This is a genomic window from Neobacillus sp. 19 (assembly GCF_049463095.1).
Classification (GTDB): Bacteria; Bacillota; Bacilli; order Bacillales; family Cytobacillaceae; genus Neobacillus.
In genome coordinates this window covers 1-57,671 of the sequence record NZ_JBMPZU010000079.1, presented here as the reverse complement: position 1 = coordinate 57,671, position 57,671 = coordinate 1, and the positions used below count along the sequence as shown (strand labels likewise).

Here is a 57,671-nt window from a genome sequence, read left to right as displayed (position 1 = left end):
CACCATATTTTTTGGTGCTTCTGCTTTTCTTGTTATTTAATTACTAAGTTTGGTTTTTTCTTTAGGCTGTGGCGGCCTTCGATGAAGCGGACGGTGCCTGATTTTGCGCGCATGACGACGGAATGGGTTGAGCCGTATGAGCCTTTGAATTGCACACCGCGCAGAAGTTCTCCGTCGGTGACGCCGGTTGCTGCAAAAATGGCGTCGTCGCCTTTAACAAGGTCTTCCATCCTTAATACACGATTCACATCTAAGCCCATTTTGATACAGCGCTCAAGTTCAGCGTCACTTTGCGGCAATAATTTCCCCATAATTTCTCCGCCGAGACATTTGAGGGCAACTGCCGAAAGAACACCCTCCGGCGCACCGCCTGATCCAAAAAGAATATCCACACCGGTGTTATCAAAAGCAGTATTGATGGCGCCGGCCACATCACCGTCATTGATGAGTTTAATCCGAGCTCCTGCTTCACGAAGCTGGGCAATGATATGTTCATGGCGCGGACGATTCAAGACGGTTGCCACAACATCCCCGATGTCTTTGTTTTTCGCTTTTGCCACTGCTTTAAGATTGTCCAAAACAGAAGCATTAATATCGACACAGCCAACCGCTTCCGGACCGACAGCGATTTTCTCCATATACATATCCGGTGCATGCAAGAGGTTCCCATGGTCAGCAACCGCAAGAACTGCTAAGGCATTCCAGCCGCCCGATGCTAAAATATTGGTCCCTTCAAGCGGGTCAACGGCCACATCGACACGTGGGCCGTAGCCTGTTCCAAGCTTCTCTCCAATATAAAGCATTGGTGCCTCGTCCATTTCCCCTTCACCGATCACAACGGTTCCTTTCATCGGGACCGTGTCAAACACATCTCGCATGGCTGACGTAGCCGCTCCATCTGCCTCATCCTTTTTCCCGCGGCCCATCCAGCGGGCTGAAGCAAGGGCAGCCCCTTCCGTGACACGGACAAGTTCCATCGATAAACTTCTTTCCATCGTTTCCATCTCCCATTTTCCTCGTTTGTTGATCTAAGCAGAACTGCCAGCTTTCTATCTGTTAAAAAATCCAAGTCGGCACGAACGCAGCGGTTCATCGCCAGCAATTAAGAGCACCTATCTTTATGTGTTCTTTAATTGTTCTACTTCTTCCCTTTGTCAGCGCTTCCCGCCAAGCCGTTGCACCGAGGCCGTTTAATTTTTCAACAAGATTGCTGTAGCCGCGGTCGATATGCTCAAGACCGGTGACTTCCGTAATCCCTTCGGCCATCAGCCCGGCGATCACAAGCGCTGCTCCTGCCCGAAGGTCGCTTGCCTTTACCTTGGCACCTTGCAGCTGTATAGGGCCATTAATAATGGCGGAACGCCCTTCCACTTTAATCGTTGCATTCATTCTTCTTAGTTCATCAATATGTTTAAAGCGAGCACCATAAATCGTATCGGTGACAACACTTGAACCGGTGGCTTTTGTTAAGAGAGTCGTAAATGGCTGCTGCAGGTCGGTTGGAAATCCCGGATAAACGAGTGTTTTAATATCAACCGCTTTCAAATTGGCCGAACCGCTGACAAACACCTGGTCATCGCCCGATTCAATGGAAACGCCCATCTCTCGGAGTTTCGCAATCAGCGATTCTAAGTGCTGCGGAATCACATTATCAATTAAGACCCCTTCACCAACAGCGGCTCCTAAAATCAAATAGGTTCCTGCTTCAATCCGGTCAGGGATAATGGTATGGCGGCAGCCGTGAAGCGTTTCCACACCGTCAATCCGAATCACATCTGTTCCTGCGCCTTTAATTTTCGCGCCCATGTTTGTTAATAGTGTGGCAACGTCAATGATTTCCGGCTCTTTAGCGGCGTTTTCAATGATCGTCCGCCCTTTTGCCCGTACCGCCGCCAGCATAATATTAATGGTTGCACCGACGCTGACAACGTCAAGGTAGATACGGGCACCGCGAAGTTCATCCGCACGCAAATAGATCGCACCTTGCTCATTTGTAATTTGCGCCCCAAGTGCTTCAAAACCTTTAATATGCTGATCGATCGGTCGTGGTCCCAGATGGCAGCCGCCCGGCAGGCCGATGACTGCCTTTTTAAAGCGGCCAAGCATGGCGCCCATTAAGTAATAGGAGGCACGCAGCTTTTTCACTTTACCGTTTGGCAGCGGCATGGAAATCATCTTCGAAGGGTCGACAGTCATTTCATCTTCAGAAATCTCGACGCTCCCGCCAATCTCTTCCAGCAGGTCTTTCAAGATATCCACGTCTGAAATATGCGGCAGTCCTTCGATTGTCACTGGTGATTCTGCTAAAATGGTTGCAGGAATTAAGGCAACGGCACTATTTTTTGCTCCACTGATGCGAACAGTTCCCTTTAACGGATACCCGCCCGCAATTTTAAGTTTTTCCATTTTCGACTCCCTTCTAAGCCTATGTATATCATGACTGGTGATGGAACGGTCCTTTATTTTAGTGCAAGCTTGATGCGACAGTCAAAAGACAGTGTCGACCAAGCTTACACGGATAGTAAACAGACCCCTTGTCCCAAAAACGGCTTTAGGTATATTTTTCCAACACTAAAAGTCAAATTCCGACAGTTTGTCTATCCTTTAGTTTACACGAAAATTTGATTTTCATGTATGCAAATTAAAAAAATTTACACGAAAATGGAAAAACGTGGGCTTTTAAGCGTTTGTATGGTTATTCCAATCTTTAAGGAAGCCTTCCATACCTTTGTCAGTTAATGGGTGCTTGGTTAGCTGTTCAATCACTTTGTAAGGAATTGTTGCAATGTGGGCACCTGCCATCGCTACACGCGTTACATGGTCTGGATGTCTGACGGATGCGGCAATGATTTGGGCATCTAAGTTATGAATGCGGAATAATTCTGCGATTTTCGATACTAATAGGACGCCATCTTCAGAGATATCATCTAAACGGCCTAAGAATGGTGAAACATAGGCTGCACCTGCACGTGCTGCTAATAGCGCTTGGTTCACGGTAAAGATCAGTGTTACATTGACTTTTACACCTTTTTGGGAAAGGTAACGAGTCGTCTCTAAGCCCGCTATGTTCATTGGAACTTTGATCGTGATTTTTTCATCCCCGCCATTAATTTTAAGCAGTTCTTCCGCTTCTGCAATCATTTGTTCCGCTGTTTCGGCATATGGTGATACTTCTGCAGAGACAGATTCTACTTCAGGTACTGCCTGAAGAATTTCCTCGATTCGGTCTTCGAATTTCACACCTTCCTTGGCAACTAGCGAAGGATTGGTTGTAACACCGGATAAAACGCCAATTTTATAAGCTTTTTGAATATCAGCCAGGTTTGCAGTATCAATGAAAAATTTCATTTTATTTTCCCCTCCAACTTTCGACTAAATTTTCAGTTTTCTACTTACAGATTGAAACCGCCCTCGAGTTAAGGACGGTTCAATTTATAAAAAATACCAAGCGTCTTTTGATTACGCTTTGTTGGAAGAACCGAATTCGCGCATTTTGCCGATAACCGTTTCTTTGATCGCGTCGCGAGCTGGTCCTAAATATTTACGTGGATCGTATTCATTTGGTTTAGCCGCTAACACTTCACGGACAACCTTCGCAGAAGCGATTTGGTTTTCTGTGTTTACGTTAATCTTAGCTGTACCAAGAGATACAGATCTCTGGATGTCTTTTAATGGAATTCCTGTTCCGCCATGAAGAACGAGCGGCATGCCAGTAATCTTGCCGATTTCTTCCATTTCAGCAAAACCAAGATTTGGTTCGCCTTTGTAAGGGCCGTGAACAGAGCCTAATGCAGGAGCAAGACAGTCGATGCCTGTGCGTTTCACAAGCTCTTCACATTCCTTTGGATCTGCATAGATGACGCCTTCAGCGACAACATCGTCCTCTTGACCGCCAACTGTTCCTAATTCTGCTTCAACAGACACACCTTTTGAGTGCGCATACTCAACCACTTTTGAAGTAATTTCGATGTTCTCTTCAAATGGGTGGTGGGAAGCATCAATCATAACAGATGTAAAGCCGGCATCAATCGCTTCTTTACATTTGTCAAAGCTTGAACCGTGGTCAAGGTGAATCGCAACCGGAACGGTAATTTTATAATCTTCTAATAGACCTTCTACCATTTTTACAACGGTTTTGAAACCGCCGATATAACGGCCTGCGCCTTCAGAAACACCAAGAATAACTGGTGAATTTTCTTCCTGTGCAGCTTGAAGAATCGCTTGCGTAAATTCTAAGTTATTAATGTTAAATTGCCCAACAGCGTAGCCTTCTGCTTTCGCTTTATTAAGCATGTCTTTCATCGATACTAAAGGCATTTCTCTTCCTCCTTATATTAGGTTGATCCCATTTCGAAACAGGGTCTCCCCTATCAGGTTTTCCCTCTGATTTGACGATTATGTATGCACCCGAAATGATCATCAGCCTGTGAAAAGTTCATATGTATCATAACAAAACAAAGGAGGAATTACCAATAATCCAACACAGTTTTTTAAACTGTCATAATGAAAGCGCACCCATTTGCACCGATTGAAATTCAGCTGAATAATGGCTGTTTTTTTAAAAAAAATGATGCGGTCAGGCTGGTAATTCCAGGGGAAATCACACCTAAAACCAGGCTGATTGCACGCTCTATTTAATTCGCCTTTTGCGGAATATGTTTGCGGACAGCCGCTCGGATATCATCAATATCGAATGGCTTGGCAAAATGGGTAATTGCACCAAGGTCTTTGGCTTCTTGAATCATGTCCAATTCACCGTAGGCAGTCATGATAATCACACGAATATCCGGGTCGATGACTTTCATTCGTTTTAAAATTTCAATTCCATCCATCCCCGGTATTTTCATGTCAAGCAGGACAAGATCGGGATCATGCTTTGTGACAATCTCCAGCGCCTGAACTCCATTCGCAGCTTGAAAGGTTTGATAGCCCTCTTTTTGGAACACCTCATTTAGCAAAATACGAATACCAAATTGATCATCCACAATTAAAATTTTCTCTTTCATTTACTCCACCTCTTCCTTGATATTATTCCATTAATTATCCCATTCCATATCATTTCTATTAATTCTACTAAGAGCGGCAAATTTCCTGCCTGTTTTCTTCACACAAACCTGTTATTTTGTGGAAATTGATTTTTATTTTTGAATGGTTGGGAAAAGGTTTATAATAGGAATGCGTATAAGGAGGGTTATGATGTTAAAAATGTTTACGACTCAATTAACCGGCGTTTTGAAAAGAATAGATGAAAAAGAGGAATTTTCGCTGGAGGACGGCGCCCGCCTGCTTGCCCAGGCCCCTGTCGGCGATGGTTCGGTTTATATATGGGGCACGAAGGAAATGAAGGCTGTTGAATATGAGGCACTAGAAGGCGCGGAGCCGTTTACGGGGGCAAAGCGGCTGACGGCTGAAGATGTGAGCGTCCTTAACGATGCGGATCGGGTGTTAATGTTCACGCGCACTTCCCGCGATGAGGAGGCTGTAGCTGTTGCCGGGCAGCTCCGGGAAACCGGGATTCCCTTTGTTGCTGTTTCGACGGTAATGGAGGAGGCTAGTGAAAATGACTTGACACAGCTTGCGGACGTCCATATTGATTTGCGGTTAAAAAAAGCCTTACTTCCCGATGATTTCGGCAACCGCTATGGGTATCCTTCCTCGATGGCCGCATTATTTGTTTATTTTGGGTTAAAATTCACGATGGATGAGATGCTCGCGGAATATGAAGAGTAAAACGGCCCGGAAATGGGTCGTTTTTTATTTTTTGGACTTCTTTTTATTAACTATTCCTGATTACTTTCCGATTTTGCAGATTTACTTTCCGCTTTCGGTATTTTACTGTCCAGTTTTCCTCGTTTACTTTCCACTTTCGGCACTTTACTGTCCACTTTACCTAATTTACTTTCCGCTTATATTTTCCTCCAAAACCATTCGCGCAAAAAAGACCAGCCCCCCACAAACGGAGAACTGGCCTTAGTCACACTCTATTAATTTTGAATCGATGCCTGAATGAAGTCTCTGAACAGGGCTTGAGGGCGCGTTGGTCTTGAGACAAATTCCGGATGGAACTGGGACGCTACGAACCAAGGATGATCCGCAAGCTCGATGATTTCAACAAGACGGCCATCCGGGCTCGTTCCTGAGAAAATAAATCCAGCCGCTTCCATCTGCTGACGATAATGGTTATTAAACTCATAACGGTGGCGGTGGCGTTCGTAAATCACTTTTTCTTCGTAAGCTCTAAATGCTTTCGTGCCTTCCACCAAACGGCATGGGTATAAACCTAAGCGCAATGTGCCGCCTAAATCCTCCACATCCTTTTGCTCCGGAAGCAAGTCAATAATCGGGTGCTTCGTCTCTGGAACAAATTCAGCAGAATGGGCATCCGCTAAACCAAGCACGTTGCGAGCAAATTCAATCGTTGCCAGCTGCATTCCTAAACAAATGCCAAGGAATGGCTTTTTCTGCTCGCGGGCATAGCGGGTCGCCTCGATTTTCCCTTCAATTCCGCGATCACCGAAGCCGCCTGGTACAAGGATTCCATCGACATCACCAAGAAGCTCCGCTACATTTTCACGGGTCACTTCATCAGAATTAATCCATTTAATTTCCACATCCGTATCAAACGCATAACCGGCATGCTTCATCGCTTCGACAACGGAAATATAGGCGTCCTGCAGCTCTACATATTTCCCGACAAGACCGATGCGCGTCTTGTTCGAAAGGTTAAGAACGCGGTCCACTAACGCCTTCCACTCTGTCATCTCCGCTTTTTCTGTATCTAATTTCAAATGGTCGCAGACAATTTGATCCATATTTTGCTCTTGAAGCGCAAGCGGAATGGAATAAAGCGTATCCGCATCCTGACATTCAATGACCGCTTTCGCATCGATATCGCAGAACAATGCCAGCTTGTCCTTCATGTCTTGCGATACCGGCATTTCTGTCCGGACGACGATGATATTTGGCTGAATGCCAAGGCTGCGCAGTTCTTTTACACTGTGCTGCGTCGGCTTTGTTTTCATCTCACCCGCTGCTTTAATATACGGGATCAAGGTACAGTGGATGTACATCACATTGTCACGGCCGGCATCACTTTTGATTTGGCGAATGGCTTCCAAGAATGGCAGCGACTCAATATCGCCAACGGTTCCGCCGATTTCCGTGATCACGACATCGGCATTGGTTTCCTTGCCGGCGCGGAAGACGCGGTCTTTGATTTCATTGGTAATGTGCGGAATCACCTGCACGGTTGCCCCTAAGTAATCACCGCGGCGCTCTTTTCTAAGGACCGATGAGTAAATTTTTCCGGTCGTAACGTTCGAATACTTGTTTAAGTTAATATCGATAAAGCGCTCATAGTGCCCTAAATCTAAATCGGTTTCCGCACCATCATCGGTTACGAATACTTCCCCATGCTGATAAGGGCTCATCGTTCCCGGGTCAACGTTGATGTACGGGTCAAATTTCTGAATCGTTACATTCAAGCCCCGATTTTTCAAGAGGCGTCCAAGCGAGGACGCGGTAATACCTTTTCCGAGTGAGGATACAACCCCACCTGTTACAAAAATATACTTTGTCATAAATATTCCCCCTTCAATTACAGTTTGTACATTATTCAGGTGATTTAAGGACTTTTTGCAAAAATTATTTTCCCTATTGCTCCAAAAACGAAAAAACTCCGTCATCAAGGAGTTTTTTAAAAATAAAAAGCGCTCCATCTCGCGTTTGCAAGGGAGCGCATAGAAATTAATAGTCATTCGTCCTTTTTTAAGGAGCCCAAAAAAGATATTACAAGGGGTTGAGGTAAAAGTCAAGCAGTTTTCCCCTTCGAGATCAAATGGAAACAATGAAAAGGATTACAAGTCCTCGTCTTCTTCCTCTTCCTCAAATTCTTCCTCTTCTTCTTCCAGTTCCTCGTCTTCAAGCTCTTCATCCAGCTCGAATTCTTCATCGTCTTCTAGAACTTCTTCATCGTCGTCATCGTCAAACTCATCGACTTCATCAAGGTCAAGGTCATCTTCATCATCTAAAAGATCGTCCTCATCTTCGAAATCGTCAAGCTCGTCGTAATCTTCCTCTTCAATTTCATCGAATTCCTCTTCGTCGACAACCTTCTTCGCCTTTTTCTTCTTCGGTTTAACGGCTGTTACCACTTCTTCTTCCGCCGTATCGACAGGATACCAAACGCGCAGTCCCCAACGGTTTTCTCCTAATGAGCGAAAGCGCCCATCAATGTTGATGTCCGTATAAAATTGTGCCAGGCGAGATCTGATTTCCTGTTCGGAAATCCCAGCAGCCGTTTGAATCTCTTTTAATAAATCATTAAATGAGATTGGCTGTTTGCTATTTTTTAAAAATTCATAAGCCATTTCGATGAGGGATAATTCTTGCAATTCCTCTTTTGAGTATTGTGCTAAACTCACTATTGGCACTTCCTTTCTCTATTTAACACTCGAAATTGAGTAGTTAAGGGCATTTCTCCCAAAATACATATTCTTCATTATAAACAAATTCTTATTGTTTATGCTAGTTCTAGTTGGACAATCACTTGATTTTTTCCTTTGGCGATTCCTTTTCCTGCTGTGCCTTCTGTTTTTTCATCTCCTTAATGGCAATAACCAAGAAGAAGATAGCCAACAACAGAAACGAAACAGCACCCAATTGACGTTGATAGAGATAGTTTAATGGCCAGGCAAAAATGATTAAAACAATAATTATGTGACTAACCTTCATCAGTACCCACCTGCCCGAAATCTCATAGAAGTTTGAACGATAGTTAGATTATATAAGATAAATGTTTTTTTTAATATCTCCTTAAAATATTTTTTTACTAAAAGAGGAAAATGGTGTCAGGCACCATTTCCCTCTTTTTACAAGTTCTTGAGTTTCGACTTCGAGATTGGTACAGCTCCAGGCCATACGCCGCTAACCAGGGCGCTTCCGCATTTCGTTACATATTCCGGCGATACTGACCGCCGACTTCGTAGAGGGCTCGGGTGATTTGGCCGAGGCTTGCGACTTTGACGGTTTCCATCAGCTCGGCAAAAATATTGCCGCCGCTCGTCGCCGCTTCTTTCAAGCGCTTTAGTGCCGCCGCCGACTCCCCGGCGTGTGCTTCCCAGAAGGCGTGCAAATGTTGAATCTGCAGCTCCTTTTCCTCCTTTGTTGCCCGGGCGATTTCCATATTATTCACGTCTTCCACTGAAGGCGGATTCGGATTCAAATACGTATTGACCCCAATAATCGGCAGCTCACCCGTATGCTTTAACATTTCATAATGCATCGACTCATCCTGAATCTTGCCGCGCTGGTACTGTGTCTCCATCGAGCCAAGCACCCCGCCGCGGTCATTCAAACGTTCAAACTCCTGTAACACGGCCTCTTCTACCAATTCGGTTAATTCCTCGACGATAAACGAACCCTGGAGCGGATTTTCATTTTTCGTCAACCCGTGCTCCTTCGTGATAATCATCTGAATCGCCATCGCCCGGCGCACCGATTCCTCGGTCGGCGTCGTGATCGCCTCGTCATAGGCATTCGTGTGCAGTGAATTACAATTATCATGCAAGGCCATCAACGCCTGCAGGGTCGTGCGGATATCATTGAAGTCAATTTCCTGGGCATGCAGCGAACGCCCCGAAGTCTGCACATGATATTTCAATTTCTGACTGCGTTCGTTGGCACCATATTTATCACGCATCACTGTTGCCCAAATCCGGCGCGCCACCCGGCCAATTACCGTATACTCCGGATCCAAGCCATTCGAGAAAAAGAATGACAGGTTCGGCGCGAAATCATCAATCTTCATCCCCCGGCTCAAGTAATACTCGACATAGGTAAAGCCGTTTGACAGCGTGAACGCCAGCTGCGAAATCGGATTTGCACCCGCTTCGGCAATATGATAGCCGGAAATCGATACCGAATAGTAGTTGCGCACCTGATGGTCAATAAAATACTGCTGAATATCGCCCATCATCCGTAACGCGAATTCCGTTGAAAAAATACACGTATTCTGGCCTTGGTCTTCTTTTAAAATATCAGCCTGCACCGTGCCGCGCACTGTCCTTAGTGTAAAGCTGCGAATCTCCGCAAACTCCTCGACGGTCAACACACGGCCAAGCTCGGCTTCTTTCTTCTGCACCTGCTGGTCAATCGCGGTATTCATAAACATCGCCAAAATAATCGGCGCTGGTCCGTTGATCGTCATCGAAACCGATGTGGACGGATGGCAGAGGTCAAAGCCGTCATACAGCTTTTTCATGTCATCAAGCGTACAAATGCTGACCCCACTCTCGCCGACCTTCCCGTAAATATCCGGACGATAATCGGGATCCTCGCCATATAGCGTCACCGAATCAAATGCTGTACTTAAGCGCTTCGCATCATCATCCTTCGATAAATAATGGAAGCGGCGGTTCGTCCGCTCCGGTGTGCCCTCGCCGGCAAACTGCCGTTTCGGATCCTCTCCTTCGCGTTTGAACGGGAACACTCCAGCGGTATATGGGAACGAACCCGGCACATTTTCCTGATACACCCAGCGAATGATTTCCCCGTAATCCTTATAACGCGGCAAAGCCACCTTCGGAATATCGAGACCTGATAAGCTTTTCGATTTTAACACGGTGATAATCTCTTTATCACGAATCCGTGTGACAAATTGGTCACCGGCATAGGCAGCCTTCGTTTGCTCCCACGTCGAGAGAATTTTCCGCGATTCCGCTGTCAGCCTCGCCTCTGTTTCCTGCTTCACTGCTTCTAAAGCGGCCACGACTTCCGGCTGGTCCTTCACCGCCTCCTTTGCCCCTTCGAGCTGGAATAATTTCCGGGCAATATTGGCCTGTTCTTCCGCCTTCTTATGATAACTGCGCACCGTTTCTGAGATTTCCCGTAAATAATACCGGCGGTCCGTCGGAATGATCACATTCTGCTTCTCCACAACGGCATGTTTGCTAAAGGACGTCACCCAATCCGTCCCCATGGCACGATTTACTTTTTCCACCAGTGCCGCAAACAAAGCATTCGTGCCCGGGTCATGGAACTGGCTGGCAATCGTGCCGTACACCGGCATCTCTTCAATGGCCTGCTCAAACAGCATATGATTGCGCTGGTACTGTTTTTGCACCTGGCGCTTTGCATCCTCCGACCCCTTGCGCTCAAATTTATTGATGACAATGAGGTCAGCAAAATCAAGCATATCAATCTTCTCAAGCTGCGAAGGCGCCCCGAATTCACTCGTCATCACGTACATCGACACATCACAGATCTCCGTGATTTCCGCATCCCCCTGGCCGATGCCGCTCGTCTCGACGATCACTAAATCAAATCCCGCCGCCTTCGTCACCGCTACCGCATCTTTAATCGCAAGCGACAATTCGTTTTTCGACTTCCGGGTCGCGAGACTGCGCATATACACATTCGGCGAGAAAATCGCATTCATGCGAATCCGGTCGCCAAGCAATGCCCCGCCCGTTTTTTGCTTTGTCGGGTCAACCGAAAGAATCGCGACCCGTTTCTCAGGGAATTCATTGATAAACCGGCGGATCAATTCATCCGTGAGCGAGCTTTTTCCGGCACCGCCCGTACCCGTGATTCCAACGACTGGAATTCCCTTCTCCAACGACTTCACTTGTTCGAGCACCTGCTCCGCTGTTGCCGCCGCCTCATTCCGTTTATCGACATGAAGCTCTGCTAACGTAATCAGCTTGGCAATGCTGTTCACATCGCCAGACGGCAATTTTTCCATCTGCTCGGTTACATCTGTTGTCACCGTGGAAAAGTCACATTCCCGGATCATTTGCTCAATCATGCCCTGAAGGCCCAGCGTCCGGCCATCATCCGGCGAGAAGATTCTGGCGATCCCGTATTGGTGCAGCTCATCGATTTCGCGGGGAATAATCACCCCGCCGCCGCCGCCGTAAATCCGAACATAAGGCGCGCCTTTTTCCTTCAATAGGTCATACATATATTTAAAATACTCCACGTGCCCGCCTTGATACGAAGAAATCGCAATCCCCTGCACATCCTCTTGAATCGCCGCGTTCACCACCTCTTCCACCGAACGATTATGCCCGAGGTGAATAACCTCCGCCCCGCTCGCCTGAAGAATCCGGCGCATAATATTAATTGAAGCATCATGGCCATCAAACAAACTCGACGCCGTCACAAAACGGATATGATGCTTTGGCTGATATTTCTCCATCGTGCTCCCCCTTTTTGTCATTCTCCTTTTTGGAAAATGAACTCTATTCACCGTTCGCTGCCATTGCTAGTTTTCCGGAAATTTTGCAGCCGCCGTACTTCGTGGCAATCCCCGTCTATCTAATTATTGCTTCGGAACTTTCCCAGGTGCCGTTATCTCACGGCTGATCCCCGATAATAACAGGTCTGTCTGTAATTCAATATATTCTTCCAGCGTAAATAACTTCCGTAAGGCCCAGCGGCGGAATCCCCACATTTGCCCTTGGACAAAAATGTTATGGGCAATGATGGCCACTTGTTTCTCTGTCAGGTGCAGCTCCCCATTTTCGACGCATCTCGACAAGAGGTTCTCAAACATACCGACCATTTCCATTTCTTTTTTCAACACATAGGGAAGTGCGTCCTTTGACAGTGACTTTACCTCCTGGTACATCACGAGCACCTCCGCCTGCATCTCATCCATTACCTGAAAAAAGTTGGCGATTCCGAGCCTCAGGCTGTCCAGTGTCCCCTTTTTCAAAGCCAGATCTTGCTGCAGACGCTCACTGACATGGTCATAAATGCTGTCACAGACAAGATAGAGGACGTCCTCCTTTGTGCGAATGTACTCATACAGCGTTCCGATGCTAAACCCGGCTGCTTTGGCAATTTCCCTTGTCGTCGTCCGATGAAACCCCTTTTGTTTAAAAAGTGCTACGGCCCCTTTGATCATTTGATCACGCCTTTTTTGCACAAGGCGCTCATCCTTGACCGAAGCCTGTACTTCCCGCTTATTCATCCCTTAACCGCCTTTATTCAAATTAGGCGATCCCAAATTGCCGCCTTTCTGCTTGTCATACCTGCTGTTTATTTTGTTAACATCCTTGAAATTACGAGACGCTGAATTTCCTGCGTTCCTTCGTAAATTTGGGTGATTTTTGCATCGCGCATGAATCGCTCTACTGGATAGTCCTTCGTATAGCCATAGCCGCCAAATACTTGAACGGCCTCGGTTGTCACCTTCATCGCGGTGTCGCCGGCAAATAATTTCGACATCGCCGATTCTTTTCCGTATGGTAAGCCGTTTGACTCGAGCCATGCCGCCTGATAGGTTAATAATCTGGAAGCCTCAATATTTGTTGCCATATCCGCAAGCTTGAAGCTGATCCCTTGGTTGGCCGCGATTGGCTTGCCAAACTGGTGGCGTTCCTTCGCATAGTCAACTGCCGCATCAAGTGCACCTTGAGCAATTCCAACCGCCTGCGCGGCTATCCCGTTGCGACCGCCGTCAAGGGTCATCATCGCCACTTTAAAGCCGTCGCCTTCTTCACCAAGCCGGTTGGCAACAGGAACCTTGCAGTCTTCAAAAATAATTTCCGTCGTTGGCGATGAGCGGATGCCGAGTTTCTTTTCTTTTTTCCAACAGAGAAGCCCGGGAAGTCGTTCTCGATGATAAAGGCCGTCGTCCCTTTGTGCTTGCTGGTTGGATCTGTTACGGCAAAGACAACGTAAATTTCGGCCACGCCGCCGTTGGTGATAAAAATTTTCGAACCGTTTAAGACGTAATGGTCGCCTTCCAAGCGTGCTGTCGTTTTCATCCCGCCTGCATCCGAGCCGCTGCCAGGCTCTGTTAAGCCATAGGCGCCAATTTTCGTTCCTTCTGCCATCGGACGCAGATATTTTTGCTTTTGCTCTTCACTGCCAAATTTGTAGATTGGCCAGCCGGCAAGCGAGGTATGTGCCGAAAGCATGACACCCGTTGACGCGTCCACACGGGACAGCTCCTCTACGGCAATGCAATAAGCAAGATAATCACTGCCGATGCCGCCATACTCCTCCGGCCACGGAATCCCCGTCAAGCCAAGCTCCGCCATTTTGTCAAAAATTTCTCTATCGAAGCGTTCTTCCTCATCGCGCTCGGCTGCCGTCGGTGCCACTTCATTTCGCGCAAAATCGCGCACCATTTTGCGAATCATTTCATGCTCTTCGGATAATTTAAATTGCATTTTTCTCGTCCTCCTCTATTAGTCCAGTCCGACTATGACGGTTTATTTGACTTTTATGACCTCTTTTTTGACCTTTACGACCTCATTTTCATCACTTACGACGTTTGCAAGGAGCTTTACGACGTATTTTTGAAGCATTACCACATATTTCTGGAAAACTAGTGCGTCTTTCCTTTTTAAAGGTACTTACTAATCACGATCCGCTGAATTTCGCTCGTACCTTCGTAAATTTCGGTTACTTTGGCATCGCGGAAGTACCGTTCGACAGGGTAATCCTCGGTATAGCCGTAGCCGCCAAATACTTGTATCGCTTCCGTTGTGACCTCAACCGCCGTCCGAGTCGCGAACAGCTTTGCCATCGAGGCTTCCAAGCCGCATTTGATCCCTTGACTGCGGAAATGAGCTGCACGATAGACTAATAGTTTCGCCGCTTCCACACTCGTTGCCATATCAGCGAGCTTAAAGCCAATCCCTTGCTGGGCCGCAATTGGTTTGCCAAATTGCTGGCGCTCCTTCGCATAGGCAGTTACAGCCGACAGTGCGGCCTCGGCAATTCCGAGTGCCTGTGTCGCAATCCCGATGCGGCCGACTTCAAGGTTGGCCATCGCAATTTTAAAGCCTTCACTTTCACTGCCAAGAAGGTTCTCGACCGGTACCTGCATATCTTCAAACGTCAGTTGGACCGTTCTAGAGCCGTGCAAGCCCATTTTCTTCTCATCCTTGCCGATGATCAAACCGGGGGTATTTTTTTCAACAATAAATGCGGCAATCCCCTTTGTGCCCAGGCTTGGGTCAGTCGTGGCAAAAACAATATAAATATCGGCCTCGCCGCCATTGGTAATAAACATTTTGGAGCCATTGAGTACATAATGACCGTCCTTCTTGACCGCCCGCGTCTTTAAGCTCGCGGCATCAGAACCGGAGCTTGGCTCGGTTAGGCAGAAAGCACCCAAATACTCCCCTGAAGCAAGCTTCGGAACATATTTTTGCTTTTGCTCTTCGTTCCCAAAGTAAACAATTGGGTTTGTGCCCACAGATGTATGGACAGAAAGAATCACACCGAGTGCGGCACTCACCTTCGAGATTTCATGAATCGCAAGGATGTAGGAGGTGAAGTCCATTTCGGCCCCGCCGTATTTTTCCGGCACAGGAATCCCCATCAGACCCAATTCACCCATTTTGCGGAGGATTTCACGCGGAAATTCACCTTTTTCCATATTTTCAACAAATGGGGCAATTTCGTTAACTGCAAAATCACGCACCATTTTCCGCATCATTTCTTGTTCTTCCGTAAATGTAAGATTCACGTTGATTTCCCCTTTGCGTGGAAATGGGGCGGAGCGGCGCATAAGCTGCACTGTTTATCCATATGTGCGGAAAGTCTATATTTCACGCTACGTTTCTAGTGAAGCTTTGCTCTGCTCGCACCGCCTTTTTAGATTAGAGTTATTCGTACGTGTAAAAGCCGCGCCCTGTTTTCTTGCCGAGCCAGCCTGCTTTGACGTACTTTCGCAGCAGTGGACATGGTCGGTATTTGTCATCGCCAAAGCCTTCGTGAAGTGTTTCCATGATGTACAAGCATGTATCCAGGCCGATAAAATCAGCCAAAGTTAACGGCCCCATCGGGTGGTTCATGCCGAGCTTCATTACCTCATCAATCGCTTCCTTCGTGGCGACGCCCTCGTACAGGGTAAAAATCGCCTCATTAATCATCGGCATCAGCACCCGGTTGGAAACGAATCCAGGAAAGTCATTGACCTCGACCGGCACCTTGCTCAAGGTTTTTGTCATATCTTCAATCACTTGATATACTTCATCGGCTGTAGCCAGGCCGCGGATTATTTCCACAAGCTTCATTACCGGCACCGGATTCATAAAGTGCATGCCGATCACCTTTTCCGGACGCCTCGTGGCTGCGGCAATTTCAGTGATCGGCAATGATGAGGTGTTACTCGCCAAAATCGCATGCTCTGGCGCAATTTCATCCAGCTGGGCAAAAATTTTCGTCTTGATAGCCATATTTTCAACAGCTGCTTCGATGACAAGGTCCATACCACCCGCATCGTTCAAGTCGGTCGATGCAGTCAGCCTTGCGAGCACTTCCTGCTTTTGCTCCTCCGTCATCCGGCCTTTTTCCACGCTGCGTGAAAGATTTTTGTTGATGACTCCTAAGCCGCGCTCGACGAATTCCGGCTTTAAATCGTTTAATAAAACTTTATAACCTGCTTGTGCACAAACTTGGGCAATCCCTGAGCCCATCTGCCCTGCACCGATGACCATAACCGTTGCAACCTGCATGTTTTCCCCTCCAATTTTTCCTTGCTTTTTCCTTAAAAAGGTCTATACGACAGTAAAAGCTACTTATCCGACAGTTACACTGACCCATGCGACAGTAATAATCCGCTATCCGATAGTTACGCTCCCCCATTCGACAGTAACAATTCTTTATCCGACAGTAAGCCAAGCTTCGGCTGACAACCTTTACCCTACGCTTTCGGCACTTCGATCATTACGGCATCACCCTGGCCGCCGCCTGAGCAAATTGCGGCAATACCGATTCCGCCGCCGCGCCGCTTCAATTCGTTCATTAAGGTGATGATTATCCGGGCGCCGCTTGCGCCAATTGGGTGGCCTAATGCGACCGCACCGCCATTCACATTGACCTTTTCCGGGTCAAGGCCGGCAATTTTTCCGCTCACCAATGCCACTGCGGCAAAGGCTTCATTAATTTCAAACAAATCAATTTCGTCCAAGTCCCGGCCCGTTTTTCGTAAAAGCTCATTAATTACGAGTCCAGGTGTTTGCGGGAAGTCCTTTGCTTCTACAGCAATCGCTGCATGGCCGAGGATTACGGCCCCTACCTCACGGCCTTCTCGGACAGCACGCTCCTCGCTCATCAGCACGAGGGCAGCCGCACCGTCATTCACACCAGGGGCATTCCCTGCGGTAATCGTTCCTGTTGAATTGAAGACAGGCGCTAGTTTAGCCAGCCGTTCCAAAGACGTATCTTTCCGCGGCCCCTCATCCGCTGTGACCAGAACAGGGGCGCCTTTTCGCTGCGGCACTTCGACTGGAACAATTTCTTCGGCCAATTTACCGTTCTCGGTGGCTGCAATGGCCCTGGCATGGCTGCGGTATGCCCATTCATCCTGTGCCTCGCGGGAAATCTCCATTTCTTCAGCCGTCGAGTTGCCGTATGTCCCCATATGAACACCGGTAAAGCTGCAGCTTAAGCCGTCATGGATCATTAAATCCTTTACGGGCGAATCGCCCATTCTGATGCCCCATCTTGCTTTTGGCAAAAGATAGGGAGCATTGCTCATCGATTCCATGCCGCCTGCGACGATGACTTCTTCATCGCCGGCGCGGATGATTTGGTCGGCCATTGTGACACTGCGCATGCCTGACGCACACACTTTATTAATCGTTTCTGTTTTGACTTCCCATGGAAGGCCGGCGTGGCGGGCTGCCTGACGCGACGGGATTTGTCCCTGCCCTCCTTGTAAAACCGTTCCAAGGATGACTTCACCCACCTCTTCCGGCTTCACCCCGGCCCGCACTAATGCCTCTTTCACAGCCATTCCCCCAAGCTGTGATGCTGTAAAGCTGCTCAATCCCCCTCCTAATTTTCCAAATGGTGTTCGAACACCGCTTAAAATAACCGTTTTCCCCATTCGAAACACTCTCCCTTTTCCTAATATTCAGTCATGTCTGTTTAAAAAATTTTTGCGTTGACTGAACGCTCGCTCAATATTTACTAAAAAATGTAACGTCAGCTCCATCGCCAACGCCCGATATAATGAAAAGAAAAATGTAAGCGTTTTATCCCCCATTCTATTTTACATAAAAAATAGCAGAAGTTGAAATGTTTTACACGAATTTTTAAAAATTTCTAACTCCTGCTATTTTCATTTTTGTTTACAGTTTAAGAAGCTGCAGCCTCTGGAACACCGCACACGGCTTTTTCAAGCAATTCAGCGACATCGTACGTTGATACTTTTTCTTCAACTTCCTTCGCCTTTGTTCCGTCGGAGAGCATGGTTAAGCAGTATGGGCAGGCTGAGCTGATGATTCCGGAGTTCGTTTCAAGTGCCTGCTCTGTGCGAGCGACATTGATCCGCGAACCCGTATCTTCTTCCATCCACATTAAGCCGCCGCCGGCCCCGCAGCACATTGCCTTATCGCGGTTTCGCTCCATTTCCACTAGCTTCACACCTGGAATCGCCTTTAAAATCTCCCGCGGCGGATCGTACACGTCATTGTAACGGCCTAAGTAACAAGAATCGTGGAAGGTGATCGTTTCGTTGACCGCATGCTTTGGAACAAGCTTGCCATCACGAACCAACTCATAAAGAATTTCTGTATGGTGGAATACTTCCACCTCCTCCAAGCCGAAATCCGGGTATTCATTTTTAAAAATATTGTAGGCATGCGGATCGGTCGTAATGATTTTCTTCACGCCGGCTTTTTCGAATTCCTCAATATTTTTCACCGCTAACTCCTGGAACAAGAATTCGTTTCCGAGACGGCGGGCCGTATCTCCGGAGTTCTTTTCCTTGTTGCCAAGAATCGCAAATTTCATACCGGCTTCGTTCAGTAATTTTGCAAACGAAAGGGCAATCTTCTGGCTGCGGTTGTCGTAAGAACCCATCGCGCCGACCCAGAACAGGTATTCAAACTCTTCGCCTGCTTTATTCATTTCCTTCACGGTTGGCACATGAACGTCCTCACGAAGCTCACGCCAGTTCTCGCGCTCCTTGCGGTTTAAGCCCCACGGATTGCCTTGGCGTTCGATATTGGTCATCGCCCGCTGCGCATCCGGATTCATTTTTCCTTCTGTTAACACAAGGTAACGGCGCAGGTCGATGATTTTCTCGACGTGCTCATTCATTACCGGACATTGGTCTTCACAGTTGCGGCATGTCGTACACGCCCAAATTTCCTCTTCGGTAATGACATCGCCAATCAGGCTTGGACTGTAAGCAGACGCTGCGGCAGATTCCTGCGCACCCTGCCCCGCCGCTGCGAGGGCAATTTGATTTCCTTTTGTATTGGCAAACGCAAATGTCGGCACCCAGGGCTGCTTCGAGGTAACCGAAGCGCCATAATTCGTGAGGTGATCACGCATTTTTACGATTAGATCCATCGGTGACAGCATTTTTCCTGTTCCGGAAGCCGGACACATGTTGGTACAGCGGCCGCATTCCACACAGGCGTAAAAATCGACCATTTGCAGCTGGGTAAAGTCTTCAATTTTTCCAACCCCAAAGGATTCTTGTGACTCATCTTCAAAATCAATTTTCGTCAGCTTGCCGGGATTCCCCAAACGATTTAAGTAGACGTTGGCCGGACCGGCAATTAAGTGCGCATGCTTTCCTTGCGGTACATAGACTAAGAACGACAAGAGGAATAGTAAGTGGAACCACCAAGCGACGTAGAACACGACAATGGAGGCGGTTTCATTTATTCCCGAAAAGATCAGTGAAATGACCGAAGCGACCGGCTCAGACCATGTCGGGTCCTCCCCATGCCAAATGATGCCCATTCCATTTCCGACAAGAACGGAAAGCATTAAGCCGCCGATAAAGATGAGCACGAGGCCTGATTTAAAGCCGCGCTTTAAGCGGACAAGCTTTTCGATGTAACGGCGATAGAAGGCCCAGACCACCGCTACTAAAATCATTAAGGTAACAAGCTCTTGGAAAAAAGTAAACGCAGGATAGAGCGGGCCAAGCGGCAGGTGTGCCCCCGGTTTAATCCCTTTGATGATAAAATCAATAGCGCCAAACTGAACGAGCAGGAAGCCATAAAAAAACATGACGTGGATGGCGCCGCTCTTTTTATCCTTCATCAGCTTCTTTTGCCCAAATACCATCACCCAAATTTTTTGCATCCGCTCTTTGACATTGTTGTCAAACTCGGCTTTTTTGCCAAGCTTAATAAATTCAATCCGCGTTTTAACGACATAAACGAACAGACTGACAGCGTAAGCGGTTACAACTAAAAACGCAATGAGGTTCACCCATAATAGACCATTCATGTAAAAACGCCCCTTTCCACTTCTTTTTGGAAGTCGTAGAAAATAAATAATTTTCTGACATATACTTATCTCTATTATATAATGAATGAGCATTCAGTCAACCAATTTTTTTAGAAAAAGAGGCGGAGCGGCGCAAATACGCAGCAATTGAACCAATTTACGTGAGCAAATGGATTTTGTTCACGTAATGAAGTTGGGCTTAGCTCTGCTCACACCACCTTTACAACTCATAGAAATGGCCGTTCTCGGAAACACTAACATCACGAATTGGGGGAAAGATTGCCAATGAAATTTATACTCATATTGAGCGGACTTGTCCTTTTCATCATTATATGGCTTGTGCTTGATTTTACATTAGGTCGAAAGAAGCATCTTTCCGTAGCGGTCAGAACGGAAACCTCCATCCTTCACGGCGATTTTGACATTTTTACGCATGGAAAGGAATTATTTCACGATTATTTTACGACTATTCGCCAGGCAAAAAAGCAAATTCATGTCCTCTTTTACATTGTGAAGGACGATGCCATCAGCCAGGAATTTTTTATGATTTTAAAAGAAAAGGCACAGGAAGGCGTGGAAGTCAGGCTGCTGCTTGACCGGCTCGGCAGCTGGAAAGTGAAGAGGAAAGTGGTGACGGCACTAAAGGAAGCGGGGATCCAATTTGCTTTTAGTAATCGGATTAAGCTTCCTTACTTGTTTTATTCCACACAGGTCCGCAATCACCGCAAAATCACAATTATTGACGGGGAAATTGGCTATCTCGGCGGCTATAACATTGGCAAGGAATACATTGATGAGGACCCGAAACTTAGCCCGTGGCGGGACTATCACGTGAAAATCACCGGTGAAAGCGTCAATTTTTTGCAGAGTGAGTTTTTGATTGATTGGAACGAGTACTTCGGTGAAGATTTATTGCGCCAGCCCGCTTATTTCCCGGTCTTGCCGAAGGGTGCGGTACGGCATCAGTTCATTCCTACAGAGGCCGGTCAGCTTGAAGAGAATTTTCTGCGGCTGATTCGGAAGGCGGAGGAATCTATTATCATTGGCACCCCCTATTTTATTCCAAGTGCAGCGATTTTTGCAGAACTGCTGAAATTACGGCGGCGCGGCGTTGGCCTCACGGTGATTGTTCCATTTACTGCGGATCATCTGCTTGTCCAGGAGGCTTCCTATCGCTATTTACGGCAGCTCCTTGCGGCAGGTTCAAGGGTTTATCAATATAGAAAGGGTTTTTATCATGCTAAAACGATTGTGATTGATAACAAAATCTGCGATATCGGCACCGCAAATTTCGATCAGCGCAGCCTATTTTTAAACAAAGAAATCAATTGCTTCTTCTATGACCCTGCCTTTATTGAACGCTTAAAGGCCATTATTCAAAAAGACATTCAAGACTCACAGCCGCTGACACTGGCAGAACTCAATAAACCGAATTTCAATAGAACACTAAAAGAACGCCTCGCCGCCGCCCTATCCTACTTTCTATAGGGATTGGGTGTCCGCATGGGATGGACACTGTCCACGAAGGGTGTCAGGCACCATGTGAAAATTTCACATGGTGCCTGACACCCAAACGACACTTTAATGATACACGCAAATGGAAAAGTCCCCGATTTTTGGTTCGGGGACTCGTTTTTTGATAATTTATAAGTTCTGACTTTGAGAATTGTCTAGCTCAGCGCCCTAGCGGCTAGTGTCCTTCGCTCTCCGCCCTACGATAAGTCAACATCGAATCGCTACGCTCTTCGTGTTTCCTTTATCTCAGTTGAAGCGCTCCACAAGGAAAGCTTCGGCAGCATAGGCATCGCACGAAGAAAAAGCGTTAGCTTTTTCAAGGAGGCCATACGCCGCTGACCAGGGCGCTTACGCTTTTCTTATTCTTCGATTAAGTTTAGTACGGGTACGTCGCGTTCGTTGTCGGGGTCAGTTCTGGAATAGATTCTCGCCATTTTTGTGGATTCATCGACGTGTTGTATGATCACAGGCATACCGTCATAGGTCACATTAATCATATCAGCGGAATCAGCTATTTCCTTTGCTCTTCCTACATTCATGCGTTCGGTTCACTCCTCACTCAAAAATCTATCTTTAATATTTGTATTTTTTTGGGAAATATTCGTTTCCAAGTGAGATTTCCGCTTATAAAAAATTTCCACAGCAAAAACCCCCTATCCATTGACAGGGGGTCTCACAGACATAAAATGTTACATTTTTTCCGGAGCAGAAACACCAATCAACGCCAATGCATTCTTTAACGTAATTTGTACGGTCTTCACTAATCCTAAGCGGGCCTTTGTCCGTTCCAGCTGCTCGAGATCAAGCACCTTTTCCGCATTATAAAAACTGTGGAAGGTTGAGGCCAACTCGAAGATATAGTTCGTTATCCGGTGAGGCACACGCTTCACTGCAGCCTCGCCAACTGCAGACGGGAATTCGCCCAATTTTTTCAACAAATCAATTTCTTTTTCAGATGATGCCACCAATGAAAAATTGGCATCAGCCGCAACCGTCACACCCTGCTCCACACCCGAGCGTAAAATACTGCAAATCCGGGCATGGGCATACTGCGCGTAATAAACCGGGTTTTCGTTTGATTCCGACACCGCTAAGTCCAAATCGAAGTCCATATGGGTATCCGAGCTGCGCATCGCAAAGAAATAACGCGTCGCATCGAGGCCGACCTCATCGACCAAATCCCGCATGGTGACAGCCTTTCCAGTCCGTTTACTCATCTTCATCTTCTCGCCATTTTTATAAAGGTGAACCAACTGAATAATTTCAACCTCAAGTGCCTCGCGGTCATAACCGAGCGATTGGATTGCCGCCTTCATCCTTGGGATATAGCCGTGGTGGTCAGCCCCCCAAATATTAATCAATTTTTCAAAACCGCGTGCAAGCTTGTCCTTGTGGTAGGCGATATCCGGTGTTAAATACGTGTAGGACCCATCCTGCTTAATCAGCACACGGTCCTTATCGTCGCCAAAATCAGTCGAACGCAGCCACGTCGCGCCGTCCTGCTCATACACATAGCCGCTTTCACGCAATGCTGCTAAGGCTTCGTCAATTTTTCCATTTTTATAAAGCGAGGTTTCCGAGTACCAGACATCAAAGCCGACGCGGAAATCCTCGAGATCCTTCTTCAACTTCGCCATCTCATATTTCAAGCCATAGTCGCGGAAAAATTCAAATCGCTCCTCGTCCGAAACGTTCACATACTTGTCTCCGTACTCCTTCGCCAGCGCCTTCCCGATGCCAATAATATCGGCCCCATGGTAGCCGTCCTCCGGCATTTCTTTTTCCATGCCCAGCGCTTGGAAATAACGCGCCTCAACGGACAGTGCCAAATTATTGATCTGATTGCCGGCATCATTAATGTAATATTCGCGGGAAACATCATAGCCCGCCTTCGCTAAAATATTGCACAGCGAATCGCCGACCGCCGCACCGCGCGCATGGCCAAGGTGCAGGTCACCCGTTGGATTGGCTGATACGAACTCCACCTGAATTTTCTGGCCGCCGCCAACGGTAGTTGAGCCGTACTGATCCCCAGCTTCGAGAATGGTCGGAATTAAGTCCGTTAGGTAGCTATTATTCATATAAAAATTAATGAACCCCGGGCCTGCCAATTCTATTTTTTCAATCGAAGCCTTTGAGCGGTCAAAATGAGCCACTAACTCATCTGCGATCATCCGCGGTGCCTTCTTCGCTACCCGTGCCAGCTGCATCGCCATATTCGTCGAGTAGTCGCCATGCGCCTTTTCCTTCGGCGTCTCTAAGATGACATCGGGAATCTGCTCTTCCGTTGCGAGCCCAGCCTTCAGCACCGCTGCCCGAATCTCTTCCTTTATTTTACTTTGAACCTGTTCCACTATATTCATTTTTTGTCCTCCTGAAAGCTAATTTCTAAATGGTATGTACCGGCGGGTGAGCCCTGCATCGTGAAGTCATAAAGAATATCGATCAGTCCCTCCGAATGCTCGATGCGTTTCGCCATTGTCAACGTTTCAAACGTGCCAAACGGCATCTCATAGCTGCCGCGCATCTTCTTATGTAACTGAAATGGCAGCCGCATTTTCACCGCGCCGCCCCGTAAAATCAGCGCCTCATCCTGCGCCACCTTCACAATTGTGCGGACAGTCCCTTCCTCATGGGCTTCCTCATACTGCAGGAATGACGCTTGATCCTTTTGATAGTATCGGCCAAACACCATCAATTCAAAAGTTTCTTCCTCATCTATCGTTGTCTTTACCTTAATTTTCACAGGTATTTCATGATTTGGCAAACGTAACTGCACTTCCTTTTTCTATTTTATCACGCGTTTAGCTCATGAAACGCTGTTGGTTTTACCTTTTGACCCCACTTTTTCGCCTTTCAGGTCAATGTAACAGCTTTTCATTTACCGTTCGACCCTACTTTTTCGCCTTTCGGTAAATGTAACGGCTTTTCATTTACCCTTTGACCCCACTTTTTCACTTTTCGGTCAATGTAACGGCTTTTCATTTACCGGTCGAACCCACTTTTTCGCCTTTCGGTCAATGTAACGGCTTTTCATTTCCCCTTTGACCCTACTTTTTCGCTTTTCGGTCAATGTAACGGCTTTTCATTTACCGGTCGACCCCACTTTTTCGCCTTTCGGTAAATGTAACGGCTTCTCATTTACCCTTTGACCCCACTTTTTCACTTTTCGGTCAATGTAACGGCTTTTCATTTACTTCTAATTCCTTTTCGTGCGTTACCGCATCACTTTTCCTATTATAAACATAGTTACAATGCAAATCAAAAGATGCCTGCCCCAAAAACGGGACAGGCACCAACCTCATTCATCCTCATGTGAACCTAGTGAAACCTCACCCAGAGCATAACAACAATTTCATGCTCGAAATACAACAAAGGGTGTCAGGCACCAATTTCCTATTTTACCCATCCTAGGATCATTTCACGTAGGAGTTTGCTTGCGGTATTGGCTGTTTGTTCGGATGGGTCGTAAATTGGTGCGACTTCGACGAGGTCGCCGCCGACTACGTTTACTTCGGAACCAGCAATCGCATGAATCGATGCTAGCAGCTCTTTCGAAGTGATTCCGCCGCAATCGACCGTCCCTGTTCCTGGTGCATGTGCCGGGTCTAGAACATCGATATCGATTGTGACATATACCGGGCGGCCGGCAAGTGTTGGCAGAATTTCCTTTAACGGCTCAAGCACTTCAAATTTGGAAATATGCATGCCATTTTCCTTTGCCCAGACAAATTCTTCCTTCATTCCAGAGCGAATTCCGAAGGAGTAAACATTTTCCGGACCAATATGCTCCGCAATTTTACGAATCGGGGTCGAGTGCGACAACGGCTCGCCTTCATAATTCTCACGCAAATCAGTATGCGCATCAAAGTGGATAATCGCTAAATCTGGATATTTTTTATAAACAGCCCGCATCACCGGCCATGAAACTAAGTGCTCGCCGCCCATACCAAGCGGAAACTTCCCCGCTGCAAGAATTTGATCAACAAATTCTTCAATTAAATCAAGGCTGCGCTGGGCATTCCCAAATGGCAGCGGAATATCGCCAGCGTCAAAATATTTAACCTCTTCTAGTTCGCGGTCGAGGTACGCACTGTACTCCTCAAGACCAATCGACACCTCGCGGATTCGGGCCGGACCGAAGCGTGACCCCGGGCGGTAGCTCACCGTCCAGTCCATCGGCATCCCGTATAATACAACCTGACTCTCTTCAAAATTCGGGTGGCTCTTAATAAACACATTCCCCGAATACGCCTCATCAAAACGCATCAAAGCATCCCACACTTTCTCACATGATTCGGTCACGTAGAACCTCTCTACGTGACCGTTTCCTCTGTTTTCTACTCGTTTCAGTCACCTAGAACCTCTCTACGTGACCGTTAACTCTGTTTCTCACTCGTTTCAGTCACGCAGAACCTCCCTACATGACCGTTAACTCTGTTTCCCACTCGTTTCAGTCACCTAGAACCTCCCTACATGACCGTTAACTCGGTTTTCCAGCTAATAAAGTTATATAGACTAGACTTACTTCACTAAATCGCCTACAAACTTCGGCAGGACAAACGCTGCTTTGTGAAGTTCTTTCGTATAATATTTTGTTTCAATTTCATGGAACCGATCTTCAGTTACCTCTAATGGATCGTATTTTTTCGAACCGATGGTGAAAGCCCAAAGGCCGCTTGGATAGGTTGGGATGTTGGCCACGTACAAGCGGGTGATTGGGAAAATTTCGCGGACATCGCGCTGTACGTTGCGGATTAAGTCCGCTTTAAACCAAGGGTTGTCAGACTGCGCAACGAAAATGCCATCTTCTTTCAACGCCTTCGAAATGCCTGCATAGAAGCCTTTTGTAAAAAGATTAACCGCTGGGCCAACCGGTTCAGTGGAATCAACCATAATCACATCATACTGATTGTCGCTTTCCGCAATATGCATAAAGCCATCGCCCACTTGAACGTCAACGCGCTCGTCCTCAAGCCAGCCGGCAATTTCCGGTAAAAATTTCTTTGAATACTCGATCACCTTGCCATCAATATCGACGAGGGTCGCTTTCTTCACACTTGGATGCTTTAACACCTCACGGATGACGCCGCCGTCACCGCCGCCGACAACAAGGACATTTTCAGGGTTTGGGTGCGTGAATAACGGTACATGGGCCACCATTTCATGGTAGACAAACTCATCCTTCACGGACGTCATCACCATATCATCAAGAAGCAGCATATTGCCCCATTCTTCTGTCTCGATCATATCTAGCTTTTGAAATTCTGTTTGCTCTGTATGTAAGGTTTTATTAACTTTCATTGTGATTCCAAAGTTTTCAGTTTGTTTTTCAGTAAACCAAATTGACATGTTCATCTTCCTTTCGTTTTTTAGTCAATTTTTCAGCTTCCGCATCGAGCGCATCTAGGCTTCGCGAGCATTCGCCGGCCATTTAATTTTATCGTACCCAACCTATTGAATTACAAACAGAAAAAAAAGTCTAGCAAAATTTTTTCATGACGTTTAAAAAGACTCTATTTTTTCAATACTATTACTATCTATTTTTTTAAAATCTGGAAAAGCTGGCTAGCTCCAGCGCCTAGACCCTCGAGGTCGCTTCGGTCCTGTCAATGAAGTCAAAGGACGACTTCATCGCCAGGACCGCAAACAGCTGTCGGGTCTGACCAAGGCGCTTCCGCTTTTCTAACGGGTGGTGAAGATGTTGGAAATCATGACTGATCAAGGGTTTCGGAAGACGGTTAAATATTTGCGCGCGATTATTATCATCAGTTTGATAGGCATGATTTGCATGCTCATTCTCCTCCTTGGCATCCTTGGCTATGCCAAAATTTTAGGGGCGCCGCCGCTTGCCGTTCCGCAATCGACGTTGTTTTTCGCAGACGATGGGACGTTGATTGGTGAGAGTCATAGCGGACAAAAGCGTTATTGGGTCGGACTTAAGGAGATTTCGCCGGATTTAGTGAACGCGACCGTTTCAATTGAGGATAAAAATTTTTTCGAGCATCATGGTTTTGATTATAAACGGATTGCCGGTGCTGTCCTGGCCGATATGAAAGCCTTTGCCAAGGTGCAGGGGGCCAGTACCATTACGCAGCAGTATGCACGGAATCTGTTTCTCGAGCACGACAAAACGTGGAAACGGAAGCTGACGGAGGCATTTTATACGATCCGCCTCGAGATGAACTATACCAAACAGGATATTCTCGAAGGTTATTTAAATACTATTTACTATGGTAACGGTGCCTATGGCGTTGAAGCAGCGAGCCAATATTATTATGGAAAAAAAGCAGCCGACTTAACCCTTGCCGAAGCTAGTATGCTGGCAGGCATTCCGAAGGGGCCTGGCATTTACTCACCGCTTGCGTCGATGGAAAAGGCCAAAACCCGCCAGTCGATTATTTTACAAACGATGGTGAAAAACGGCTATATCAGCAAAAAGGCTGCCCAAACCGCATCCCTTACGCCGCTCACCTTAACGGGCGTCCACACGACCCAAAAGGTGAAGGTCGCGCCGTATTTTCAGGATGCGGTAAAAAATGCCCTAAAAAACCAGCTGCATTTAGATGACCGCACGATTGCCCTCGGCGGTTTAAAGGTTTTTACAACTCTTAATAGAAAACAGCAGGAAGCCGCTGAAAATCAAGTCAACCGATTTGTCGCCAACTCTTCGGAAATTCAAATCGGCTTGGTTGCGATGGATCCAAAAAACGGCTATGTGCATGCCATGGTCGGCGGCCGGGACTATGAAAAAAGTCCATTTAACCGCGCTGTTCAAGCGATAAGGCAGCCGGGTTCGGCAATCAAACCGCTGTTGTATTACGCTGCACTTGAGCATGGCTTTACCCCGTCATCGACGATGCGCAGCGAGTTTACGACCTTCCATTTCGATAATGGTCAGGCTGACTATACGCCGCATAACTTTAACAATAAGTATGCCGACGGCGAGGTCACCCTTGCCCAGGCACTAGCTGTATCCGATAATATTTTCGCCGTCAAAACGCATTTATTTTTAGGGGAAGAGACGTTAATCGAGACAGCGAAGAAATTTGGCCTTTCCACAAAGATGGCCAAGGTGCCGTCGCTGGCACTCGGAACTTCCGGTGTACGGGTCATTGAAATGGCGGGTGCCTACAGCCTCTTGGCCAACGGCGGAAAACGGGTCAACCCGATCTTGATTACAAAAGTAGAAGACTATAATGGAAATGTTATTTTTGAACGAAAAGATCTGACGGAAAAAGTGCTGGACCCGGCCAAGGCGTTTGTCCTTACGCAAATGCTGACGGGGGTTTTCGATTCCAAACTAAACGGCTATGCCAAGGTGACCGGGAGCACGGTGATCAAGGACATTACCCGTCCATACGCTGGTAAATCGGGCTCAACGGAAACGGACAGCTGGATGATCGGCTACTCGCCGCAGCTCGTGACGGCGGTCTGGGCCGGATATGATATGGGAAAACCGCTGGAAGTAACGGTGGAAAAAACGTACGCGAAGAATGTCTGGGCTAACTTTATGGAAGAAGCATTAGAAGGGAAGCCGGTAAAGGCGTTTAAACCACCGAAAGACGGCGTCGTCGGCGTTTATGTGAACCCGGTAAACGGCAAACTGGCCACAAAGGACTGTCCTGTCCGCCGCTTCACTTATTTCGTCGCCGGCACAGAGCCTGCTGAATATTGCACCGATCACTTACACCATTCGGATAAAGCTCCGGCGAAAAAGCACGAGGAGAAAAAAGTACCTTGGTATAAGAAGATTATGCCGTGGGGTCATTAAAATGGAAAAGCTCCGGATCGCTCCGGAGCTTTTCCTGTCCTAGTTTTACAGTGTTTTCACACTGATTATAATACTACCTATTTTTGAAAAAAACTACAAGCGATTCCCCGTTTTATTTTTTTAAAAAAATTTTACCCTACGTAGATAGTGGAATCTCTTCTTGTCTTTCCCGCCCGGAAGATTGGCAGTTATTCCGAAAGTAATCCCTTTTTCAATTCTTCCGTGGCATTGTTCCATAATGCTTCATTATGCCCGCGCAAGAAAGCGGCTAATACCTTTTTCGATGGCGCATCCATTTCATCGACCATAATATGTCGCTTGAGTGACTTATCCATGCGGTTGACGTGCTCCGGCAGCGATTTGTAGCCGCGGCGGATTTCGCGGTCGACCGTCATATAACATGCTGTCACACCGGCATAATACGGGCCTTCCGGATTGCGGTCAATCGTTACCCACACGAGCCAGTATGGTTTCCCGTTCGGCACCTCTTCTTTATTTTTCAAAAATTTAATTCCTTTTTCGACGACGCTGCGGGCATGCATCGCCCCGACATCGATTTCAGCTTCTCCGGCTTCGACGTCAATAATGACCGGTGAGACATTATCCAGGCTGAGCGCGCCCTTGCCAAAGCCCTTGTGGCCGTCAGTCGGATCACTTTTTATGATATTAAAACCGAGTTTTTTCTTTTTCTCTTCCATTGGTGGTGCAGGCCTCCTTCTAGAAAAACGTAGTGTTCGCAATGTATTTTTGCGTGATGGGAAAGTATAAATTTAGACTTTGAACATGATCCAGTCCGTTAAAAAAATAAGCGGTTGGTGAAGTGCCCAAGCGTGTCCCATACCCAGGGAATGACGGCTTGGAAAATAGGCTGAATCGTGAACCGGTCTAATGGTGTGATTACTAAAATAAGAAATATTAAGATACCGTATTGTTCATATTGCGTCATTTTCGCCCGGAGATGATTCGGTGCCAAGTCTTCGAGAATCCGATAACCGTCAAGCGGCGGGAGCGGCAGCAGGTTGAAAACAAATAAGACAATGTTAAGACCGATAAAAATATTGAGAAAATCATAAAAATTCTCTGATGCATTCAGTCCGAAACGGGCTAATCCAATAGCAACGCAGAAGCCGATGAAGGCCAACACGAGATTGCTCAGCGGCCCTGCGACGGTGACAAGAATCCCTGCCAGGCGCGGTTTTTTAAAAAAGAAGCGATTAACCGGTACTGGACGGGCCCAGCCAAAGCCGGCGATTAGAATTAAGAGTGTTCCAAACGGATCCAGATGCTTGAGTGGATTTAACGTCAGCCGCCCCTGGTTTTTCGCTGTCATGTCACCGAATTTATAGGCTACGTAGGCATGGGCTAATTCGTGAAATGTAAAAGCGAAGATCAGCGTGATGACTACATAAGGAATCTCCCTGAACGAATAGGCTAGAAATTGTTCCAAACGCGTTTCTCCTTCCATGGAAATACCATGTTCTTTTTCCTATTAGTATACATGAAACTCGTTTGAAAAAGGAAATTTATGAGGCGACAGTAGTTGCACTTTTTCGATAATTGTGGAACACTACTATCAGTTACGTAAAAAGGAGGAATATCCATGCCATATGTTACAGTAAAAATGCTTGAGGGACGCACAGATGAACAAAAGCGGGCGCTAGCGGAGAAAGTCACCGAAGCGGTCAGCGAAACAACAGGCGCACCAAAAGAAAACATCACCGTCTTCATCGAAGAAATGAGCAAAAACCACTACGCCGTTGCCGGCGTCCGTTTCAGCGACAAGTAATATAGTTAAGTTGTTCAAGTAATTAAGGGTGTAAGAAACCATGTGAAAAATTCACATGGTGCCTGACACCCTTTTTACGTTTTCCATGTTAGAATCTGATTTCATCTTTAGGCTGGTTAAGTGCGATCTTTTCCAGTTCTAGTTTCATTTTTTCAGTTTCGATCAAATAGTTTTGGTGTTTTAGTTTTTCGAGCTCCAATTCATCTTTTATCATTTCTGCCTTCATTTTTGTTTGCTTTTGGAAATGACTCGTTAAAATGGCGATAATCGGAATTCCAAATATCATAATGACAGATATTACTGGAACGATCATGGCGAAAACCTCCCTTACCTTCATTATAGACAAATCATAGCAAATTTTCATAAAAATGGATATTAATTCACTAAAAATTCCACAATTGAAAAACCGCCTGGGTCTTCTTACCTTCCCAAGCGGCTAATGAATTATAATTATTGAATTTTCGCTTTCAGGTTTTCGATATACTGGTAGGCCTCGTCAATTTCTGCTTCCGTATAGCGCTGGCTGCTTTTTAACGTAAATACTTTGTTTGTCACTTCCTCCTTAGGAAGATTATCAAAATATAAAACCGTCGAAACCAGTTCGAGGAATCTAGCATTTTGCTCATTCATATCAGTCAAGCAATCAGTCAAAAAGGGCATATCTACTTCGTTCAAGCTGAGAAACTCTTTGCCGGAGTCTGTCAGCGTGTATCTATATTGAAAATATCCACCCTTTTTTTCCTTCACTTCATTCAGAAATCCCATATTGCACAGCTCTTCCACCCGTGTCGTCAATTCCTCCGAATACGGCCCGTAAAAATGAAACTGGAACCGGTCGTGAAAGGGAAACTCAATCTTCTTCGCAATATATATCATCTTTTGCAGCTTCTTCCTCCCGGTAATCTCACCGGAAACCAGAATCGCCTGCATCAGCTTCGCATGATCTTTTAACAACGCTCGTCATCTCCTACTCCATTGCATTCGGTGTCAGGCACCATTTACAATATTTACACCATTCACAGGTTACAAAGGGTGTCAGGCACCAATACTGCTATTTTCACCCGATTTATATCTCTAAAAGGGCACGTATTTGTTGTTTTATTTCTTTTTCGGTTGATTCATCTGCGAGAAAATCAGCCGGATAGTAGAGTTTATGGTCGGTTCTTCTTTTTCCCGATATTGCATCGACAATTTCTGACTCACGTGAGAGCTCACGCAGTTCCCCATTCTTCATTAACAAATGAATCGGCAGCCGTTCCTCTTCCTCGCCTGGACGGTAAAAGTCATATGGCAAATCCGACGATGAATCAACCACCAAATAATAGTCAGGATCGATTCCGGCTTTTTCAAATAACGCCGTCAATTCCGCCAGTTTCTTGTATTCCTTCGCAGGATCAAACTCTGCGTACTTAAAGAGATTCCGATTGACAAAACGCCGGCACAGATCGCTTAAAACGGGATCCGCCTCTTCCTGCCAGCTTTGAAAATAGTATAAAATAACGGATTCATCCAATTTTAAGTAGTCTTCTAATGTCACTTTCTCATGAAACAGCGACGTAAAGTGAATGGGCTCATATTTAAACTGATAGTTTTCTTTGAATAACTGCTTCGCTCGGTGAAGAATCTTGCTCAATATCACCTCAGCACTGCGTGAGACAGGATGAAAGTAGACCTGCCAATACATCTGGTAGCGGCTCATAATATAATCTTCCACCGCATGCATCCCGCTCTTTTTGATAACGACCTGGTCTTCCCGGGGCCGCATCACCCGTAAAATCCGCTCCATATCAAATTGTCCGTAGCTGACGCCGGTAAAATAAGCATCTCGCTGCAAATAATCCATCCTGTCAGCGTCTATTTGGCTGGAAATCAAGCTGACAACTAACTTCTTCGCTGATGTCTTGGCAATGACTTCGGCAACTTGCGAAGGAAAATCAGGGCTCACCCTTAAGAGGATTTTATTTACTTCGGTATCACCTAAAATAATCGCGCGGGTTAAGTCTTCGTGGTCAAAATCAAATACCTTTTCAAAAGAATGGGAAAACGGGCCGTGCCCAAGATCGTGAAGAAGTGCTGCGCAAAGCGTCAGCAGGCGTTCATCATTATTCCACTCCGGCCTTCCCGCAAACACATCATCGATGATCCGGCGGACAATTTCATATACGCCGAGCGAATGATTGAAACGGCTGTGCTCAGCACCATGAAAGGTTAAAAAGGTTGTCCCAAGCTGCTTGATACGGCGCAGACGCTGAAACTCTTTTGTTCCGATTAAATCCCAAATCGCCCGGTCCCGGACATGGACATAGCGGTGGACAGGATCTTTAAACACTTTTTCTTCATTCAACTTTTCCGCCGAATAATGCATGGACTTCCCTCTTCCTTATATTTGCTACTATTATATCCCAATATCACCCATTTTTCAGCAAAATTCCACAGGAGTTTTCGACAATTTGGGTGCCTGACACCCTTTGCATTATCCATAGGTTAGAAACGGTGTCAGGCACCACTTTCCAAAATGCACCATTTTCCTAAAATGAAATTCCTTAAAATAAAAATCACCTAAGTTATCGACGACTGAGGTGATTATTTGATCTTTTTATTTACTTTCTCCATTAATTCCTCTTCCGTTAAGGCGGCGACTGGGCGGTTGTTAACGAAGGCGAAGGTCTTTTTCCGGCCGGGTCCGCAATAGGACTGGCAGCCGATTTTGATTTCGGCATCCGGATCGATTTCTTTCAAACGAGGGATTAATGTCTTTAAATTCACGGCCTGACAATCATCGCAAACGCGAAATTCATTGGACATTATCTACAACCCTTTCTACGGTCAATCTACTATATATACATTATTTTACCCAACAAGCTTCGAGATAAGCTATGGGAAAATCGACAATTTTAGCTAATCGATAACATTTTAACTCCATAGGTATTTTACAGTTTCTTTTTTCCCATTGCAAGGTGCAATCTTTAGCAACACTTGCCAGCCGGCCAAATCTTTTAGTTAAAAAATCTACTATCCTTTTAATCATTTTGGTATAAAGCTTGAAAAACTTGTCCATCCTATGACTAGAGCTTTTACAAAAATCGCCAGAAATATGACTGGCAACGTTAAAGGTATATTATTTTAGGGAGTTGAACCATATGAAAGTACGTCAAGACGCATGGACAGATGAGAATGATCTGCTATTGGCTGAAACGGTGCTTCGCCATGTGAGAGAAGGCAGTACACAGCTGAATGCCTTTGAAGAGGTAGGGGACAAGCTGAACCGAACCTCTGCCGCCTGTGGATTCCGATGGAACGCCGTCGTCCGCCACACCTATGAAAAAGCATTACAATTAGCCAAAAAGCAGCGTAAACAAAGACAAAGAGTGTTAGGGAAGGATCAAGGCGGCAAGAAAAAGCTGCTTTACAATCCTCCAGTCACGGCTTCGGAGGAGTTCGAGTCAATGCCGGAGCTGCAGGTTGACATGCCGCTAGAAACTACGATGGACATGCCTGATTTGTCAGTTGAGGCAGCTCAAGAAACCTATGTGAAGCCGGCAGCCCGGGCCCAAAGCCAGCCGCAAAGCCCAACATACAGAGCTACAGCCGCCAGCGGACTAACCCTTGATGCTGTTATCTCTTACTTACAAAACTTTCATCATTCCAATCTGCAAAATGAAGCATTAAAAAGTGAGAATGAAAGATTGAAGCGGGAGATGGCAGAGTTACGAAAGCAAAATGAGGAAATGTCAGCAAAGATTTCCGGGCTCGAGGAGAATTCCGAAACAATTCAAGAAGATTACGAGACCCTTATGAAAATTATGAACCGCGCCCGCAAGCTTGTACTATTTGAAGAAGAAGAAAGACCTGCTACAAAATTCAAAATGGACCGCAACGGGAACCTTGAAAAGGTAGCGGAGTAATTTCCTAAAGGGCATTGGGAGAAGAGACAGGAGCAGCATCTGACTATAGAAAGGCCGCGGACCAAGTAAAAGGTCCGCGGCCTTTTTAGCTAATAAGGAAAGGGCTACATGTCTGAATGCCTGTAGCTCGCCAATCGGTGAGTTTTCTTTAGCGGCCGGCAATCGTTTCATTCCGGTCAATCACCCGTTGATAATATCCGGGAAATAATCCAAGCTCGTATTCGTTCAGCTGCCCCGCATACAAAAACTCACTATGTGCCTTTAACTGATTTAACAAACGCAGCATGACATCGCCGACGGAAAAAGGTGTCCCGAGCAATTCTGACAGCGAGGCCATCACCTCCGGAACAATGTCCGGGAAGGCAAATTTCGTTTCTTCGCCCTGTTTGGCCCGCTCGTAAAAATGCTTCACAAGTTCGGCCCGTTTCGCACCGCTGCCATTCACACAGAGATAGATCTGGACAGCGACTCCTTTTTTCAGACGGCGCTGCGAGATGCCGGCAAACTTTTTGCCGCCGATGCTCAGATCGTAACTTCCCGGGCAATAAGAGCCCACAATTTCCCGTGCCTCGATTTGCTGCGGGAAATCGGCAAACATCTGTTGGATCAGTTCCCACATAACATCATAGCCGCGGTTGATATCGATTCCTTTTTCAGCCTCGGGGAAAATTAACGAGATATTTAGGACGCCTTCATCAAGGACAACCGCCAACCCGCCGGAATTTCGGACAATCACCTGATACCCCTCTTGCTTTAAAAATTGAATACCTTCCTGCAAAAATGGCAATCTCGTATCCTGGATGCCGAGGACCACCGTATTGTGATGCACCCATGTCCGCGCTGTCGCCGGCGCTTCGCCTGCTCCGACTGCGGCACATAACGTATCATCGGTGCCAAATGATTGTGTTGCCTGAAAATGAATGCCGACAGCAGACTGGTCAATGATCCGCCACTGTGACTGGCGCAGTAAACCTTCCATCTTGAAAACCCCTTAACATTAATACATCCATTTTATCATAAAAAAAGAGCCAGCCCTACACGACGGACCAGCCCCAAAATTTCAAATTATAACCCTTGAGCCGCCGTAATTAACGCGAGCTTGTACACATCTTCTTCATTACAGCCGCGGGATAGATCGTTCACCGGTGCATTCAACCCTTGTAAAATCGGGCCGACTGCTTCAAAACCGCCTAAACGCTGTGCAATTTTATAGCCAATGTTGCCTGCTTCAAGGCTAGGGAAGATAAACACGTTCGCATCCCCTTGCAGGACAGAACCTGGTGCCTTACTTTTGGCCACAGATGGCACAAACGCGGCGTCAAATTGGAATTCCCCGTCTAACACAAGTGAAGCATCGCGGCGTTTCGCCTCAGCCACAGCCTCAACAATTCGTTCTGTCTCAGGAGATTTCGCCGAACCCTTTGTTGAAAAGCTCAGCATCGCAATCCGCGGCTCGATATCAAACATTTCCGCTGTTTTCGCGCTTTCAATCGCAATCTCCGCTAAATCATTGCTATCCGGAGCAATGTTAATCGCACAATCGGCGAACACATATTTTTCATCCTCACGAACCATGATGAACACGCCAGACGTCTTCTTTACGCCTGCTTTTGTTTTAATAATTTGCAGTGCCGGACGAACCGTATCTGCCGTCGAATGCGCAGCACCGCTCACTAAGCCGTGTGCTTTTTTCAAGTAAACGAGCATCGTGCCAAAATAGTTTTCATCAAGCAGGATTTTGCGGGCATCCTCTTCGGTTGCCTTCCCTTTGCGGCGCTCGACAAATGCGGCGACCAACTCATCCATGCCTGCATAGGCTGCCGGATCATAGATTTCTGCAGATTCTAAAGAAACGCCAAGCTCTGCCGCTTTTGCCTGCACCTGTTCGATATTGCCAATCAAAATCGGCGTGATTAATTTTTCCGCAGCCAAACGGCCTGCTGCACGGACAATTCGCTCATCCAACCCTTCTGGAAAAACAATTCTCAAATCACGTCCGGAAACTTTCTGCTTTAAACCTTCAAATAAATCACTCACATTAAATTCCTCCCTTAAAAAAGAACATCTTCTTCTAGCATACTTTACCAAGGTGAAATTTCAAGCAATGTCCATCACAGACAGCGGTTTCAGTAAGATGTTTTTTTTTTCAAAAAATTACACTCATACTTTTACTATTTACCCTTTTTTGCAAAAATATCCACTTCCCCGCTTTCAAGTGTTTAGAAAGGCGTCCCTTGGTCAAACTATGATATAGTTATGGATGAATGACTATCTAGGAGTGATTATAATGAGTGAAGCAGCACAAACGCTTGATGGCTGGTATTGCCTGCATGATTTCCGTACCGTTGATTGGACTATATGGAAAATGCTTTCTAGCGACGAACGCCAAACCGCCATCCACGAGTTTTTAAGTCTCGTTGAAAAATGGAACCAAACGGGAGAACGCAAAGAAGGCAGCCATGCCTTATATACAATTGTTGGGCAAAAGGCTGATTTTATGATGATGATCCTTCGTCCAACAATGGAAGAGTTAAATGAAATTGAAACCGAATTCAACAAAACAAAGCTTGCAGAATACACCATTCCTGCGCATTCTTATGTGTCAGTGGTAGAACTTAGCAACTACCTGCCAGCGGGTGAGGACCCCTATCAAAATCCGCAAATTCTGGCTCGCCTATACCCGGCACTGCCTAAAGCAAAGCATGTCTGCTTTTATCCAATGGACAAGCGCCGCCAGGGGAATGATAACTGGTACATGCTGCCGATGGAAGAGCGCCGCAGCATGATGCGCAGCCACGGAATGATCGGCCGTACATATGCAGGTAAAGTCAAGCAAATTATCACCGGCTCCGTCGGCTTTGATGATTACGAATGGGGCGTTACCCTGTTCGCAGACGATGTACTTCAATTTAAAAAGCTGATTTATGAAATGCGCTTTGATGAAGTGAGTGCGCGCTACGGCGAATTTGGCGCCTTCTTTGTCGGCAATCTATTAGAAGAAGAACGGGTAGCAAAATTTCTTCACGTATAAATCCTTTTAAAAAGCTCTCATTATGGGAGCTTTTTTTGCTTCCTAAAACTATCTGATCCAAGTCATATTTCCCCTTCGATACTCATACTATTTAAACAGCGAGTCTCAAATTTGCTCCAATTGTCTTAATGAAGAAGAGGTGAGAAAAACCTTCTTAAACTGTAACCAATCTGGGTGCAATGGAGTATGAATAGAAAGTTGGGCCAGTCGTCAATCCCCTGTAAGCAAGGGTGGCACTGCACTGTCAGAAAGTTTTCATTCACTTATTTTTAGGAGGGAAAAAGATGAGCCAATACTACAATCCTCAAGGATTTCAGCCTTATACCGGGGCAGCCGGACAACAGGGGGCACAGCCGGTCACTGGCGGAGGGCAAGGATTTATGCCAACTCAAGGTTTTCAGCAATTTCCGCCAGCCGGAGCCGGAACACCACCACGGCCGCCAGTAAGCGGAGGGCAAGTACCAGGCATGCTGCCAATTGAGCAGTCATACATCGAAAACATTTTGCGTTTGAACAAAGGAAAATTAGTAAGCGTATTTGCCACTTTTGAAGGCAACAGCCAGTGGAATGCCAAGGAATTTAAAGGCATCATTGAAGCAGCAGGTAGAGACCATGTGATCCTCAGCGACCCGCAGGCTGGCACCCGGTTCCTCATCCCGATGGTGGCTGTCGACTACATTACCTTTGCCGAGGAAATCGAATATGAATATCCGTTGGGAAGCGGTCCGTCACTAGGAACCTACCCGCCAAGGTAAATAAATATGCGCGGGGCCCCCAAATATGGAGGCCCCGCTTATTTTATTAAAAGTTTTTCACTGCACCAACAATCATGAGAATCCACGCGGCTAAGAAGCAAACGCCGCCAATCGGAGTAATCGCGCCTAAGACGCCAACCTTTGTCAGGCTTAACAAGTACAAGCTGCCGCTGAATAAAATGATTCCGACGAACATTAACCATCCGGACCAGCTAAAAACAGAGCTTGCTCCGACTTTCCCGAGGAGCAGACCGATGATTAAAATCCCGGTTGCATGGAACATTTGATAGGTAACGCCTGTTTTCCAAATCTCTAAGTAATGGGCGTCAAGCCGGTCTTTTAATCCGTGTGCACCGAAGGCCCCAAGCGCTACGGCTAAAAAGGCGTTGATGGCCCCCACAATAATAAATGCTTTCATTTACTTCCCCTCCATTTTTCATGCTTTCGGCGCCAAACCCTTCGTTTAAAAATCAAATAACGAATCGCCGTTTGCCTCGTCCATCTCTATTTTTTTCGTCTGCGGCATCGATGCCGGCTGCTGAAAAACTGGTTGATTCAGCGCCGATGGTTGAAATGCCTGGTGGTTCACTGCCGGCTGCTGACTAACGGTGTTTGTCATAACAGGTACCGGCTTAGCCACGGTCCGCTCGGCTTTTTCATCTAAAATCAATTCGCATAATATTTTAATAGAGTACACTTTTTCCCGCAAGCTTTCTTGCTTGCCGCTGCTCTTCGCCAGCTGCAATTCTTTTTCAATTTTTGCTAATAATGTTTGGACAGATATAGTCACTTCGACATTCCCTCTCTTTTTCAAGCATGATCCATTACAGGATTTCGACAATCTTCTTCATGTTCCACGTGAAACAAGTCAAAATTTGTAAATTACTCAATCACTTAAAAGGTTTCTGCGATAATCGCTCCTGTCTGTGATTGATCATAATCGCCCAATGAGCTAATTTCTGTTTGGAATAATGCAGAGGATAAAATCTCCTTCACAATCCGGATGAGTGCCTCATTTTCAGGGGTCTTGACCATCACGAGGTCATACCGTTCCGTCATTAATGGAATAAAGTCAACGCCCACCATTTTAGCTGCTTTTTCATTTCCGATTCCGATATCTGCCTTGCCGGTAGAAACCGCAGAGGCCACACTTAAATGATTGGTTTCTTCCCGATTATACCCGATAATCGACTGCGGCGATATGTGATGAATTCTCAGCTGTTCATCAAGAAGAATCCTTGCCCCGGATCCCTTTTCACGATTGATGATGTTCAGATCCGGCCGCTTTAAATCTGTCCAGGAAGTGATGTTTAGCGGGTTTCCTTTTTGAACATAAAATCCTGCCTTTCTGGAAACGAGATTGAGCAATATGTATGGATACCCTGTTAGAATCCTTTTTACATAAGGAAGATTATATTCTCCGGTATCGCCGTCAAACATATGAAGGCTCACGATGTCACAGTCACCATTATATAAAGAAATAAGGCTGTTTAAACTGCCTGAATACGACCTGAGCGTCTTATAGGGAGGGCATTTTTCAATATGCTTGCCTAAGATGTCGAGGACGATATCTTGACCGCTGATGACAATATTATGGGATTCCCGTTTGTCCACCCTTTGCGCATCGGCAGCCGGAACAATTGCTGCCTGCATCTGCGGCGACTTTTGCCCTTTTATATATCGGTCCAAATCCTCCGCGTCCATCCTCATCTGTCTTCCCACCCGAAATACGGGCAGTTCCCCTTTTTTGATTAAATCATATATTGTAAGCTTCGACACTTTTAACAGCTGTGAAACCTCTTCAATCGTATAGGAAATCTCCTTTGACATGATTATCCCTCCTCATCCTATTGTATCTCATTCATTTTTAAAAAGCATTTGTCGAAATATCTGTGATTTTCTTCATACCACAACTAGTTATAATTAGTTATAATTATTTATATCTAATTATAAGGAGTGGAATTGACTTTGAAAAAAGGGTATCAAATATTTTTAACCATGCTTTTGTTTTTACTAGTTTTATCGGGGTGCGCCGCGAAGGAAGAGAGTAAAGAACCAGTAAAGGAAAAACAACCTGCTCCAGAAGAAAACGTAGAATTAACCATTTCAGCCGCAGCAAGTTTGCAAGACGCATTAAATGAAATTACAACAAACTTCAACAAAGACCATAGTAATGTGAAAATAAATTATAACTTTGGCGCTTCTGGAGCATTGCAGCAGCAAATTTCACAGGGAGCCCCTGTCGATCTGTTTTTTTCAGCTGCAGAAGACAAATTTGATAAATTGGTGACTGATGGCGTAATTGAAGAGAAAAATGGCAAAGATCTGGTTCGCAATGAACTCGTCCTTGTCGTACCAAAGGATTCCGCTAAAGGCATCAAAACGTTCGAGGATATCCCAAAAGCGGACAAGCTTTCGATTGGTACCCCTGAATCTGTTCCTGCTGGTGCCTATGGCAAAGAAGTAATGGAAAAGCTGAATCTTTGGAGTTCGGCGGAAGGAAAAATTGTTTATGCGAAGGATGTACGCCAAGTACTTACATATGTAGAAACCGGAAATGTTGATGCCGGAATGGTGTATAAAACTGATGCCTTAACGTCTGATAAGGTCGAGATTGCAGCAACGGCTGATGAAAACCTGCATACTCCCATTGTTTACCCGGTCGGAATCATCAAGGCAAGTAGCCATCCGAAGCAAGCCGTGATATTCTATCAATATCTACAATCAGATGAAGCGATGAAGGTGTTTGAAAAATACGGATTTAAAGGGATGTAAAAAGCTATCATGACAGACCAGTTTTGGGATCCTGTCAAACTATCGCTGGAGATTGCGGTTGTTTCAGGATGTATTGTGTTGATTTTGGGATTAATTATTGGGAAATGGATGGCGAGAGCACGCTTCAAAGGAAAAGCGGTGGTGGAAACCATTTTCCTCTTGCCGTTAGTCCTTCCCCCAACGGTCGTCGGCTTTTTGCTGCTAGTAGTCTTTGGCAAGCAGAGTCCTGTCGGCCGGTGGATTGAATGGCTCTTCCATCAGCCCGTCATTTTCACCTGGTGGGCGGCGGTAATTGCCGCATTAATTGTCGCCTTCCCTCTAATGTATCAATCCGTTAAGACTGGATTTGAAGGTGTCGATCGGGATGTCGAGGATGCGGCCCGAGTTGACGGAGCGAATCGTTTTCAGCTATTTCTATTCGTTTCTATCCCGCTTGCAGGGAAGGCAATTATTTCAGGCGGAATTTTAAGCTTTGCCCGCGCCTTAGGGGAATTTGGCGCGACACTGATGTTTGCCGGCAATATCCCCGGTAAGACGCAGACCATCCCTACAGCCATCTATGTCGCCATTGATTCAGGAAACATGGAACTGGCCTGGCTATGGGTCTTGTGCATGATCGGCATTTCTTTTCTTATGCTTGTCTGTGTTCAGTTTTCGAAGGGAAAAAGCTAATAAAGAAACCCGTACCGGCCGTGGTACGGGCTTCTTTTTTATAACCGGCATTCTATTCATCCCAATATCCGCTGATAGAGCGATTTAGCGTGGGTTAAATCCTTTGTCCCATGGATGAGGGCACGGCCCTCTTTAAAAATAACCATCCGTTCTTCTCCGATTTCTACCGACAATAAATATGGGTTCCCTTTCACAGCATATCCCAGCCCACTAAGCTGGCTCGCAAGCTGCTCCAGCGAGATCTGCCCTGGGGTAGATGGGCGGATTTGCACCGTATCGCGGCCGCAAAGCACGGTCGTCTTTGTCATATTCTCATGATCTAAATACGGATATGTCCGTTCCTCACCGCATGATAAGCACCCGGCAAATTTCGCCTTTGACATTTTCAGACTTGTATATTGATTTCGCCACACATCGAAGCTGACGAACGAGGTGCGGACCGCCTCCCAATCCTCAACAAGCATTTTTAGTGCCTCCGCTGTTTGGTGAGCAATCACCATTTGCACAGCAGGCGATATTATTCCGCCGGTATCACAGGTCATTCCTTGGAGCGGGATTGTCCGTAATAGGCAATTTAAGCAAGGGGTTTTCCCGGGGATGATGGAAAAACTCATCCCAAAGCTGCCGACGCAAGCACCGTAAATCCAAGGAATCTTGTATTTTTGTGAAATATCATTCATCATCATCCTGGTTTCAAAATTGTCAGTCGCATCCAGCATCAAATCGACACCGGCCGCAAGCTCTTCCATCATCTCAGGCGTTGCATCGCCTATGATTGCCCGAATCTCGACATCAGCATTAATCGCCCGCAAGCGTTTCTTTGCTGCCGCGGCCTTCGGAAGCTTTTCGGCAACGTCCTCTTCCGTGTAAAGCTGCTGGCGCTGCAGATTACTGGCCTCTACATAATCGCGATCAACGATGGTAATTTTGCCAACACCTGCGCGCGTTAGAATTTCGGAACTTCCTGAGCCGAGGGCACCCGCCCCAATGATAAGGACGTGCTTTTCCCTCATTTTCGCTTGCCCCTCTTTGCCGATTCCCGGAAAAAGAACTTGCCTTGAATATCGTTCATTCATATATTTTTGACCCCTTTCGAAAGAAAAGCCGCCGACCGGCGAGCTTTTAGGGTAGGATTATTAAAAAGTTTGCTCTCACTGGCACAATCAACCGCCGCTGACCGGAGGAATGAAGGCAATCTCGTCGCCGTCGCTGATTACTTCATCATTTGAGGCAAATTCCTCATTAATCGCGGTCATCACGGTTTCTAAGCGCGGCAGGTCATATTTCGCCGCTAACTCGGCCTTCAATTCAGCAACTGTTTTTCCACTGGCATCCATTGATAATGACTCTGCACCAACAGCATCACGCAAATGGGCGAAAAATAATACTTTATTCATCTAAATCACCTGCCTCAGGCTTGCCGCTTGGATAGGCGACCTTTTCAAGCTGGTCTCCAATCCACGATTCGCCGTCTTCCCAATGCTCTTTCTTCCAGATTGGAACGATTTCTTTAATTCGCTCAATGGCATAGCGGTTCGCTTCGTATGAATCAGCGCGGTGCGGCGTCGAAACCGCAATCACAACGGCAATATCGGTAATATCCAGGCGTCCGACACGATGGGTAATTGCCACTTTCGAGCCGGCCCAGCGCTCCTCAATCTCCGCCCCGATTTGTGCAAGCTTTTTCACCGCCATTGCTTCATAGGCATCATAGATTAAAAATAAGGTCTTCTTGCCATGGGTTAATTCCCGGACCGTGCCGATGAAGGTGGTAATCGCACCAGCCTCACGCTGGACCACTTTATCAATCACTGCCTGAATATCAATCGGTTCCTTTGAAATCTCGTAGTACTTCAATTAACTCACCTCATCAGTCAAGCTCTTAGGCTCTGCATTTTCAACCACTTGGTAGCCGCCAATTTGTTTAACCTTTTCCCGGAAGGCTTCCGACTGAATAATCGCCAAAAGCTGCCGGCCGCTTTCACTTTCGAAAAAATTTCGTGTCATCACTAAGTCATATTCTTCATCGGCGACCGGAACAAAGTCCAGACCCATGGCCTTGGCCGCAGGGTAGATTCCAAGTCCTGCACCGCACGCGTCGCCGTTCACTTCCGCCGCTATGGCTAAGTGGGAGAACATTTCCCTGTCATAGCCGAGAATCTCTTCCGGCTCGAGGCCCGCCTCTTGCAGCAGCAAGTCAAACAGGATTCGTGTACCGGCTCCTTTTTGACGGTTGACGAAGTTCGCCCCCGCTCGGACCAGGTCAGTCACGCCAGCGATTTCCAGGGGATTGCCTTTTGGCAGGATCCAGCCTTGCTTCCTTTTTAAAAAGGGATAAAGGACCACGTCTTTTCCCGCTAACATTTTCTTTACGTATGAAACATTATATTGCTTTGTACTTGGGTCCAGCAAATGGATCCCCGCTACATGGGCCTCGCCTTTCCTAATTGCCATGATGCCTGCCATGCTGCCGACGTGGGAGGAGACGATTTTCATGTCTGTCTGTAAACGTTTCAGCTCCGAAAATAATAGGTCAATCGTTAAATCGTGGCTGCCGCAAAAGACGATTGCCTGTTTGATTTCCTCCAGCGGGCGCAGCAGTTCGACTTCTGCTGTATCTCCCTGCTCATAGCCGATCACACTTGGCGGTACAATTAACAGGCCGTCTGCCCGGACATAGGACATCGTGACCCCGGCCGCCCTTGTCAGCGGGTTGGCGACAAATTGTCCATTCACCCAGCCGATATTCATTCGTACAAAGTCTTCGGCGCCCATTGATGAGACAATGCGGCGGCCAAGTTTTACCTGAACCGTCTGTCTCCGTGGTTCAGGAATCCCCAAGTATTGACATACTAACGGACGGACAAACCATTCCATCGCCAAATAGGCAGAAACCGGGTACCCCGGAACACCAACGACCATTTTTCCGTTTATTTTTCCTAAAACGGTTGGTTTTCCAGGCCGTGCGGCGACCCCATGAGTATAGACTTCGCCGATTTCTGCGATGATGTGGACCGTGAAGTCCTTCCTGCCTGCCGATGAGCCGGCATTGATGACAATAATATCCGAGGTTTCGGCGGCTTCCAACAGCGCCGCTTTAATCCTTTCCGGTTCGTCCTTCACAATCGGATGGAGCTTCGGCTCACCGCCCCATTCCTTGATAAAACCGGAAAACACCGTACCATTAAATTCAATGATGTTTCCGGAAGACAGCTCCGCATTTGCCTCGACAAGCTCATTACCTGTCGGGATAATTGTCACCACCGGTTTTTTGACAACCGGAACCACAAGCTGCTGTGCGGCGAGCAGCACGCCTAAATCCGCCGGACGCAGCGCATGTCCTTGAGGGAAGAGCATTTCCTCTTGAACGATATCCTCGCCAATCGGCCGGATATGCTGCCAAGGGGTGGCCGGCTCAATGATTTCAATCGTATCGTCATCCACCATATGTACATGTTCAATCATAATCACGGCGTTGAATGGGGAGGGAATGGCATTCCCCGTATCAACAAAACAAAACTCCGTGCCTTTTTTGAGAAAAAGCGGATTTTGCTCATGCGCCTTGTAGGTGCTTTCAGCGATCACGGCAATTCCATCCATTGCTGAGGCGTGGTAATGCGGCATCGAGACGCGCGCAAAGATGGGTTCAGCGGTTACACGTCCCAGTGCTTCAACGGCTGAAAGATAGTCGATTTCAGGAGTTAGCTCAGAGGCTGCCAGTATTTCTTCTCGTGCTTCCGCTCGGGGTTTGTCCTCTAAATAAATTTTTCGCTTATATTGTGTATGTTCCATAACTCTCGGCGCCCCCTTACCTTGATGGAATCACAGGTACCCATTCACCCTGTGAAACTCCTTCTTTTTCTGAACTAATCTCAACCATGCCATCGCTTTTTACCAGTGTGGTAATTAAGCCGGATTTTCCGATAATCGGCTCGGCCCACCATTCGCCCTCGTTTTCAAACAGCCGGACGCGGATATAATCCGCTCGTCCCATGGAAGAAGGAATATTTTTTGTGATTTTTGCAAAAATCCGCTCTGGTTTGCGCTCAAGCTTTTCACCCTTCAGCTTTCGCAGAATCCGCTCGCCGAACAGTTTGAAAATAATCATCGCACTTGCCGGATGTCCTGGAAGGCCGATGACAGGCTTGCCGTTTGCCATGGCGAGAATCGTAGGTTTCCCCGGCTTAATTGAAATACCATGCACAAAAACCCCCGGCTCCCCTAAGGACTGAATCACATCTGTTGTGTAATCCTTCGCCCCGACAGAGCTGCCGCCGGAAAGGATTAAACAATCGACCTGTTCATAGAGCTCGGCAGCTTTTTGGCGGAATTCCTCAAAATCATCGCGGACAATCCCGCCGTACATCACTTCCACATTCCATTCATTCGCAAGTCCGGCAATCGTTAAATAGTTGATGTCGCGAATTTGCCCTTCTTGGAGAGTTTCCGTTTGATACGGAACGATTTCATCCCCGGACGAGAGGTACCCTACCTTCAATTTACGAAAGACGGGCACCTCGGCAATCCCTAACGAGGCGAGTGCCCCTAATTCCTGCGGCCGCAGCTTCGTTCCGGCCTCAAGGAGGGTTTCCCCTTCCTTGATGTCTTCTCCCTTGCTGATCACATTTTCCCCAGGCGCGATTTGTTTATAGGTATTTAGCAAGCCGTCTAATTCCTCGCAATGTTCAATCATGATGACACTGTCACTGCCCTTTGGCATCATCCCTCCCGTCGGCACGTAAACGGCCGTTCCGTGACCCGCTTCGACCGCTGGGACTTCGCCCATTTTTACTTCTCCAACAACGTTTAAGAAGCCTGGCATGGATTCAGAGGAACCATACGTATCCTTCGCACGGACGGCATACCCGTCGACAGTTGAGCGATCAAAACTTGGCACATTTTCCTTTGCCGCCACAGGAGCCGCTAAAATAAAATGTAAGGCATCACCAATTTCCTTAACCACTGTTTGTTCGATTGCCGGTATGTTTTCCTCGATTAAGGCAAATGTTTCTTCAACTGTTTTTACTTTGAAAAATCGCATGGCTCCCATTTCCCCCTTTTAAAATCAATCTGTCTCAGCCCACTTTTTCGCATCTTCATATTCATTTGGGTGATTCATATTGAAAAAGACCCGTTCGAGATAAAGATGGCTGTAAGACTGCAGCTCTGTTTCTGTTACGTATCGGACATTTAATTGATCTAGTAAATGTTTCATTCGCAGCCGGCCAGCCTCAATACAGGCAAGGGCTTCTGCTGCCGCATTTTTGTGAAAAACAGCAAATAACGGGTGCTGTTTTCCATTAATCACTGGGATGACGGCATCATAATCGCCGCGGCTGTCCACGAGCGCCTCGGCAAGCTCCGCTGACACAAACGGCATATCGCAGGCGACAATCACGTTCACATCGCAGCTGGATGCGAGCAGACCTGCATGCACACCAGCGAGCGGCCCCATACCTGGATACTGATCGGGGACCATTTTGAGTCCTAAAAATTCATATTGTTCAGAATCATTTGTTACTAGGATTATATCATCAAAAAGAAGTTTTAGCTTGTCTGCCATTCTTTCAATATTCGTTTTCTCATTTATTTTTAGCAGCGCCTTATTTGTGCCCATCCGGCTTGATTTTCCGCCTGCTAAAATAATCGCTGCAGCTTTCATGTTTTTAACGCTCCTTACTGTTCCGTTTTCTTCTCGCCAACCGCAGTATACCCATTCTCTTGGGCAACAAAATCTAGATGAATAGAGTTTAAATCCAGTAATGCCGCTGAAGGTTTCGCGATATATTGGCGTGTATCAATAATTTTAATATAGCCGTTGCACTCTTCGCAAACTTGAATTTGGGAGGTGACATCCCCTTCAATCGTTAAAAATTGAACCGTTTTATGGTCCTCATTGCCGCAGTGCGAGCATTCTAAGCGCTTTGCATGCCAGTGGGCAAGGCAGCGCGGGCAATGGATAACCTTTTTCCCCTCATCCTCAAGGGATGCCAATCTGACTGGCTCACCGCAAACTGGGCAGCCGGCCCCCGGCACGGCGCGGTTGATCACAGGTTGAACCTTTTCGGCTATCAATTGCAGATATGGACGAAGGGCGGTTTCAGCGAGGAAGTGGGGGATCCATTCTTCCAGCCCATGTTCTTCTGCAAAGCTTGTAAAATAATGGTGATTGAACGAGCTAGCCTCTTCGATCCAGCGAATGGCTGTTTCTTCACGAAGAAGGCTATGAATTCCTGCCAGTCTTGCCTCAAGTTCAGGATTAAATTTTACAAGTATGTTATTGATTTCCTCTATACACTGTAAAAATAGTGAAATATCAAAATCAATTGCCGTTAATGCGGCAGCTGGGACACCTGCTCCCATTGCAGCCTGATCAAGGTTCGGTCTAATGGTTTCGGGGTCAAGCTGCTGCTTCCACTTTTCCTGAAGCTTGACGATTTCCTTCTGCAGTTCCTGATATTCTTTTGAAACAACGGATTTAATCATCGTTGTTGCACCTCATTTTATGGTATTTTTTTGATTCGCTCATTGAATCCATAAATTCGCTCATTAAATATGAAAATTCGCCCATTAGCCCCCTAAATTCGCTCATTGAATCTTAAAATTCGCTCATTGACTGCCTAAATTGACGATTCAATCCAGAGTTACATCCGATTGTGGCTCAAAAAGGACGCTTTTTTAAAGGAAATGGCTGTCGTAAACGATGACAGCCATTCCTTTTATAAAATAAGATTTTATAAGTTTCGACTTTGAGAATTGTCCAGCTTCAGCGCACTAGCGGCTAGTGTCCTTCGCTCTCCGCCCTACGAGAAGTCAACATCGGCTCACTCCGCTCACCGTGTTTCCTTTATCTCAGTTGGTGGGATCCAGGCCATACGCCGCTGACCAGGGCGCTTCCGCTTTTCTTTTTAAGCGCCTTTTTTATGTTTTGGATCGTCCAAGTCAGGGAAGTTGCCCTTTTTGACTTCTTCATCATACCAGTCGCCGTAGTGGCCTTTTGCCCACCAGGCTGGAACCTTTCCGGTAACGACGCCGGAGTATCCTGGTCTTGAATGTTTATGAACAACAGATAGGTAAATATGTCCGACAATCACAGCGATTCCTAATCCAAAACCAACGTTATGAAGGAAGTAGCCCCATTGCACAAACGCTCTAGAGAAGTACTCAGGGAACCACATGGTGACTCCTGAAACAATGACCAAGATGGCACAGAAAATCTGAAGAATCGAGTTAATTTTTTCCCCAGCGTTAAAGAAGGTTTGTTTAATATGTTTAAACTTGAAGCCGAATAATTCTTTAACGAATTCACTGAAGAATTGAAGGTCGCGCTTCTTCCAGGTGATTAATTCCTTCATCCAATGAATAAAGAATTTGGGACTAAAAATTAATAAGATGAAGGTAGGCGTTACGAACGCTACTGCAAAAATTCTGTGCAGCAGCCGGGCCATGGCCGGGCCGCCAAACACCGGATACAGCCAGTCAAAGAATTCGGTATACATTGGCAGGGCCGTGATGTATAGGGCAAAGAAGGCAATTCCATTAATTGCGTGCGCCCAAACAAATGCCTTTGGAAAGCGGCGAATCTTTACATCAGCTTTTGGGTGCTTCTGATAATTACTCATCACTGCCACCTCCATCTTCTGTTTCGTTATTCTCTTTTTTACTGAAAAACTTATTGGCCACAAATGCTCCGACAACAGCCATGGTCGTTGCCCCGATCATCGCCTTGCCGATTGGCTGGGCATAGTCCTTCCACAACACAGCAGATGTTGGCACCTTCGGATTTTCAGGCAGGCCGTACACGCTTGGCTTTTCTGCCAGTACATAAACGGTATGAGTACCGCCAACGCCCTCCGGATTGTAGACCATTGCGTTCGGGTAACGACCTTTGATCTCCTTGACTCGCTGCTCCGCCTTTTTAATCATTGCATCCCTGTCGCCAAACTCCATTGCTCCGGTATGACAGGTAGTAACGCAGGCAGGCTGTAAGCCCTCATCAATTCGGTCGGTACACATCGTACACTTATGGGCCTTGCGATACTCCTTGCCGTTTTTATCCTTATATTCCTTCAAGGAAATGACCTCAAACGGACAGTTTTGCACACAATAGCCGCAGCCGACGCATGTATCCTGGTCAATCACAACGGTTCCATACTTCGTATAGCTGATCGCATTTTCCGGACAAACCTTTTCACAGGCAGCATCGGTACAATGGAAGCAGGAAGAATGACGGAACAAGTAGTCTAGACCACCGCTTGCATTCTCATGTTCAATATACTGCAGGACATTCCATGTATCGGCTGTTGTCTTTGCATGGGATTGGACACTGCCAAGGAAATCAGTCGGTTCTGCCGGCAGGTCATTCCAGTTTTTACACGCTACCATACAGGCACGACAGCCATCACACTTCGTGACATCGACATATTTTACATACTTACTCATGCTTCAGCCCTCCTAACGTTGCAGAGGAATGCTTTGTATTCTGGAATCGTTGTATTCGCATCACCAATGTGCGGCGTTAGACGATTCGCTGTATCCCCAGTGGCAAAGCCTTTATAGCCGAAGTGCCATGGCATGCCAATTTGATGAACCTTTTTGCCATTCACCTTGTACGGCTTAAAGCGTTTTGTCACCATCGCATAAGCGTTGATTTCTCCGCGTGCCGAGCTGACAATGATTTTGTCTTTATTCTTGATGCCTTTTTCTTTTGCAAGTTCTTCACTTAATTCCACAAACATATGGCCGGCAAGCTCTGAGAGCCATTCTTGATTCCGAGTCATCGATCCTGACTGCCAGTGTTCACTTACCCTGTAGGTGGTTGCGACAATCGGGTAATCCTTCTTATCGCCCTTCTTGTTAAAATCGCCCTCAATCACGACCGCGGCCGGGTTCAATTGTTGACTGGAGAACGGGTTGGGAACAGGGCTTTCAAATGGCTCGTAATGTTCAGGGAACGGTCCATCGTTTAATGTTGGCGCAAATAGTAAGCCAACGCCATCCTTGTTCATGATAAACGGACCTGCGCCCCCTGGTTCAGTTGGGGCCGTCACTGGTTTGAAGTCTGGGACGTCATTTCCGGTCCATTTCTTCTGGACAGCATCCCACTGAATGACGGCTTTTTCCTTGCTCCATGGCTGTCCGCTTGGATCCGCGGAGGCACGGTTGTAAAGAATCCGGCGATTCATTGGCCATGCGTATGACCAGTTTAAGTAATGGTGTCCGCCTGTGTCTTTATTGTCACGGTTTTTCGATTTATTCTTGCCTTCTTCCGGATAGAATCCGGAATAAATCCAGTTGCCGCTTGAGGTTGTACCATCGTCCAGCAAAGCCCCAAAGCCCGCAATTAATTTACCTGTTTTCAGGTCATAGCCATTGATTTCTTTGGCCACAAGGTCAATATCCGGTTCATCGCCATTGCCATAATTCCAATCAAGCGCTAAGAATGGCTTGTCAGCAGATTTTGGACTGTTCGCATAAAGATGTTTCAGTTTTAATGCCAGTTCATGGATGATATCAAGGTCCGGTCTTGCCTCGCCTCTTGAATCAATCGCCTTCCAGCGGTATTGCATCCAGCGTGAGCTGTTGGAAATACTGCCCTCTTTTTCAAAAGAAGCACTCGCCGGCAGAAGGAATACTTCTGTATTAATCTTAGATGGGTCACTGCCTGCTTCTTTTTGCCAGAATGACGATGTTTCCGTTTCCCACAGGTCGATGGCTACAAGCCACTTCAGGTTTCCAAGTGCCTCTTTTTCTTTCCCGGCGTTCGGTCCGCCGACAACCGGGTTTGTGCCGAACAGGAATGTTCCTTCTAGTTCACCCTTGTACATCGCATTAAATAGATTGATGTGGGAGTAGTTTTTATTTCCCTTTGGCAAGTAATGGTAGCCGAACTCGTTTTCAGCCGTAGCGTTCGCACCGTACCAGGCTTTCAGTAAGCTGACAACAAATTTTGGTTTATTGCTCCAATAGCCTGTCTTCGGTGTTTCTTTTTCCAAATAGCCTTTCAATGTCGCATGCTCTGGAACAGTCGCTTTCGGTGTGCCAAGATATCCTGTCAAGTTGTCATATAATAGACCAAAGTCTGTCGACCCTTGTACGTTTGATTCGCCGCGCATCGCATTGATGCCGCCGCCAGGGATGCCGATGTTTCCTAAAAGCAGCTGCAGCATCGCATAAATCCGGACGTTTTGTGAGCCGACGGTATGCTGGGTTGTACCCATTGCATACATGATGGTTCCGGATTTGCCGACTTTCCCTGTTTCACAGAAGGTTTGGCAAACTTTCAGGTAATCTTCTTTTGGTGTACCGGTTACAGCTGTAACGGTATCCACATCGTAACGGGAATAATGTTTCTTCATTAATTGGAACACGGAACGCGGGTGCTGCAATGTTGCATCTGTAACCGGCTTGCCGTCTTCCGTTGTTTCTATTGCCCATTTTGTTTTATCATACGCTCGTTTTGCTGCGTCATAGCCTGAGAAAAGACCATCATTAAAGTCAAAGCCTTCTTTCACGATGAAGGACGCATTTGTATAGTTAGCGACATACTCTTTGTGGATGAGATTGTTTTCGATTGCATACTTAATCATCCCGCCGATAAACGGAATATCCGTACCGGAACGAAGGGCAGCATACACGTCCGCCTGCGACGATGTCCTTGTAAAACGCGGGTCGACAGAAACGATTTTCCCGCCGTTTTCCTTTGCCTTCGTTAACCATCTAAAGCTGATGGGGTGATTTTCTGCAGGGTTTGCGCCAATAATCAACGCACAATCAGTATGCTGCAGATCATTCCAATGGTTAGTCATTGCTCCACGACCAAATGTAGGTGCCAGACCGGCAACCGTAGAACTATGTCATATTCGTGCCTGGTGCTCTAAGTAGGTGACACCAAGCCCTCTCATTAGTTTCGAGAGCAAATAAGTTTCTTCATTATCAAGTGCCGCGCCGCCAAGGCTGGCAATCTTTTCGGTTTTGTTAACGGTGATTCCGTTTTCTACTTCAACAAATGAATTGTCACGTGTTTCTTTTGTACGTTTGGCAATGGTGTCGAGCATCCATTCCCAGTCTTTTTCCTCCCACTTATTGCTGCCGGGAGCACGATAAAGCGGTTTTGTTAAGCGTTTTTCCGATGTGTATAACTGTCTTAATGTTGTTCCTTTACTGCATAGCTTTCCTTCGTTAATCGGGTTATCCGGATCCCCCTCCGTATAAACGACCGTATTATCCTTGGTGTGAACGAGGATTCCGCATCCAACACCACAGTAGCAGCAAATGGTTGGTGTTACAGTAGCTTTGGCAATTTTGAAGTCCTTTGTTTTCGCATAGGCTTTACCCTCATTAAAGCCTAGCTCGACAATCGCAAGTGTTGCCGCAGTTGCGCCAGATAGCTTTAAAAATTGCCGGCGATTTAGGTTCATTTCAACCATTTTAAATCTCCTTCCCAAGATTTAATTAGAACATCCCTTTTTCTCTTTAGGTATTAAAAGTCTTTGATTCCCCCTTTCAATGCATCTCTACTGCCAGCTCGATATTTAGATCATTTTCGACTCGCCCGGCTGAGGTATAAATCGTGGCCATTTTCCCTCTTAAATAGCCAATCACCTCAATATTTAAGTATTTTGCCAGCTGCACAGCCTGCTTGGTGGCGGCTGTGCGCGAACCGATCACAGGAAAGCCAAATTTTGCAGCCTTTGAGAGCATTTCATATGAAACCCGTCCGGTTGTCAGCAATAACAGCTTTTCGGGTTGTAAACGTTTTCTAAGTGCGTGGCCGATAATTTTATCGACAGCATTGTGGCGGCCAATATCTTCACGAATCGTGATCGTGCCGTCCTCCTCGACAATACAGGCTCCATGCATCCCGCCGGTTTCCAGGTAAAAGCGGGAGTTTTGCGCGAACTCACTTCTCTTTTTTAATAGATAACTTAATTGGAAGGTTTCGTTTGATGCCACTTTGGCAAAATTCTTCACATCAGTCATCGAAAAGAAGGTGACGCCCCTGCCGCAGCCTGCGGTGTAATGCTTCTTTTTTGAAAAAACTTGCTCTTCGTCAAAATGGGTTCGAAGCGCGACATGAATGCTGCCCATTTCTTCGTTGATGAGGAGGGACTCGATATCATTTGCATCCTGAATAAAGCCTTCAGAAAACAAATAACCAACTGTCCAGTCCTCAAGGTCGAATTTTGTCAGCTGAAAAACAGCCATTTCATAACCATTTATGATCAAGGAAATTGGATATTCATCAGGACACCCTTTGCGGTTCATTGTTTTCACTTCCCCCTAGGAACTTTTCCTTATTTATTCATTGTAAAAATAGGACCAATTGCACTCAGCGACATTTGTCACTTTGTCGAAAAATGGTACCTAATAAAACAGGACGATTTGCTGCACGGAACGCATTTCTACTGATAAAAGGTGGGTGATTGCTAACCTTTTTCAAGTTTGTGTCAAATTTCCAACAATTTTGCGAAACTGAAAGATCCCTTCGATGATATAATCATGCATTCGCAGATGGTAAGCGGTTACATCCCTATAGAAGAAACATGTGTATGTTCATCGTACGGTTCACCCTGTTTTTTGAAAGTAATATTTATCACGCAAAATGCTTGGAAATAGTACAAATGGGGGAAATGTCATTTTTCTGTCAACAATTATCGATTGCCTTCTTAAATTCTGTTAATTTTCTAAAAATGTTTTATAATAATAAGGAGGTTTTTTAGAAGGGGGTTTACATAATGACGATTAATAAAGTAATGACGATTGCCGGCTCTGATACGAGCGGCGGGGCTGGAATTCAAGCAGATTTAAAAACGTTCCAGGAGCTTGGTGTCTATGGGATGACTGCCCTTACTACGATTGTAACAATGGATCCAAAGGATTGGCGCCACAGCGTGTTTCCACTTGAAGTAAGTACACTTGAAACGCAAATCAACACCATCCTGTCCGTCGGCATTGACGCGATGAAAACCGGGATGCTTGGGACTGTTGAAATCATTGAGTTGGCAGCACGGAAAATCGATGAAAATAAACTGGAGCGAGTGGTCATTGACCCGGTAATGGTGTGTAAGGGGGAAGATGAGGCCTTGCATCCGGAAACAACGGATGCGATGCGTGAATTCCTTTTACCGCGCGCCCTCGTGGTTACGCCAAATCTGTTTGAAGCAGGACAGCTAGCGGGAATGAAAACACCGCATACGGTTGCAGAAATGAAGGAGGCAGCTGTAAAAATCCACGAACAGGGAGCAAAATTCGTACTGATTAAAGGCGGCGGAAAGCTTCATTCTGAAGAAAAAGCCATTGACCTCCTGTATGATGGAAAAGAATTCAGAATTTACGAATCGGAAAAGCTCGAAACCACCTATACTCATGGTGCTGGCTGTACGTATTCGTCAGCAATTACAGCTGAACTTGCCAAAGGGAAATCCGTTTATGAAGCGGTTGATGTCGCGAAGGGCTTTATTACTGCGGCCATCCAGCAAGGCTTCCGTTTAAATGAATTTGTCGGACCTACTTGGCATGGCGCCTACCGCGGCCTTAAAAAGGCAACCGAGTATTGCGAGGATTGTGAATAAAAAATGAGAAAGGAGCCAATCAATAGATTTGGCTCTTTTTCCATCTTGCATACCAGCATTTTCTGCAAGCAATGATTTCGCATTTTTTTACTAATTTTAGTATGATAGATACATTATTAAATAAGAATAGTTTATAGATTGTTTTGTGGGAAAGGAGTTGTCCGATTTGCAGTTAATTGAGACCAGCCGTGTCCAAGAAGCCATCAACGGCTTTGCGAATAAAGATGTCTATATTCACCTGGAAACAACCAATGGTGCCTATGCCTCCCATCATGACCAAGCTTTCTTCTCTGCCGGAGCCTACATCCGGAATGCGCTTGTCCGCTATGAACTAGGGAAAATCACCGGAAACGGTCCTTTCCGTGTCGGTCTGAAAATAAACCTTGGCTGGATCTACGCCGAGGGCCTTACGCACTTCGAAATTGATGAAGAGAACCATCTATTATTAGCCGGCCACGATTATAATGGAAAATTGGCAGTTGCATTAGAAATCAGCAGCACACCTTTTAAATAAAGCTGGGAAGGAGAATGGTCCATGAAGAAAGAACGCCATGTTTTGGTTGTGTTCCCGCATCCTGATGATGAGGCTTTTGGTGTATCCGGAACGATTGCGACGCACGTTAACAATGGAACCCCTGTTACATATGCTTGTTTAACCTTAGGGGAAATGGGACGCAACATGGGAAATCCCCCGTTTACCAATCGGGAAAACCTTCCGAAAATTAGAAAAGAAGAATTAAAGGAAGCCGCAAGGGTCTTAGGCATCCAGGACCTTCGCATGCTTGGCTTCCGCGATAAAACGATTGAATTTGAAGATGAAGATTTCATGACAAATACGATAACAGCGCTGATCGATGAGGTGAATCCATCCCTAATCATCACGTTTTATCCCGGCTACTCCGTCCATCCTGACCATGACGCCACTGGTGCGGCGGTCGTAAGGGCTGTTGGGAAAATACCTGCCGCCGCAAGGCCGACCTTACACTGTGTGGCCTTCTCCAATAATTGTGTCGAGGAGCTTGGAGAGGCGGACATCATCAACGATATTACCCCTGTCGACCAAACAAAGCTCGCTGCCATTCAAGCACACCGCTCACAGACAGAGCAGATGTTCAAAGACATGGAAGAGAAGTTGAAAAATCAAGACCCGCAAGTCATGGTATGGATCAATAACGAACGATTTTGGACGTATCAGTTTAGAAAATAGTGAAATAATAATCTTGCTGACTCAAAGGATTGTTGAATGACTGCTATTTTGGGTCAGCTTTTTATATTTTTTCCCAAACGATTGATATTTTTTTCTACTTTGTTAAGTAACATAGCAAGAACATTTTTTTCAATACTAATGTATAGTATACCTTCATTAGGAATTCAAGTTGTCATGAAGGGGAAATAAAAATTTCTCTGCCCTCGGCGTGTGTTCAAGGGTATTTAAAAAAGATGACTCATGTTCGATACGAGGGCTATGAAAAAGTCCTTAAAATGAAAGAAGTATAAGTATAATACCTCAGTATGGAATTTTACCTCTACTACTGCTAATTTAATTATAGGATCACTTCAAGTGCAAACTATTATTCAAAATAATAGGTAAATAAACCCAAGTTAATGTACTGACTCTTTATGATTTAGCATAAATCGAGTAGAGGGAAAATAAGTTGATT

Annotated in this window: 53 protein-coding genes and 2 pseudogenes; 12 read left to right on the top strand and 43 right to left on the bottom strand. The window is 46.3% G+C overall.

All coding sequences use genetic code 11. The features are described from left to right. Window positions 1-32: 32 nt before the first annotated feature. The 5 genes and pseudogenes from glpX to ACO1D1_RS23810 form a co-directional block, all read right to left on the bottom strand. Window positions 33-995: a class II fructose-bisphosphatase gene (gene glpX / locus ACO1D1_RS23830; protein WP_149872391.1), complete on the bottom strand. Its 963-nt coding sequence runs from the start codon at window positions 993-995 to the stop codon at window positions 33-35. 123 nt (window positions 996-1,118) lie between these two features. Then, a pseudogene (locus ACO1D1_RS23825) lies at window positions 1,119-2,406 on the bottom strand (UDP-N-acetylglucosamine 1-carboxyvinyltransferase). A 273-nt stretch (window positions 2,407-2,679) separates the two neighbouring features. Next, window positions 2,680-3,348 (bottom strand): fructose-6-phosphate aldolase, encoded by a 669-nt coding sequence (gene fsa, locus ACO1D1_RS23820; protein ID WP_423337380.1) that lies wholly within the window; start codon window positions 3,346-3,348, stop codon window positions 2,680-2,682. A 111-nt stretch (window positions 3,349-3,459) separates the two neighbouring features. After that, window positions 3,460-4,317 carry a class II fructose-bisphosphate aldolase gene (locus tag ACO1D1_RS23815; RefSeq protein ID WP_149872394.1) on the bottom strand — a complete coding sequence of 286 codons (858 nt, stop codon included), beginning with the start codon at window positions 4,315-4,317 and terminating at the stop codon, window positions 3,460-3,462. 317 nt (window positions 4,318-4,634) lie between these two features. Next, window positions 4,635-5,006, bottom strand: coding sequence for a response regulator (locus tag ACO1D1_RS23810; RefSeq protein WP_149872395.1), 372 nt, complete (start codon window positions 5,004-5,006; stop codon window positions 4,635-4,637). Between the two features lie 190 nt (window positions 5,007-5,196). On the opposite strand from ACO1D1_RS23810, the gene ACO1D1_RS23805 reads away from it, so the two are divergent. Continuing rightward, entirely contained in the window at window positions 5,197-5,730 is a 534-nt protein-coding gene (locus ACO1D1_RS23805; RefSeq protein ID WP_423337391.1) for a DUF2529 domain-containing protein, read from the top strand. Between the two features lie 254 nt (window positions 5,731-5,984). Here the strand turns inward: ACO1D1_RS23805 and ACO1D1_RS23800 are convergent, their stop codons facing one another. The 10 genes and pseudogenes from ACO1D1_RS23800 to ACO1D1_RS23755 form a co-directional block, all read right to left on the bottom strand. Beyond that, the gene (locus ACO1D1_RS23800) at window positions 5,985-7,580 is read right to left on the bottom strand and encodes a CTP synthase (RefSeq protein WP_149872397.1); all 1,596 of its coding nucleotides are present in this window, start codon (window positions 7,578-7,580) and stop codon (window positions 5,985-5,987) included. A 276-nt stretch (window positions 7,581-7,856) separates the two neighbouring features. Further along, window positions 7,857-8,423, bottom strand: coding sequence for a DNA-directed RNA polymerase subunit delta (rpoE, locus tag ACO1D1_RS23795; protein ID WP_423337379.1), 567 nt, complete (start codon window positions 8,421-8,423; stop codon window positions 7,857-7,859). A 121-nt stretch (window positions 8,424-8,544) separates the two neighbouring features. Continuing rightward, a complete protein-coding gene (locus ACO1D1_RS23790) occupies window positions 8,545-8,733 on the bottom strand; it encodes a hypothetical protein (protein WP_149872400.1) in 189 nt (62 codons plus the stop codon). 217 nt (window positions 8,734-8,950) lie between these two features. Continuing rightward, window positions 8,951-12,199, bottom strand: coding sequence for a fused isobutyryl-CoA mutase/GTPase IcmF (gene icmF, locus ACO1D1_RS23785; protein WP_423337378.1), 3,249 nt, complete (start codon window positions 12,197-12,199; stop codon window positions 8,951-8,953). 123 nt (window positions 12,200-12,322) lie between these two features. After that, window positions 12,323-12,976 carry a TetR/AcrR family transcriptional regulator gene (locus ACO1D1_RS23780; protein ID WP_423337377.1) on the bottom strand — a complete coding sequence of 218 codons (654 nt, stop codon included), beginning with the start codon at window positions 12,974-12,976 and terminating at the stop codon, window positions 12,323-12,325. 68 nt (window positions 12,977-13,044) lie between these two features. Continuing rightward, window positions 13,045-14,183, bottom strand: a pseudogene (locus ACO1D1_RS23775) (acyl-CoA dehydrogenase). A 176-nt stretch (window positions 14,184-14,359) separates the two neighbouring features. Further along, window positions 14,360-15,490 carry an acyl-CoA dehydrogenase gene (locus ACO1D1_RS23770; RefSeq protein ID WP_423337376.1) on the bottom strand — a complete coding sequence of 377 codons (1,131 nt, stop codon included), beginning with the start codon at window positions 15,488-15,490 and terminating at the stop codon, window positions 14,360-14,362. Between the two features lie 139 nt (window positions 15,491-15,629). Then, window positions 15,630-16,481, bottom strand: coding sequence for a 3-hydroxybutyryl-CoA dehydrogenase (locus ACO1D1_RS23765; RefSeq protein ID WP_423337375.1), 852 nt, complete (start codon window positions 16,479-16,481; stop codon window positions 15,630-15,632). 188 nt (window positions 16,482-16,669) lie between these two features. Beyond that, on the bottom strand, window positions 16,670-17,857 hold the full coding sequence (locus ACO1D1_RS23760) for an acetyl-CoA C-acetyltransferase (protein WP_423337374.1): 1,188 nt from the start codon (window positions 17,855-17,857) through the stop codon (window positions 16,670-16,672). 251 nt (window positions 17,858-18,108) lie between these two features. Continuing rightward, window positions 18,109-20,223, bottom strand: coding sequence for a (Fe-S)-binding protein (locus ACO1D1_RS23755; RefSeq protein WP_423337373.1), 2,115 nt, complete (start codon window positions 20,221-20,223; stop codon window positions 18,109-18,111). A gap of 285 nt (window positions 20,224-20,508) precedes the next feature. On the opposite strand from ACO1D1_RS23755, the gene cls reads away from it, so the two are divergent. Beyond that, the gene (gene cls / locus ACO1D1_RS23750) at window positions 20,509-21,711 is read left to right on the top strand and encodes a cardiolipin synthase (RefSeq protein WP_423337372.1); all 1,203 of its coding nucleotides are present in this window, start codon (window positions 20,509-20,511) and stop codon (window positions 21,709-21,711) included. 386 nt (window positions 21,712-22,097) lie between these two features. Here cls and ACO1D1_RS23745 read toward each other — a convergent pair whose 3' ends face one another. From ACO1D1_RS23745 to speE, 5 genes are all read right to left on the bottom strand, one after another. Further along, entirely contained in the window at window positions 22,098-22,277 is a 180-nt protein-coding gene (locus ACO1D1_RS23745; RefSeq protein ID WP_423337371.1) for an H-type small acid-soluble spore protein, read from the bottom strand. Window positions 22,278-22,427: 150 nt separating this feature from the next. Then, entirely contained in the window at window positions 22,428-24,101 is a 1,674-nt protein-coding gene (gene argS / locus ACO1D1_RS23740) for an arginine--tRNA ligase (RefSeq protein WP_423337370.1), read from the bottom strand. After that, window positions 24,098-24,484 (bottom strand): DUF1934 domain-containing protein, encoded by a 387-nt coding sequence (locus ACO1D1_RS23735; protein ID WP_423337369.1) that lies wholly within the window; start codon window positions 24,482-24,484, stop codon window positions 24,098-24,100. The genes argS and ACO1D1_RS23735 overlap by 4 nt, the downstream gene beginning before the upstream one ends. Window positions 24,485-25,134: 650 nt before the next feature. After that, entirely contained in the window at window positions 25,135-26,007 is an 873-nt protein-coding gene (gene speB / locus ACO1D1_RS23730; protein WP_423337390.1) for an agmatinase, read from the bottom strand. Between the two features lie 255 nt (window positions 26,008-26,262). Then, window positions 26,263-27,090 carry a spermidine synthase gene (speE, locus tag ACO1D1_RS23725; RefSeq protein ID WP_149872411.1) on the bottom strand — a complete coding sequence of 276 codons (828 nt, stop codon included), beginning with the start codon at window positions 27,088-27,090 and terminating at the stop codon, window positions 26,263-26,265. Window positions 27,091-27,442: 352 nt separating this feature from the next. Between speE and ACO1D1_RS23720 the strand changes: the two genes are divergently transcribed. Then, the gene (locus tag ACO1D1_RS23720; protein ID WP_423337389.1) at window positions 27,443-29,512 is read left to right on the top strand and encodes a transglycosylase domain-containing protein; all 2,070 of its coding nucleotides are present in this window, start codon (window positions 27,443-27,445) and stop codon (window positions 29,510-29,512) included. A gap of 188 nt (window positions 29,513-29,700) precedes the next feature. Here ACO1D1_RS23720 and ACO1D1_RS23715 read toward each other — a convergent pair whose 3' ends face one another. Then, the gene (locus tag ACO1D1_RS23715; protein ID WP_423337368.1) at window positions 29,701-30,210 is read right to left on the bottom strand and encodes a YwhD family protein; all 510 of its coding nucleotides are present in this window, start codon (window positions 30,208-30,210) and stop codon (window positions 29,701-29,703) included. Between the two features lie 98 nt (window positions 30,211-30,308). After that, window positions 30,309-30,959 carry a site-2 protease family protein gene (locus ACO1D1_RS23710; RefSeq protein WP_149872413.1) on the bottom strand — a complete coding sequence of 217 codons (651 nt, stop codon included), beginning with the start codon at window positions 30,957-30,959 and terminating at the stop codon, window positions 30,309-30,311. 153 nt (window positions 30,960-31,112) lie between these two features. Between ACO1D1_RS23710 and ACO1D1_RS23705 the strand changes: the two genes are divergently transcribed. After that, window positions 31,113-31,298: a 2-hydroxymuconate tautomerase gene (locus ACO1D1_RS23705; RefSeq protein ID WP_149872414.1), complete on the top strand. Its 186-nt coding sequence runs from the start codon at window positions 31,113-31,115 to the stop codon at window positions 31,296-31,298. Window positions 31,299-31,386: 88 nt separating this feature from the next. On the opposite strand, the gene ACO1D1_RS23700 is transcribed toward ACO1D1_RS23705, so the two are convergent. From ACO1D1_RS23700 to ACO1D1_RS23680, 5 genes are all read right to left on the bottom strand, one after another. Further along, the gene (locus tag ACO1D1_RS23700) at window positions 31,387-31,611 is read right to left on the bottom strand and encodes a hypothetical protein (protein ID WP_149872415.1); all 225 of its coding nucleotides are present in this window, start codon (window positions 31,609-31,611) and stop codon (window positions 31,387-31,389) included. Window positions 31,612-31,748: 137 nt separating this feature from the next. Next, complete coding sequence (locus tag ACO1D1_RS23695) at window positions 31,749-32,252, bottom strand: YwgA family protein (RefSeq protein WP_423337367.1); 504 nt, start codon at window positions 32,250-32,252, stop codon at window positions 31,749-31,751. Window positions 32,253-32,364: 112 nt separating this feature from the next. Then, complete coding sequence (locus ACO1D1_RS23690) at window positions 32,365-33,663, bottom strand: HD domain-containing protein (RefSeq protein WP_423337366.1); 1,299 nt, start codon at window positions 33,661-33,663, stop codon at window positions 32,365-32,367. Between the two features lie 218 nt (window positions 33,664-33,881). Beyond that, window positions 33,882-34,103 (bottom strand): DUF1450 domain-containing protein, encoded by a 222-nt coding sequence (locus ACO1D1_RS23685; RefSeq protein ID WP_007087472.1) that lies wholly within the window; start codon window positions 34,101-34,103, stop codon window positions 33,882-33,884. A gap of 40 nt (window positions 34,104-34,143) precedes the next feature. Further along, complete coding sequence (locus tag ACO1D1_RS23680) at window positions 34,144-34,356, bottom strand: hypothetical protein (RefSeq protein WP_423337365.1); 213 nt, start codon at window positions 34,354-34,356, stop codon at window positions 34,144-34,146. Between the two features lie 82 nt (window positions 34,357-34,438). On the opposite strand from ACO1D1_RS23680, the gene ACO1D1_RS23675 reads away from it, so the two are divergent. Then, the gene (locus ACO1D1_RS23675) at window positions 34,439-35,203 is read left to right on the top strand and encodes an RsfA family transcriptional regulator (protein WP_423337364.1); all 765 of its coding nucleotides are present in this window, start codon (window positions 34,439-34,441) and stop codon (window positions 35,201-35,203) included. Window positions 35,204-35,351: 148 nt separating this feature from the next. Here ACO1D1_RS23675 and ACO1D1_RS23670 read toward each other — a convergent pair whose 3' ends face one another. Together ACO1D1_RS23670 and pta are read right to left on the bottom strand one after the other, a co-directional pair. Next, a complete protein-coding gene (locus ACO1D1_RS23670) occupies window positions 35,352-36,182 on the bottom strand; it encodes a lipoate--protein ligase family protein (protein ID WP_149872420.1) in 831 nt (276 codons plus the stop codon). Between the two features lie 86 nt (window positions 36,183-36,268). Next, window positions 36,269-37,240 carry a phosphate acetyltransferase gene (gene pta, locus ACO1D1_RS23665; RefSeq protein ID WP_423337363.1) on the bottom strand — a complete coding sequence of 324 codons (972 nt, stop codon included), beginning with the start codon at window positions 37,238-37,240 and terminating at the stop codon, window positions 36,269-36,271. A 250-nt stretch (window positions 37,241-37,490) separates the two neighbouring features. Between pta and hemQ the strand changes: the two genes are divergently transcribed. Then, complete coding sequence (gene hemQ / locus ACO1D1_RS23660; RefSeq protein ID WP_423337362.1) at window positions 37,491-38,234, top strand: hydrogen peroxide-dependent heme synthase; 744 nt, start codon at window positions 37,491-37,493, stop codon at window positions 38,232-38,234. A gap of 284 nt (window positions 38,235-38,518) precedes the next feature. Further along, window positions 38,519-38,989: a spore coat protein GerQ gene (gene gerQ, locus ACO1D1_RS23655; protein ID WP_423337361.1), complete on the top strand. Its 471-nt coding sequence runs from the start codon at window positions 38,519-38,521 to the stop codon at window positions 38,987-38,989. Window positions 38,990-39,035: 46 nt separating this feature from the next. Here gerQ and ACO1D1_RS23650 read toward each other — a convergent pair whose 3' ends face one another. The 3 genes from ACO1D1_RS23650 to ACO1D1_RS23640 form a co-directional block, all read right to left on the bottom strand. After that, window positions 39,036-39,407 carry a DUF423 domain-containing protein gene (locus ACO1D1_RS23650; RefSeq protein ID WP_423337360.1) on the bottom strand — a complete coding sequence of 124 codons (372 nt, stop codon included), beginning with the start codon at window positions 39,405-39,407 and terminating at the stop codon, window positions 39,036-39,038. A 45-nt stretch (window positions 39,408-39,452) separates the two neighbouring features. Beyond that, window positions 39,453-39,803 carry a YwdI family protein gene (locus ACO1D1_RS23645; RefSeq protein ID WP_423337359.1) on the bottom strand — a complete coding sequence of 117 codons (351 nt, stop codon included), beginning with the start codon at window positions 39,801-39,803 and terminating at the stop codon, window positions 39,453-39,455. An 80-nt stretch (window positions 39,804-39,883) separates the two neighbouring features. Further along, window positions 39,884-40,819 (bottom strand): substrate-binding domain-containing protein, encoded by a 936-nt coding sequence (locus ACO1D1_RS23640; protein WP_423337358.1) that lies wholly within the window; start codon window positions 40,817-40,819, stop codon window positions 39,884-39,886. A gap of 138 nt (window positions 40,820-40,957) precedes the next feature. On the opposite strand from ACO1D1_RS23640, the gene modA reads away from it, so the two are divergent. Together modA and modB are read left to right on the top strand one after the other, a co-directional pair. Further along, window positions 40,958-41,764 (top strand): molybdate ABC transporter substrate-binding protein, encoded by an 807-nt coding sequence (gene modA, locus ACO1D1_RS23635; protein ID WP_423337357.1) that lies wholly within the window; start codon window positions 40,958-40,960, stop codon window positions 41,762-41,764. Between the two features lie 9 nt (window positions 41,765-41,773). After that, window positions 41,774-42,436 (top strand): molybdate ABC transporter permease subunit, encoded by a 663-nt coding sequence (gene modB / locus ACO1D1_RS23630; protein ID WP_423337356.1) that lies wholly within the window; start codon window positions 41,774-41,776, stop codon window positions 42,434-42,436. A 56-nt stretch (window positions 42,437-42,492) separates the two neighbouring features. Here the strand turns inward: modB and ACO1D1_RS23625 are convergent, their stop codons facing one another. From ACO1D1_RS23625 to fdhD, 11 genes are all read right to left on the bottom strand, one after another. Beyond that, the gene (locus ACO1D1_RS23625; RefSeq protein WP_423337355.1) at window positions 42,493-43,512 is read right to left on the bottom strand and encodes a MoeB/ThiF family adenylyltransferase; all 1,020 of its coding nucleotides are present in this window, start codon (window positions 43,510-43,512) and stop codon (window positions 42,493-42,495) included. Between the two features lie 87 nt (window positions 43,513-43,599). Continuing rightward, a complete protein-coding gene (gene moaD, locus ACO1D1_RS23620) occupies window positions 43,600-43,833 on the bottom strand; it encodes a molybdopterin converting factor subunit 1 (RefSeq protein WP_423337354.1) in 234 nt (77 codons plus the stop codon). Further along, a complete protein-coding gene (locus ACO1D1_RS23615) occupies window positions 43,826-44,293 on the bottom strand; it encodes a molybdenum cofactor biosynthesis protein MoaE (RefSeq protein ID WP_423337353.1) in 468 nt (155 codons plus the stop codon). The genes moaD and ACO1D1_RS23615 overlap by 8 nt, the downstream gene beginning before the upstream one ends. After that, entirely contained in the window at window positions 44,294-46,228 is a 1,935-nt protein-coding gene (locus ACO1D1_RS23610; protein WP_423337352.1) for a molybdopterin biosynthesis protein, read from the bottom strand. 16 nt (window positions 46,229-46,244) lie between these two features. Next, window positions 46,245-47,477 carry a gephyrin-like molybdotransferase Glp gene (gene glp / locus ACO1D1_RS23605; protein ID WP_423337351.1) on the bottom strand — a complete coding sequence of 411 codons (1,233 nt, stop codon included), beginning with the start codon at window positions 47,475-47,477 and terminating at the stop codon, window positions 46,245-46,247. Between the two features lie 24 nt (window positions 47,478-47,501). Continuing rightward, complete coding sequence (gene mobA, locus ACO1D1_RS23600; RefSeq protein ID WP_423337350.1) at window positions 47,502-48,098, bottom strand: molybdenum cofactor guanylyltransferase; 597 nt, start codon at window positions 48,096-48,098, stop codon at window positions 47,502-47,504. 14 nt (window positions 48,099-48,112) lie between these two features. Further along, window positions 48,113-48,922, bottom strand: a complete 810-nt coding sequence (locus ACO1D1_RS23595; protein WP_423337349.1) for a formate dehydrogenase accessory protein FdhE — start codon at window positions 48,920-48,922, stop codon at window positions 48,113-48,115. Window positions 48,923-49,344: 422 nt separating this feature from the next. Next, window positions 49,345-50,058 (bottom strand): formate dehydrogenase subunit gamma, encoded by a 714-nt coding sequence (locus ACO1D1_RS23590; protein ID WP_423337348.1) that lies wholly within the window; start codon window positions 50,056-50,058, stop codon window positions 49,345-49,347. Beyond that, complete coding sequence (locus ACO1D1_RS23585) at window positions 50,051-50,878, bottom strand: 4Fe-4S dicluster domain-containing protein (protein WP_423337347.1); 828 nt, start codon at window positions 50,876-50,878, stop codon at window positions 50,051-50,053. The genes ACO1D1_RS23590 and ACO1D1_RS23585 overlap by 8 nt, the downstream gene beginning before the upstream one ends. Next, window positions 50,875-53,856: a formate dehydrogenase-N subunit alpha gene (fdnG, locus tag ACO1D1_RS23580; protein WP_423337388.1), complete on the bottom strand. Its 2,982-nt coding sequence runs from the start codon at window positions 53,854-53,856 to the stop codon at window positions 50,875-50,877. The genes ACO1D1_RS23585 and fdnG overlap by 4 nt, the downstream gene beginning before the upstream one ends. An 85-nt stretch (window positions 53,857-53,941) precedes the next feature. Then, window positions 53,942-54,703, bottom strand: coding sequence for a formate dehydrogenase accessory sulfurtransferase FdhD (fdhD, locus tag ACO1D1_RS23575; protein WP_423337346.1), 762 nt, complete (start codon window positions 54,701-54,703; stop codon window positions 53,942-53,944). A 470-nt stretch (window positions 54,704-55,173) separates the two neighbouring features. On the opposite strand from fdhD, the gene pdxK reads away from it, so the two are divergent. The 3 genes from pdxK (at window position 55,174) to bshB2 (ending at window position 57,217) form a co-directional block, all read left to right on the top strand. Then, a complete protein-coding gene (gene pdxK, locus ACO1D1_RS23570) occupies window positions 55,174-56,010 on the top strand; it encodes a pyridoxine/pyridoxal/pyridoxamine kinase (protein WP_423337345.1) in 837 nt (278 codons plus the stop codon). Between the two features lie 166 nt (window positions 56,011-56,176). Continuing rightward, on the top strand, window positions 56,177-56,524 hold the full coding sequence (locus ACO1D1_RS23565) for a YojF family protein (protein ID WP_423337344.1): 348 nt from the start codon (window positions 56,177-56,179) through the stop codon (window positions 56,522-56,524). Between the two features lie 21 nt (window positions 56,525-56,545). Then, entirely contained in the window at window positions 56,546-57,217 is a 672-nt protein-coding gene (gene bshB2 / locus ACO1D1_RS23560) for a bacillithiol biosynthesis deacetylase BshB2 (RefSeq protein WP_423337343.1), read from the top strand. Window positions 57,218-57,671: the final 454 nt, after the last annotated feature.

What these genes read in the sequence shown, in the direction of transcription:
- bshB2 (WP_423337343.1), top strand. Translation starts at nt 56,546, where the DNA reads ATGAAGAAAGAACGCCATGTTTTGGTTGTGTTCCCGCATCCTGATGAT.
- speB (WP_423337390.1), bottom strand. Translation starts at nt 26,007, where the DNA reads ATGCGTTTTGATGAGGCGTATTCGGGGAATGTGTTTATTAAGAGCCAC.
- ACO1D1_RS23760 (WP_423337374.1), bottom strand. Translation starts at nt 17,857, where the DNA reads ATGGGGAAAACGGTTATTTTAAGCGGTGTTCGAACACCATTTGGAAAA.
- ACO1D1_RS23680 (WP_423337365.1), bottom strand. Translation starts at nt 34,356, where the DNA reads ATGGACAAGTTTTTCAAGCTTTATACCAAAATGATTAAAAGGATAGTA.
- ACO1D1_RS23685 (WP_007087472.1), bottom strand. Translation starts at nt 34,103, where the DNA reads ATGTCCAATGAATTTCGCGTTTGCGATGATTGTCAGGCCGTGAATTTA.
- ACO1D1_RS23745 (WP_423337371.1), bottom strand. Translation starts at nt 22,277, where the DNA reads ATGAATGTAGGAAGAGCAAAGGAAATAGCTGATTCCGCTGATATGATT.
- ACO1D1_RS23705 (WP_149872414.1), top strand. Translation starts at nt 31,113, where the DNA reads ATGCCATATGTTACAGTAAAAATGCTTGAGGGACGCACAGATGAACAA.
- gerQ (WP_423337361.1), top strand. Translation starts at nt 38,519, where the DNA reads ATGAGCCAATACTACAATCCTCAAGGATTTCAGCCTTATACCGGGGCA.
- ACO1D1_RS23690 (WP_423337366.1), bottom strand. Translation starts at nt 33,663, where the DNA reads ATGCATTATTCGGCGGAAAAGTTGAATGAAGAAAAAGTGTTTAAAGAT.
- ACO1D1_RS23585 (WP_423337347.1), bottom strand. Translation starts at nt 50,878, where the DNA reads ATGAGTAAGTATGTAAAATATGTCGATGTCACGAAGTGTGATGGCTGT.
- fsa (WP_423337380.1), bottom strand. Translation starts at nt 3,348, where the DNA reads ATGAAATTTTTCATTGATACTGCAAACCTGGCTGATATTCAAAAAGCT.
- ACO1D1_RS23595 (WP_423337349.1), bottom strand. Translation starts at nt 48,922, where the DNA reads ATGATTAAATCCGTTGTTTCAAAAGAATATCAGGAACTGCAGAAGGAA.
- mobA (WP_423337350.1), bottom strand. Translation starts at nt 48,098, where the DNA reads ATGAAAGCTGCAGCGATTATTTTAGCAGGCGGAAAATCAAGCCGGATG.
- ACO1D1_RS23755 (WP_423337373.1), bottom strand. Translation starts at nt 20,223, where the DNA reads ATGAATGGTCTATTATGGGTGAACCTCATTGCGTTTTTAGTTGTAACC.
- ACO1D1_RS23815 (WP_149872394.1), bottom strand. Translation starts at nt 4,317, where the DNA reads ATGCCTTTAGTATCGATGAAAGACATGCTTAATAAAGCGAAAGCAGAA.
- ACO1D1_RS23765 (WP_423337375.1), bottom strand. Translation starts at nt 16,481, where the DNA reads ATGCAGGTTGCAACGGTTATGGTCATCGGTGCAGGGCAGATGGGCTCA.
- moaD (WP_423337354.1), bottom strand. Translation starts at nt 43,833, where the DNA reads ATGAATAAAGTATTATTTTTCGCCCATTTGCGTGATGCTGTTGGTGCA.
- speE (WP_149872411.1), bottom strand. Translation starts at nt 27,090, where the DNA reads ATGTCAATTTGGTTTACTGAAAAACAAACTGAAAACTTTGGAATCACA.
- ACO1D1_RS23800 (WP_149872397.1), bottom strand. Translation starts at nt 7,580, where the DNA reads ATGACAAAGTATATTTTTGTAACAGGTGGGGTTGTATCCTCACTCGGA.
- fdhD (WP_423337346.1), bottom strand. Translation starts at nt 54,703, where the DNA reads ATGAACCGCAAAGGGTGTCCTGATGAATATCCAATTTCCTTGATCATA.
- cls (WP_423337372.1), top strand. Translation starts at nt 20,509, where the DNA reads ATGAAATTTATACTCATATTGAGCGGACTTGTCCTTTTCATCATTATA.
- icmF (WP_423337378.1), bottom strand. Translation starts at nt 12,199, where the DNA reads ATGGAGAAATATCAGCCAAAGCATCATATCCGTTTTGTGACGGCGTCG.
- ACO1D1_RS23810 (WP_149872395.1), bottom strand. Translation starts at nt 5,006, where the DNA reads ATGAAAGAGAAAATTTTAATTGTGGATGATCAATTTGGTATTCGTATT.
- argS (WP_423337370.1), bottom strand. Translation starts at nt 24,101, where the DNA reads ATGAATATAGTGGAACAGGTTCAAAGTAAAATAAAGGAAGAGATTCGG.
- ACO1D1_RS23650 (WP_423337360.1), bottom strand. Translation starts at nt 39,407, where the DNA reads ATGAAAGCATTTATTATTGTGGGGGCCATCAACGCCTTTTTAGCCGTA.
- ACO1D1_RS23805 (WP_423337391.1), top strand. Translation starts at nt 5,197, where the DNA reads ATGTTAAAAATGTTTACGACTCAATTAACCGGCGTTTTGAAAAGAATA.
- ACO1D1_RS23715 (WP_423337368.1), bottom strand. Translation starts at nt 30,210, where the DNA reads ATGGAAGAGAAAAAGAAAAAACTCGGTTTTAATATCATAAAAAGTGAT.
- ACO1D1_RS23780 (WP_423337377.1), bottom strand. Translation starts at nt 12,976, where the DNA reads ATGAATAAGCGGGAAGTACAGGCTTCGGTCAAGGATGAGCGCCTTGTG.
- ACO1D1_RS23590 (WP_423337348.1), bottom strand. Translation starts at nt 50,058, where the DNA reads ATGAGTAATTATCAGAAGCACCCAAAAGCTGATGTAAAGATTCGCCGC.
- glpX (WP_149872391.1), bottom strand. Translation starts at nt 995, where the DNA reads ATGGAAAGAAGTTTATCGATGGAACTTGTCCGTGTCACGGAAGGGGCT.
- ACO1D1_RS23675 (WP_423337364.1), top strand. Translation starts at nt 34,439, where the DNA reads ATGAAAGTACGTCAAGACGCATGGACAGATGAGAATGATCTGCTATTG.
- ACO1D1_RS23625 (WP_423337355.1), bottom strand. Translation starts at nt 43,512, where the DNA reads ATGAATGAACGATATTCAAGGCAAGTTCTTTTTCCGGGAATCGGCAAA.
- ACO1D1_RS23700 (WP_149872415.1), bottom strand. Translation starts at nt 31,611, where the DNA reads ATGATCGTTCCAGTAATATCTGTCATTATGATATTTGGAATTCCGATT.
- ACO1D1_RS23670 (WP_149872420.1), bottom strand. Translation starts at nt 36,182, where the DNA reads ATGGAAGGTTTACTGCGCCAGTCACAGTGGCGGATCATTGACCAGTCT.
- hemQ (WP_423337362.1), top strand. Translation starts at nt 37,491, where the DNA reads ATGAGTGAAGCAGCACAAACGCTTGATGGCTGGTATTGCCTGCATGAT.
- ACO1D1_RS23610 (WP_423337352.1), bottom strand. Translation starts at nt 46,228, where the DNA reads ATGGAACATACACAATATAAGCGAAAAATTTATTTAGAGGACAAACCC.
- ACO1D1_RS23790 (WP_149872400.1), bottom strand. Translation starts at nt 8,733, where the DNA reads ATGAAGGTTAGTCACATAATTATTGTTTTAATCATTTTTGCCTGGCCA.
- modB (WP_423337356.1), top strand. Translation starts at nt 41,774, where the DNA reads ATGACAGACCAGTTTTGGGATCCTGTCAAACTATCGCTGGAGATTGCG.
- pdxK (WP_423337345.1), top strand. Translation starts at nt 55,174, where the DNA reads ATGACGATTAATAAAGTAATGACGATTGCCGGCTCTGATACGAGCGGC.
- ACO1D1_RS23640 (WP_423337358.1), bottom strand. Translation starts at nt 40,819, where the DNA reads ATGTCAAAGGAGATTTCCTATACGATTGAAGAGGTTTCACAGCTGTTA.
- glp (WP_423337351.1), bottom strand. Translation starts at nt 47,477, where the DNA reads ATGCGATTTTTCAAAGTAAAAACAGTTGAAGAAACATTTGCCTTAATC.